Source organism: Leifsonia sp. TF02-11, assembly GCF_017565305.1.
Lineage (GTDB): Bacteria > Actinomycetota > Actinomycetes > Actinomycetales > Microbacteriaceae > Leifsonia.
Genome location: NZ_JAGEKP010000017.1, coordinates 1 through 55,683, shown reverse-complemented (window position 1 = coordinate 55,683; position 55,683 = coordinate 1). Strand labels below are relative to the sequence as shown.

Genomic DNA, 55,683 nt, shown 5'->3' with positions numbered 1-55,683 from the left:
GGACGCGGAGGTCGCGGAGCGTCAGCAGCCACAGGGAGTGGCGATAACGCGCGAAGCGCGTCCGCTGCGCTGGGCGCAGGTCGGCGGAGGTACTGGTCACGGGAACCTATCGTATTGATCGCAGGCTGCGTGTTCGCATCACGTGGCGTTCCGAACCCGCGGAGGTGCCGCGCGGCGAACGGTCGATGACGCGGACGGCCGACTACACGAAGAGGTTCGCGCGCTCCAGGTCCTCCTGGAAGTCCACCTCGACGGCGTAGAGGTCGGAGATGTCCACGGGCTCGACCAGCATGCGGTCCTGGCCGATGGCCAGCTCGATGCCGCGCTCGAAGTAGTCCTGATCGGCCACACGCTGCAGCTGGCGCAGCAACGCCGCCTTGTCCGTGCTGGAGACGTAGTTGATGCCGACGGCCTCGCCCAGTCCGCCCTTGACGGTCTTGGAGAGCTCGTGGATGTAGCCCTCGGGGCCGGTCGTGTACTTGACCTCCTCGTCGGCGACCGACGAGGTGTTGACGGTCACGAAGGTCTGGTCGCGGGCGACCGTGGCCGCGGCGCGCACGAGCACGGCGGGGTCGAAGACGACGTCGCCGTTCATCCAGAGGACTCCGCCGGGGCCGGACGCCTGCAGGGCGCGCATGAGGCTCTTGGAGGTGTTGGTCTGGTCGTACTGCTCGTTGTAGACGAACTCGGCGTCCGGGAACGCCTCGATGATGTGCTCCAGCTTGTAGCCGACGACGATCGTGACCGTGACATCCTTGCCGAAGGCCGCGTGGATGTTGTCGAACTGCTGCTGCATGATGGTGCGGCCGTCGCTCAGCTCGGTCAGCGGCTTCGGAAGGCTCCGTCCGAGACGGCTGCCCATGCCTGCTGCGAGGATCACTACCTGGGTCGTCACAATCATCTCCTTGAATCCGCGCTGAACATGAGTGGCTGTGCTGCCGTCTGCGTGCTGTGCAGGGAGCGGTGGCATCCAGCGCCCGACCGCTCCGCCCGGAGCGTTCTCCGGGAGTTCATTCGCGCTTTACGTGTTTCGACACGCCTTCATGCCTCCGCCAGAATACCGGCGACCCTCGTGCGGGGGCAGGGGTTGACGGCTGTTGTTGTGCGGTCGTTATGTTCCTCACAGGTGATTCCTAGGAGTGAGAGATGTCCCCCGGTGACCGGGCGGGGGGTACGCAAGCTCTGCTGTCTTGGTACGGTGGCGTGGTGAGTTCCGAGCGCGCGCAACCCGGCCGTACCGAACCGGAGACCGATGCGCCCGAACCGCGGGGGAGTGACGAGGGGGAGTCGATGACAGAGGTCACGGAGACCGGAGCGGAGCAGGCGCCGCCTGTGCCGCGACCGGTCCGCAAACGGGTGCAGCCCACCACGGCGGCGGCTTCCGCCGCCTCGAGCACGCGTACCCCGACTCCGCGCAAACGCGCGACGTCGACGAAGCCCCGCACAGGCGCTGCGGCGGCCGGAGCCCTCTCCGGCTCCGACACGCCCCCTTCGGCCGAGCCTCCCGCCGCCCCGGTTCCCGTCGTCGACACGCGGCCGAGCGTGCTCACGGTCCACGGGCTGAGCAAGCACTACGGCCAGACCGTGGCCGTCGACGACATCTCGCTCGACGTGCGCGAGGGCTCCTTCTACGGCATCGTCGGCCCCAACGGCGCAGGCAAGACCACCACGCTGTCGATGGTCACCGGACTGTTGCGTCCCGACGAGGGCCGCATCGTGGTGCACGGTGTCGACGTGTGGACCGAACCGGTGCGCGCCAAGCACGTCATCGGCGTCCTCCCCGACAAGCTGCGGCTGTTCGACCGCCTCACCGGCGCGCAGTTCCTCCACTACGCGGGCACCCTCCGCGGCCTGTCGGCGAAGACGGTGCGCACGCGCACGGCCGATCTCGCCGTCGCGTTCGGCATCGAGGACGCCCTCGACCGGCTGGTGGCCGACTACTCGGCAGGCATGACGAAGAAGATCGCCCTCGCGGCCGCGATGATCCACTCGCCGCGGCTGCTCGTGCTCGACGAGCCCTTCGAGTCTGTGGACCCGGTCTCGGCCGCCAACGTCATCGACATCCTGCAGCGCTACACCGCCGCCGGCGGCACCGTCGTGCTGTCCAGCCACGGCATGGACATGATCCAGCGCGTGTGCGACAGCGTCGCGATCATCGTGCGCGGCAAGGTCCTCGCGGCAGGCACGATCGACGAGGTCCGCGGCGAGCAGACCCTCGAAGAGCGGTTCGTCGAGCTCGCGGGCGGCCGCAAGGCAGCGGAAGGCATGGAGTGGTTGCACAGCTTCTCGGACTGAAACTCCGCCTGATGGGCAACGCCTTCCGGCGCAGCCCCTGGCAGATCTTCGGCCTGACGCTGGGGCTCGCCTACGGCGTCGTGACGGTCGTCCTCGTCGTCGGGGCTCTGGTGGCGGCCCGCCTGGTGCCGCTCGTCGCCGACGTGCACAGCGTGCTGGTCGTGATCGGCTCGATCGTCGTGGCCGGCTTCCTGCTCCTGCCGCTGTTGTTCGGCATCGACGACACCCTCGATCCGCGCAAGTTCGCGCTCTTCGGCATCCCCGACCGCAAACTCGCTCTCGCTCTCGCCCTGTCCGGGCTGATCGGCATCCCCGCCGTCGTGCTGTTCGTCTGCGCGCTCGCGACCGTCGTCACGTGGTCCCGCGACCCAGGGGCGGCGGTGCTCGCGGTGCTCTCGGCGATCATCGTGGTGCCGACGTGCGTGCTCGCCTCTCGGATCTCGACGGCCATCGCATCGGTGTTCGTCTCGTCGCGGAGGTCGAAGGAGGCCGGCGGTGTCGTCGCGGTCCTCGTGCTCGTGCTCATCGCACCGGTGCTCCTCCTGCTGCTGACGGTCGACTGGGGCCGCGACGGCCTCGGTACGCTGAGCGCCTTCGCGGGCTGGTTGCAGTGGACGCCGTTCGGCGCCGTCTGGAGCATGCCGGGCGCCGCGGCAGAGGGCGCGGGAGGCGCAGCGTTCGTCCAATTCCTCATCGCAGTCGCGACGGTGGTCGTGCTCTGGCTGGTCTGGCGCGCCCTGGTCACGCTGGTCGTGGTCGCGCCGGAGCGCGAAGCACGTGTGCACGAGCATCACGGGCTGGGCTGGTTCGGTCGCCTCCCGGGAGGCCCGACCGCGGCGATCGCAGCGCGGTCGATGACCTATTGGGGGCGCGATGCGCGCTATTGGGTCGCCCTGGTGATGATCCCGGTGATCCCGGTCTTCGTGATCGTCGCCCTCACCCTGGGCGGGCTGCCCCTCCACTTCGCCTCGCTCGTGCCGCTTCCACTGGTGTGCCTGTTCCTCGGCTGGACGATCCACAACGACATCGCGTTCGACAGCACGGCGATCTGGCTCCACCTGGTCTCCGGCACGCGAGGGTTCGCCGACCGGCTCGGCCGGATGTTCCCGCCGGTGCTCGTCGGCATCCCGGTGATCGCCGTCGGGTCCGTGGTCACCGCCATGGTCTTCGGCGACTGGGCTGTGCTGCCCGCCGTCGCCGCCCTGTGCGGGTCCATCCTGGTGATCGGCCTGGGGCTGTCGAGCATGTTCTCCGTGCTGTTCCCCTACCCGGCCACGAAACCCGGCGACAGCGCCTTCACGCAGCCGCAGACCTCCGGAGGCTCCTCGGCATTCGCTCAGGCCGTGAGCTTCTTCGCCATCCTGATCCTCGCGTCGCCCGCGATCGTGTTCCTGGCTCTGGGCCTGACCGTGAACCCGTTCTGGCTGGGCGTCTCGCCGGTCGTCTCCGTGCTCGTCGGCTTCGCCGCGTTCGGCGGCGGCGTCTGGGCGGGGTCGCGGCTCTTCGACATGCGCGGCCCCGAGCTGATGGCGTTCGCCAACCGCAACGACTGAGGTTCGCCGGCCGGCACCCGGCAGCACGGCACGCGCTTAGACTGGGACGATGAACGACGCCAGCATCCTCGAGCCGGGCGGAGAGCCCGGAGGCGGCGGCCTCAGCACGCTGGAGCGCGAGCTCCTGGAGACTCCGCAGGTCTCCGAGCCGGGCGACCACGAGCGCTTCTCGCACTACGTCAAGAAGGAGCAGATCCTCGAATCGGCGATGACGGGCAAGCCGGTGAAAGCGCTGTGCGGCAAGATGTGGACTCCCGGTCGCGACCCGGAGAAGTTCCCGGTCTGCCCCACCTGCAAAGAGATCTACGAGAAGCTGCGCGACGAGTAGTCGGCGGACGAGCGGCGACGCCGGCGCCGCTCAGGCGAAGATCGTCGGCAGCACCGGGTCGCCGCGGCCCAGCCGGAACGCCTGATCGGGCAGTTCGCGCATCGCGGTCTCGCGGTGCTCCCGCGCGCGTCTCGTGCCTTCTGGCCCGAGGTGCTCTCGATGGAGCTCGCCGTCCGTGATCAACGGAACCAGCAGGTCACGCCCGGTGTCGTCCGGGGTGTCGCCCGCCTCGACGATGTGCACCACCTCGGCCACGGCGCGGCCGGAGGCGTCCAACCGGCGGACGGGGTGCTTGCGGCCGCCGATGCTCGGCTTGCCGTCCGACTTCTTGGCGACCGCGACCCACTCGCCGTCGCCGTCGCGGTCGCGGTGGGCGACCAGCTTGTAGACCATCCCCGACGCCGGTGAGCCCGACCCGGTCACGACCGACGTGCCGACACCGTAGCTGTCGACGGGGGACGAGGACAGCGCGGCGATCGTGAACTCGTCGAGGTCGTTCGTCACGGTGATGCGTGTGCTCGTCGCGCCGAGCCGGTCGAGCTGATCGCGCACCTGGCGCACGAGCTTCGGGAGGTCGCCCGAGTCGAGCCGGATCGCGCCGAGCTCCGGTCCGGCCACCCGGACCGCGGTCTCGATCGCCGTCTCCACGTCGAACGTGTCGACCAGCAGCGTGGTTCCCGGCCCCATCGCTGAGACCTGGGCGCGGAAGGCGTCCTCCTCGGTGTCGTGCAGCAGCGTGAACGCGTGCGCGGCCGTGCCCATGGTGGGCACTCCCCACGTGCGCCCGGCCTCCAGGTTCGAGGTCGCGCTGAACCCCGCGACGTACGCCGCCCTGGCCGCGGAGACGGCGCTGCGCTCGCTTGCACGGCGCGATCCCATCTCTGCGATGGGCCGCCCGTTGGCCGCGGTCACCATGCGGGCGGCGGCCGAGGCCACGGCCGAGTCGTAGTTGAAGACGCTGAGGATCAGCGTCTCCAGGATCACACCCTCGGCGAAGGGCGCGTCGACGATCAGGAACGGCGAGCCGGGGAAGTACACCTCGCCCTCGCGATAGCCGCGGATCGTTCCGGAGAACCGGTAGTCGGCCAGCCAGTCCAGCGTCTCCTGCCGCACGACCCGGTTGTCGCGCAGGTAGGCCAGCTCGTCATCGCCGAAGCGGAACCGGTCGATGAGCTCGAGCAGCCGTCCCGTCCCCGCCAGGATCCCGTACCTCCGCCCCCCGGGGAGGTGCCGGGTGAAGGCCTCGAAGACGCACTCGCGGTCGTACGTGCCGTCAAGCAGGGCGGCGTCGAGCATCGTGAGCTCGTAACGGTCGGTCAGGAGCGCAGACGACAGCGCAGAGGACTCGGTCACGGCTCCACCTTAGCTTCGGGTGCGGACGGGTAGGCTTGGTTGCTGTGACGGATGCGCCGATTGGGATCTTCGACTCGGGGGTCGGCGGGCTCACCGTCGCCCGGGCCATCCGCGATCAGCTCCCGAACGAGTCCCTGCTCTACGTCGGCGACACGGCACATTCGCCGTACGGCCCCAAGTCCATCGCGGACGTGCGCCGGTATTCGCTGGAGGTTCTCGACTTCCTGGTCGACCAGGGCGTGAAGCTTCTGGTCATCGCGTGCAACACGGCGTCATCCGCCATGCTCCGCGACGCGAGGGAGCGCTACTCGGTCCCGGTGATCGAGGTCATCCAGCCCGCCGTCCGACGCGCGGTCGCCGCCACCCGCACCGGTCGCGTCGGCGTGATCGGCACTGCGGGCACGATCTCGTCGCGCGCCTACGAGGATGCTTTCGCCGCCGCGCCGTCGCTGCAGCTCTTCACCCAGGCCTGCCCGCGCTTCGTCGAGTTCGTCGAGGCCGGGATCACCAGCGGAGACGAGGTGCTGCAGGTCACCGCCGAGTACCTCCGGCCGCTCCGCGACGCCGATGTCGACACCCTCGTGCTCGGCTGCACCCACTACCCGTTCCTCAAGGGCGCGATCTCCTACGTCATGGGGGAGGGCGTCTCGCTCGTCTCGAGCGACACGGAGACGGCGAAAGACGTCTATCGCACGCTGGTGAGCGGCGGCCTCGAGCGCCGCGAGCCCACGCCGCCGACCATCCGCTACGAGGCGACCGGCCTCGACGCCGACTACTTCCTGCGCCTCGCGCACCGGTTCATCGGCCCGGAGATCTACCGGGTCGACCTGGTGCAGACCGGCGTGATCGACCTCCCGCAGTGATCGCGGCCAGCCGGCCCGATCACGACCATCACCGACCCTCCGAGGAGACAACCGTGACCGAGACCACCCGTGCCGACGGCCGCACGCCCGACGGGCTGCGCCCCGTGACCATCGAGCGCGGCTGGAGCCGTCAGGCCGAAGGGTCAGCGCTGATCTCCTTCGGCAACACGCGCGTGCTCTGCACCGCGTCGTTCACCAACGGAGTGCCGCGCTGGATGGCGGGCAAAGGTCGCGGCTGGGTGACCGCCGAGTACGCCATGCTGCCGCGCTCGACGAACGAGCGCATGGACCGCGAGTCCGTCAAGGGCAGGATCGGCGGCCGCACGCACGAGATCAGCCGGCTGATCGGCCGCAGCCTCCGCGCGGTCGTCGACATGAAGGCGCTCGGCGAGAACACGATCGTCATCGACTGCGACGTGCTGCAGGCCGACGGCGGCACGCGCACCGCGGCCATCACGGGTGCGTACGTCGCGCTCGCCGACGCGCTCGAGTGGGGGCGCGACCACCGGTTCATCGGCCAGAAGGCCACCCCCCTGATCGACTCCGTGTCGGCCGTCTCGGTCGGCATCATCGACGGCGAGCCGATGCTCGACCTGGCGTATGTGGAGGACGTGCGCGCCGAGACTGACATGAACGTCGTCGTGACGGGCCGTGGCCTCTTCGTCGAGGTGCAGGGAACGGCGGAGGGCGCGCCGTTCGACCGCAGGGAGCTCGACTCGCTGCTCGACCTCGCGCTCGCCGGCACGTCGCGGCTGGCCGAGGTGCAGAGCGCTGCGCTCGCGTCCTCCGAACTCGGCATCGAGGGCTGATCGTGCGCGTCGTCCTCGCCACGCACAACCGCCACAAGGCGCTGGAATTCCAGCAGATCCTCGGCGACGCCGTTCCCGGGCTCGAGATCGTCGGCTACGACGGTCCAGAGCCGGTGGAGGACGGCGTCACCTTCGCCGAGAACGCCCTGATCAAGGCGCGGGCGGCCGCGGCGCACACCGGCCTGCCCGCGCTTGCGGACGATTCCGGCATCTGCGTGGACGTCATGGGCGGGGCTCCCGGCATCTTCTCGGCGCGCTGGGCGGGACGGCACGGTGATGCGCAGGCCAACCTGAATCTGCTGCTGGACCAGCTGGCCGACCTCCCGGACGGCACCAGGGGCGCGCACTTCACGGCGACGCTGGCGCTCGTGACACCGGCCGGCGCCACGACCGTGGTCGAGGGCATCTGGCCGGGGAGCATCGCGCGAGAGGCGGCGGGCTCGCACGGGCACGGGTACGACCCGATCTTCGTCCCGGAGGGGCATGCCGCCACCGCGGCCGAACTCGGCCCCGAGGTGAAGAACGCCGAGAGCCACCGTTCGCGCGCCTTCGCCGCGATCGTCCCCGCACTGAAGGAGCTCGTGGCGGTCGGCTGAACCGGGCCTTCGTGAGGAGCCGAGTGAGAATGAGAACGGCACTCATTCCTATCTAGCGGGATCGCTGGCGGCGGGCGCCGACTTCGACATACCGTAGAAGGACCATGAGCCACGACCACGGGCACTCCGCCAACCGCAACCGACTGCTGATCGCCATCGGCATCGTCGCCGCGGTGCTCGTCGTGGAGGCCGTCGGCGCCTGGCTCAGCGGGTCGCTGTCGCTGCTGGCCGACGCCGGCCACATGCTGAGCGATCTCACCGGGCTCGTGGTGGCGTTGATGGCCACGATCGTGGCCGCCCGACCCGCCACCGACCGCCAGACCTTCGGGTTCCGGCGCGCCGAGGTCTTCGGGGCGCTGATCAACGGACTCATCCTCGTGGTCGTCGCCGTCTTCGTCACGATCGGCGCCATCGGGCGGCTCGTGGCCGGCGAGGCGGAGGTGCAGTCGGGACCGATGCTGGTCGTCGCGGCCATCGGTCTCGTCGCCAACTTCGGTGCGCTGCTGCTCCTGCGGCCGTCCGCCGGTCACTCCATCAACATGCGCGGCGCCTACCTGGAGGTCTTCGGCGATCTGATCGGTTCGCTGACCGTCATCGTCGCCGCTGTCGTGATCATGGTCACCGGCTTCCAGGCCGCTGACGCGATCGCGTCGCTTCTCATCGCCGCCTTCATCGTGCCGCGCGCTGTGCTGCTGCTGCGCGATGTGGTCCGCGTGCTCAGCGAGGCGGCGCCGGCCGACACGGACGTCGCCGAGATCCGCGACCACATCCTGGGGACGGCCGGCGTCGTCGCGGTGCACGATGTGCACGTCTGGGCGATCACGTCGGGAGCGCCCGTCTTCACCGCCCATGTCGTCGTGGAGCCCGGAGTGTTCCGATCCGGAGGCACGGGCAAGCTGCTGGACGAGCTGTCAGGGTGTCTGTCGGCGCACTTCGACGTCGAGCACTCCACATTCCAGCTGGAGCCGGCCGAGCACGCCGCCCACGAGGACGAACTGCACCGCTGACGTGGTGACGCCCGCTGCTCGGGTGTTAGGACGATCAGATGTCCGGAGTGGGACGCGGCTCCGCCGCCTCTGCGCCGGCTGTAGCCGCTTCGAGGCGCTTCTTCTTGGCCTTGTGCATCGACTGGAAGTAGTGGAACAGCGTCGGGATGAGCGTGAGGACGACAGCGCCGATCAGGATGACGTCGATGTAGCTCGAGACGAAGTTCGCGACGGGCGGGATGTAGCCGATCAGGTAGCCGAAGAGAGTGAGCCCCGCACCCCAGATCAGAGCGCCGATGGCGTTGTAGAGCGAGTACTTCTTGTAGTTCATGTGGCCGACGCCGGCGGCGACGGGGGCGAACGTGCGCACGATCGGGACGAAGCGGGCGAGGATCACCGCGAGCGCTCCGAACCGGTCGAAGAACGCATTGGTGCGCCGCACGTTCTCCATGCTGAACAATCCGGTCTCTTTGCGTTCGAAGATGCGTGGACCCGCCTTGTGGCCGATCAGGTAGCCGACCTCGCCGCCGAGGAACGCCGCGAAGGCGATCGCGAGGCAGACCCACCAGACGTCGACGCCGAAGACGAGGGACGTGTGGGTCAGCAGACCGGAGATCACCAGGAGGGTGTCGCCCGGGAGCAGGAACCCGACGAGGAGCCCGGTCTCGGCGAAGACGATGCCGCACACCACCAGCAGAGCCCACGGACCCGCGGCGGAGATGATCGTGTGCGGGTCGAGCCAGGGGATGAGGCCGGCGTGCATCATCACGGGTCTCCAATTCGTTTGGTATGCGGACGTGGCGAGTTTAGTGGGGGCGGGCTGGATGTAACGTGCGAATGCGCGCGCGACGACGCGCGCGACGTCCATCGCTCGCCCAGGGCGAGAAGCCGGGAGATCCGCCAGGACCGCAGGATCCGCTCGAGAACGAGCGACCCGGCGAGCGCGACGGCTGTGGTCGACAGGATCGAGATGGTCACGTCCACGACGCCGAGCGCCACCAGGACCATCCGCCACAGCTCGATGAACAGGAAGTGGAACAGGAAGATCGGGTAGGAATGCGGTCCGAGCCACGCAAGCGGGCGAAACGAGAATCGCAACCGCAGCAGCAGCATGCAGGAGAGGACGCCCACCAGGTTGCCGATCCATCCGTGCACCGGAGGCCAGATGCCGGCGAGGTTGAGAGCGACGGTGATGCAGCCGATGACCACGAACGCGCCCAGGACGAGCAGGTGCCACTTTCGCGGTGCCGCGCGCCAGTCGAAACGTCGGCAGGCGATGCCGGCGAGGAAGAACAGCGCCAGATACAGGGCCGGCAGGATGCCGAACGGGGTCGAGACGCCCTTGGGGAGGATCGACGACGCGATGTACACCACCACGATCGCGGTGAGCATCCAACTCCGACGGGAGAGCCAGCCGCGGTAGTCGAGGTAGGCGACGACGAGGAAGCACCAGAAGATCGCCCAGATGAACCAGAACTGGGCGACCGGCACGATGTGCCACATCCACCACGGTCGAATTCCCTCTCCCGGCGACCATCCCGGCATCAGGTCGATGGCGATCATGAAGACGGTGCCGACCACCAGCATGGGGAGCATGAGGCGCCTGGTCTTGGCGCGCAGGAACCGCCAGGGGCGGGTTCCCGTCGTGATCGGGCGTATCGCGTACACGTAGCCGGACAGGAACGTGAACAGCGGCATCCGCAGGTACGCGAGCAGATCGAGTCCGAACTTCCACGGGTCGTCGGCATAGTTCAGGGCGGTCGGGCCGGCGAGACCGGGTGAGTGCGCCATGACGACGAGGATGCACGCCAGGCCGCGAAGCGTCTCGATCGACGTGTCCTTCGTCGACGAGGCCGGAGCGGGCTTCGGTGCGGTAGTGGGCATCGCTCTCCAGTATCCGGTATTGACGTTTGAAACATTAGTCGGTTTGGAGGCGCTCGATCGTCGCAGGGGCCGGCGCGCCGCATTCTTCATCCGCGTGTTCATTCCGTGCGGCGGAATAGAGTGCCCAGCGTTCGCACCCACGCGGACCGAGCCGGCGTGATGGATCACGACCCTTCCGGTCGCTCGCTCTGGGGTCGAGCGCTCTCGCGCGAATCGCTCGCTGTCCGAGCCTTTCGAGGCGCCCAGCGCTCTCCGAGCACGAGCGTGCTGGTCACCCGCGACATTCTGACGAGGCGTTCGAGTGCTATCGAGGCCAAGATCCCGACGAGTGTGCCCGAGATCGTCGCGAATATCACGTTGTCGATGTGCAGACTGACGAGGATCACCCTCCAGATCTGTATGAGGCCGAAGTGGAAGAGGAACACCGGAAACGCATGGGAGCCGATCAATTCCAGGGGTCGCCACCGTAGGCGAAGGAGCAGGAGGAGCATGCACGCCACGAGGCCGAGGAGATTTCCGATCAGCTCGTCCGCCGGGGGACGCATGCCGAAGGCGGTGAGGACGATGGTGCTGCCCAACAGGACCACGAATGCGCCGAGGGTGAGCACGTGCCAGCGTGGGGATGTTCCACGCCAGTCGAAACGTCGGCAGGCGATGCCGGCGAGGAAGAACAACGCCAGGTATACGGCCGCCAAGAGGGCGAAGGGTGACCGGGCGCCCTTCGGGAGTGCCGACGAGGCGATCAGCACCAGGATGATCGCGGTGAGCATCCAACTCCGACGGGAGAGCCAGCCGCGGTAGTCGAGGTAGGCGACGACGAGGAAGCACCAGAAGATCGCCCAGATGAACCAGAATTGAGCGACGGGGATGATGTGCCACGTCCACCAGGGCCGGACGATGTTCTCGGGCGACCATCCCGGTATCGTTTCGATGGCGATCATGAAGACGGTGCCGACCACCAGCATGGGGAGCATGAGGCGCCTGGTCTTGGCGCGCAGGAACCGCCAGGGGCGGGTTCCCGTCGTGATCGGGCGTATCGCGTACACGTAGCCGGACAGGAACGTGAACAGCGGCATCCGCAGGTACTCGAGCAGCAGCAGCGGCCCGTGCACCGACGGGTGCTCTTCCATCGGCAGTGAGTAGCTGCCGAACCCTCGCGAGTGCAGCATCACGACCAGGATGCACGCGACACCCCTGAGGGCCTGGATCGACCTGTCTTTCGTGGTAAAGGCACCACCGGGCGCAGAAGCCGTAGCAGACATCGTTCTCCAGGATCCAAGATTGACACCTGAGACATTAGACGCCATGTCGAATCGCTCGGCTCTCCAGGAGCGCGCGCACGGCAGTATTTCATCCGCCCGTTCACATGGTGCGGGAGAAGGGACTCGAACCCTCACGCCGTGAAGCACAGGAACCTAAATCCTGCGTGTCTGCCAGTTTCACCACTCCCGCGGAACGCGGCGGTGAACCGCCGCGCGGCTACGACAATAGCTCATCCACGCGGGGAGCCACCTCGCGGCCGAGGAGGTCGATCGCGCGCATGATGTGCTCGTGCCCGAGCGTTCCGTTGCTGAGCTTCACGTCGAACCGGCTCAGTCCCAGCCCGCGAGCAGCGTAGGCGATCTTCTGCGCCACGGTCTCGGGTGAGCCGACGACGAGCGCGCCGTCCTCCGCCGCCTCGTGCTCGAAGCGCGCGCGGGTGGCGGGCGGCCAACCGCGCTCCCGGCCGATGCGGTTGGTCATGGCCTCCCAGTGCGGCCAGAGCAGGTCTTTCGCCTCCTGATCCGTCTCGGCGACGAAGCCGGGGGAGTGCACGCCGATCGGCAGGGTGACGTCGGCTCCGAACTGCTCCAGCGCCCTCCGGTACAGCTCGGTGAGCGGCTGGAACCGCATCGGGCCCCCTCCGATGATCGCGACCATGAGCGGGAGGCCGTAGCGCGCGGCCCTGACCACCGACTCCGGGCTCCCGCCGACGCCGATCCAGGTCTTCAGGAGCCCGTGCTCGACCGGTGGGAACACTGACTGGTCGCTGAGCGGAGGCCGCAGCGCCCCGCTCCAGGTCACGGGCTCCTGTGTGCGGAGAGCGGCGAAGAGGTCGAGCTTTTCGTCGAAGAGCTCCTCGTACTGCGCGAGGTCGAATCCGAACAGGGGGAACGACTCGATGAACGAGCCGCGGCCGAGGATGACCTCCGCGCGGCCGTTCGAGACGCCGTCGAGGGTGGCGAACCGCTCGAAGACCCGCACGGGGTCGTCCGAGCTCAGCACGGTCACGGCCGAACCGAGGTGGATGCGCTCGGTCTGCCCGGCGATCGCCGCGAGCACCACATCGGGCGCCGACACGGAGAAGTCACGCCGGTGGTGCTCCCCGATCCCGATGAAGTCGAGTCCGGCCTGGTCGGCCTGGATGCCCTCCGCCACGACGTTGCGCAGCACCTGGGCGTGGGGGAGCGGCGTGCCGTCCTCGTCCAGCGTCACGTCGCCGAACGTGTCGATCCCGATCTCCAGCCGTGCGGCCATGCCCGTCCTCCTACTCAATGCAAATGCATACGAATCGAACTGTACCGGGCGATGCGCTATTCCGGCAGACCGTCCGTTGACCGCGGCCGCCGCGGGATGTAGCGCGGGATGAAGCGGGCGAGGAGGCCGGCTCCGACGAGGCCGAGGAGGCCCATCACCCCGCTCGCGAAGGCGAGGGACACCAGGCCGGTCAGCAGGGAGACGACGAGCGGCGCCGCCGCCTGCCCCGCGTCGCCGGTGAACCGCCAGGCGCCGAGAAACGCCGCGGGGGCGTCCTTCGGGGCCAGATCGGCGCCGAGGGTCATGATGATGCCGGAGCCGATGCCGTTCGCGAACGCGAGGAAGAGCGCGACGCCGATGTACCAGGCGACGTTGGCGGGCAGGTCGTGGCTGAACGCCAGGACGAGGAAGCCGATGCCCAACCCGAGCATGGACGGGACGACGCTCCACATCCGCCCGAACCGGTCCATCAGCTGCCCGCTCGCGTAGAACAGGGCGAAGTCGACCGCGCCGGCGAGGCCGATGATCAGGGCGGTGTTCGACTCGCTGAGTCCGATCGAGACCGCCCACAGCGGCAGCAGGACCGTCCGCGCGGAGCGGACGGCGGCCACGAGCGAGATGCCGGAGCCCATCCGCGCCAGGACGCCCCGGAACGCCCAGATGGTCGAGAACAATCCACGAGTGCGTTCGTCCGCGTCCTCCTCGCCGGCCGTCAGCGGTTCGCCGTCGTGGCCGGGGGAGGTCGGCGGCCGGCCGAACATGCGCTCCGGGTCGGGCAGCACCAGCAGCACCGCGACGGAGCCGAGGCAGCTGACGATGAAGATCCAGAAGACCGACTGGGTCGAACCGGTCATGGCGATCACGCCGGAGGCGACGAGTGGGCCGATGAACCAGCCGGCCCGGAAGATCCCGCCGAGCGTCGACAGCGCCCGCGCCCGGTAGCGGACGGGGACGTATGTGGTCATGAAGGCGTGCCTGGCGAGCGCGAACACCGCTGTCGCCAGGCCGACGACGAAGATGCCGACCATCAGCACCCAGTAGTTCGGCGAGAGCAGGCAGACGACCACGCCCGCGACGGCGACGGCCGCAGCGCCGATCATCGCGGAGCGCTCGCCGATGCGTGAGACCACCCAGCCGCTGGGGATGTCGCCGGCCAGCTCGCCCAGCATCAGCATTGAGGCGATGAAGCCGGCCATCGCGAGCGTGGCACCCAGATTGCCGGCGGCGATCGGGATGATCGGGATGATCGCGCCTTCGCCGATCGAGAACAGCAGCGTCGGAAGGAAGGCCGCGAGAGCGACGGCGCGGAAGGAGAACGGGCGCTCGTCGGAAGTCATTTGCTTAACACAGTACAACTGTCGGGTCGGCATGCCTCGGCCGGTAGGCTGGAGGACGCCATGATCGAACTTGACCTCTCCCCGCAGATCGCGGACCTCCGCTCGACTCTCGCCGACATCGTCGCCGTCGTGAATGTCGAGAAGCTCCGCGCCGACATCGCGGACCTCAGCGAGCAGGCCGGGGCTCCCGACCTCTGGGACGACACGGCGAACGCCCAGAAGGTGACCAGCGCGCTGAGCCACCGGCAGGCGGAGCTCGGCCGCATCACCTCGGTCGAGCGCCGCCTGGACGACCTCGAGGTGCTCGTCGAGCTCGCCAACGAGGGTGACGATGAGGAGTCCGCCGCCGAGGCGCGCACCGAGCTCGAAGCCCTGCAGAAGACGCTGGGCGACCTCGAGGTGCAGACGCTGCTGAGCGGCGAGTACGACGAGCGCGCGGCCATCGTCACGATCCGCTCCGGAGCGGGCGGCGACGACGCCACGGACTTCGCCGAGATGCTGATGCGCATGTACCTGCGCTGGGCGGAGCAGCACAAGTACCCGGTCAAGGTCATGGACACGTCGTACGCGGAGGGCGCCGGGATCAAGTCGGCGACCTTCGAGGTCGACGCCCCCTATGCCTTCGGCACGCTCTCGGTGGAGGCCGGCACGCACCGGCTCGCCCGCATCAGCCCGTTCGGCTCTGCCGACAAGCGCCAGACGTCGTTCGCGGCCGTCGAAGTCATCCCGCTGATGGAGGAGGCGACGGCGGTCGAGGTGCCGGAAGGCGATATCCGCGTCGATGTCTTCCGCTCGTCGGGCCCCGGCGGCCAGTCGGTCAACACGACCGACTCCGCCGTGCGCATCACCCACCTCCCGACCGGCATCGTGGTCTCGATGCAGAACGAGAAGTCGCAGATCCAGAACCGCGCAGCCGCCATGCGGGTGCTGCAGACCCGACTGCTCCTGCTCCAGAAAGAGGAGGAGGCCGCCAAGAAGAAAGAGCTCGCCGGCACCATCACGGCCAGCTGGGGCGACCAGATGCGCTCCTACTTCCTCTACGGCCAGCAGCTGGTCAAAGACCTCCGCACGGGATACGAGTCGGGAAACCCCGCCTTGGTCTTCGACGGCGACCTCGACGGCTTCATCGCGGCCGGCATCCGCTGGCGGGCGGGATCGAAGGACGACGATTAGGTGACCGTCGCGATCGAGCGCATCGACGCGGTGACCGGCGAGGTCGCCACGGCGCTCGGGGCGCTGATCCCGCAACTCTCCGGCTCGGCCACGGTCGACGTCGAGTTTCTCCGCCGGGTGGTGGCGAGCGAGGCGACATCCGTCTTCGCGGCGCGGCTGGACGGCCGCATCGTCGGAATGGCGTCGCTCGTCGTCTACCCGCTGCCGACCGGGTTGCGGGGACACGTGGACGATGTCGTCGTGGACAGCACAGCCCGCGGGCACGGCTGTGCCAGGGCACTGCTTCTGCGTGTGATCGCCGAGTCCGAGACCCGCGGAGTGCGATCCCTGGAGTTGACCTCCCGTCCGTCGCGCAGCGCGGCGATCGCCCTGTACGAGTCCGTCGGGTTCGTCCGGCGCGAGACCGGCGTGTACCGCTACGCGGGATAGCCGTTGTGTGGGGCGTCACCCGCTCATAGCCCGCGTTGCGGCGACTGTCAGGCTTGCGGCCCGCGGGCATGTCGCTACTGTGGATCGTGGAAGTGTTGCTTAGTCTCTAACAGTCATGATCCGGTTCGAACACGTATCCAAGCAGTACTCGGGCACGACGCGCCCGGCGCTCAACGGCATCAACCTCGAGGTGCTGCGCGGCGAGTTCGTCTTCCTCGTCGGCGCGTCCGGCTCGGGCAAGTCGAGCTGCCTTCGGCTGATCCTCAAGGAGGAGCGGCCGACCAAGGGCGCCATCCACGTCCTCGGACAGGATCTGGGGTCGATCTCCTCACGCAAGGTGCCTTACTTCCGCCGCAACATCGGGGTCGTCTTCCAGGACTTCCGGCTGCTGCCGAACAAGACGGTCTTCCAGAACGTGGCGTTCACGCTGCAGGTGATCGGCAAGTCGCGGGGCTTCATCCAGGAGGCCGTGCCCGACGTGCTGAAGATGGTCGGGCTCGACGGAAAGGCCCAGCGCCTCCCGCACGAGCTCTCCGGTGGTGAGCAGCAGCGTGTCGCGATCGCGCGAGCGGTCGTCAACAAACCGCAGATCCTGCTGGCCGATGAGCCGACCGGCAACCTCGACCCCGCGACCAGCGCCGGGATCATGTCGGTGCTGGCGCAGATCAACGCCGGCGGCACCACCGTTCTCATGGCGACGCACGAGGCGGCGATCGTCGACCAGATGAAACAGCGTGTGGTCGAGCTGGTCGGTGGTCAGATCGTGCGCGACGAGCGCCACGGCGGCTACGGCGTGACCACCTCCATCCCGCTGCCGCGCCCGACCGCGGACGGGCTCGCCGTTCCCGCCGAGACATCGACGGGCGTCGTTCCTGTTCCGCCGCCGCCTGCCCCCGTCGCCGCGCCTGCCGCCCCGTCGGCTTCCGAGCCGATGACCCGACCGCACGCGCCGGTGACCAACCCGACGGGACCGGTCACCGTGGGCGGTGCGACCGGGCCGGTGCAGCCGATCGAACCGGTCAGGCCCGTCTCGGCCCCGGTGCAGGCGGTGCCCGCCCCGGTCCCCGCCACCGTGCCGGCGACCGGCGACGGGGAGAACCTCCCCGATCACCTGAACTTCACCGCCAACCTCGACCTGAGCGGTCTGCGCGACGCGTCCGACCGCGACGGCGAACAGAATGTGGGACCCACGAAATGAGATTCGGGCTCATCTGGTCGGAGGTCGGCAACGGCCTGCGCCGCAACCTCTCGATGGTCGTCTCCGTCGTGCTCGTGACGTTCATCTCCCTGACGTTCGTCGGCACCGCCGCGCTGCTCCAGCTGCAGATCGCGCAGATGAAGACCTACTGGTACGACCGCGCCCAGGTCGCCGTCTACATGTGCACGGAGACCGACAACTGCCCGGGCGGCGCCGCCACTGCGCAGTCGGTGGAGGCGGTCAAGAAGCAGCTCGAGTCTCCGGAGATCTCGCCCTATATCCAGAAGTTCTACTTCCAAGACCAGAAGCAGGGCTACGAGCAGTTCAAGCAGCAGTTCAAGGGCAACCAGATCGCGGACTACGTCACGCCGGAGATGATCCCGCAGACGTTCTGGGTCAACCTCAAGGACCCGAACCGCTCGGACGTCCTCACCGAGACGCTGTCCAGCTCGCCCGGCGTGCAGAGCGTCGTCGACCAGCGCAGCTACCTCGACCAGATCTTCCGCATCCTGTCGGCCGGCAGTTACACCGCTCTCGGCATCGCGGCCCTAATGCTGGTCGCGGCCGTTCTCCTCATCGCGACGACGATCCGGCTCTCGGCGTTCTCCCGACGGCGCGAGATCGGGATCATGCGGCTGGTGGGCGCATCCAACCGCTTCATCCAGACCCCGTTCATCATCGAGGGCGTGATCGCCGCCCTGATCGGAGCCGTGCTCTCGGCGACCGTGATCTGGGTGCTCGTCGAGGTGTTCGTGCACGGACCCTTGCAGGCGAGCATCCCGTCGATCAACTTCGTCTCGATGGAGCAGGCCTGGCCGGTCATCCCGCTCGTCATCGTGATCGGTGCCCTCCTCGCCGCGCTCAGCGCGAACTTCGCGATCAAGCGGTATCTGAGGGTCTGACCCGTATAGACTGGTCTGCTGCCCGGCGACGTGCCGGGCAGCACCATCTTCGACGTCAGGAGCAGCTGTGCCCAGGGAACGTGGCCAGAAGGTCGTGGCCACCAATCGCCGAGCGCGCCACGACTACACCATCGAGGACACTTACGAGGCGGGGCTCGTCCTCACCGGCACCGAGGTGAAGTCGCTGCGCGAGGGGCGCGCGTCGCTCGTCGACGGCTACGCGTTCGTCGACGGCGGGGAGGCCTGGCTCGACGCAGTGCACATCCCGGAGTACCTCGACGGAACGTGGAACAACCACGCGCCGCGGCGCAAGCGCAAGCTCCTGCTGCACAAGGCGCAGATCGTCAAGATCGAGAACAAGGTCAAGCAGGGCGGCTACACGATCGTCCCGCTCTCGATCTACTTCAGCGATGGCAGGGCCAAGGTCGAGATCGCCGTCGCCAAGGGCAAGCGCGAGTACGACAAGCGCCAGGCCCTGCGCGAGCGCCAGGACAACCGCGAAGCGGAACGGGCGATGTCCAGCAGGCGTCATCTCGGCGAGTGACCCGCGCGTGCGGCGTCTTGTCGGGAGCGGGTGGCAGGATGAGCTCATGAGCACGCACGATGAGGGCGCGGGCGGCCGGGTGGCCGACGCCGTGGCCGAGCGCATCCCCGTGAACGGCACCTACAACTTCCGCGATGTCGGCGGCTATCCGGTGCCGGAGGGCGTCGTGCGCCGCGGCAAGCTGTTCCGGTCCGACGGCCTGGCGCGACTCGGCGACGAGGGGCGGCAGTCGCTGCGCGAGCTCGGTGTGCGGGTCGTGATCGATCTGCGCGACGACTTCGAGACCGAGGTGATGCCCGACGACGTCGACGGGCTCGACCTCGAGCGCCTCCACCTTCCGGTGTTCGAGGGCTCGGGGGCGTCCGCATCGACGATCGGCGTCACGCTGGTGGGGCTCTACGAGAAGATCCTGCTGCAGCACGGCGACGTGGTCGTGCGAGCGCTGCGTGAGATCGCCGACACCGGTGACGAGGCTGTGGTCGTGCATTGCACGGCGGGCAAGGATCGCACGGGTATCGTCGTGGCGCTCGCCCTGAGCGCCGTGGGAGTGGATCGCGCGACCGTGATCGCCGATTACGCGGCGACGCAGGCCAACCTCGACGGTCAGTGGCTGGAGGGCATGATCGCGCTGGTGACCAGCCACGGCGTGGAGGTCACGCCCGACCTGCGTGTCATTCTCGGCGGCAGCCCGCCGGAGGCGCTCGAGGAGACGCTCGACCTGCTCGACCGCCGGTTCGGCGGGGTACGCGAGTACCTCCTCGGCGCGGGACTGAGCGAGGTCGAACTGGCGAAGCTGCGATCGGTGCTGGTCGATCCGGCCTGAGCGTGCCGACGTGGAGCGGCATTCACATCCAAGCCATAACCGTCTCCCAGCCGGATTGCGGCTCGATCAGGTGTTCTAGTGAGCATGGACGACACCCAGCCCACCGAGCCGCTGCCGCCGCAGCAGCAGCCGCAGTACGGGGCGCCGCAGCAGCCGCAGTACGGGGGCCCTCAGCAGCCGCAGTACGGGCCTCCGCAGCCGTCGTACGGCCCCGGCCCCCAGCGGCCGACACCGACGGCGACGGTGGAGCCGTTCTACAAGCGTCACGGGCTGGCGTTCGCGATCTCCACACTGGTGCTGGCCGTCATCCTGCTCATCGGCATCGCCGGGGCCGGCGCCTTCGCGGTCGGCTCGGTGCTGTTCCACCGGGGTTACTCCGTCTCGCACGAGCTCCAAGGCGGCGGACAGCTGCCGGTTCCGGCGCCGGGCCAGGGCGGCTCGAGCGGCGGCGGGCAGAAGGGTGGCGGCCAGGGCGGCCGACAGGACGAGGGCCCGATCGCCAAGGGGGTCGTCCGCGGCAGTGTCACGGCGATCGACGGTTCCACCTGGACGATCACGACCGCGCGCGGCGCCTCCATCACGGTCGACACTTCCGCGTCGACCGCATACGGCGCGCCCGGTCAGACTCAGAAGGCGTCCGACTTCGCGGTCGGCGACGAGGTCATCGTCATCGGCGAGCGATCGGGCGCAACCGTGACGGCCAGCCGCATCCTGAAGGTCGCCGACCTCCCCATCCGGCCGCCGTCGCTGCCGGGGTCGACCGCGACTCCGGGCGCGACGACCGGACCCTGACGCGCCGACATTCGTGACGAATGTCGACATTCGTGGCACGAATGTCGCGATTCGTGACGAATCCGGCCGGCGTCAGGACGCCGCGAACCGCGCGTGCACCTGGACCGCGACGGTGATGTCCTCCGGCTTGAGCGCAAGAGTCGCTCCGCCGAAGTCCGCGCTCATCGCGCGGGCGGCCAGCGGTACCGGCTGACCGGGAGCCGGCCCGTCGCCCAGCATCCCGGGGTCGCTCAGCGCGAGCGGTCGCACGCTGCTGAGGCCGAGGCTCGTGGCGTAGACCGTCGCCTTCGCGACCGCGTTCTCCACCGCCCGGCGCCGGGCCTCCTGGGTGATGGATTGCCGCTTGGCCTCCGTCAGCGTCCAGATGACACCCTGGATCGCGACGCCGTCGAGCATCGAGACCACGCTCAGCCAGTCGGACAGGGCGGCGGGTTCGCTGAAGGTCGCTTCGATGCCGACCTCCGCGTGGTAGACCGGTGCGAGCCGTCGTCCGTCCTGGTTCCACGGCCGATCACCCCACACCCGCAACTGATCCGAGGCCCACGACGTCACCGGGCCCGACTGCGGGTTGTGCAGCTCGCGCAGTTCCGCGACCAGCGAGGTGTGCCGCTGCGTCGTGAGCGCGAGCGCCTCGTCGCGCTGCTCGCCCTCGTAGCCGACCGTGAGGCGGACGATGCCGCGCTCGGCCGGATGCGTGAGCTCGTACTCGCCCTGGACGGTGATGATCGTGTCGGCCATTCCTCGATGCTGGCATAGAACAGGAGTCGGTGTTGTTGTAGGATAAGAAGCTCGCCGCGGCATGCGGCGATTGCATCTGGACAACTCAACAGCGCGCGATGACGACCCGGCCTCACGGCCGTCGCACGGGGATGATCGGTTTCGACATTGTCTGCGAGAGTGTGAGAAGCGGGTCGAGGATGCATGGTTATCTCGTAAACGATCCATGCGAAAAAATAAGTGCCAATAACAAGAGCACTGTCTCGGCCAAGGCCGACTTCGCCCTCGCGGCGTAAGTTCCCCTTCGCCATTTGAAGAGACCGTCAGACCGGGAACTGTCTTCTACCCGGATCCTGGCGTCAGCTAGAAGACTTGCTTCTGCGTTGAGCATCAGGGCGCAGAGGGACTCCAACTGATACTGAGCCCGTCGGAGCAGGTGCCAGCGACAAGTTCCGGGGCTGAGAAAGCGACTTCACTGGCTACGCCCGTAGAAGGCACATGACCACAGCAGTGGACGGGGGTTCGATTCCCCCCATCTCCACCGATGGTCGTCATCGCGCGCTGCTTGAGATCCGCGTAATCACGCGGAAGTCGGGGCCTCTTCCGCTAGCGGGAGAGGCCCCGACTTTGTCGCGTGCCCACACTTTGCCCACATTATTGTGAGCGTTGCGTGATCTCGTTGGTTCTAACGAAGCTCATTGTGACTACACGAACGTTGTGGGCGTGGAATCAGTCGATGCGACGTCACGTAGCCGTTGGAGTGCCTCTTCGCGTCCGCCCCACACGGTTTGCAACTCCATTGGCGCGTTGGCAGTTCGCACATCTTCAGCGATCCGCTGTCTTTCGGATGAGGGTCTGACAGCGGCGGCATCGTGCTCCATCCGTTGACGCGCGTACGAATTGGCACGTCCCTGTGCCCGCTTCGACTTCCCCCGATTTGCCACGCACCTTGGTTTACACGCGACCCCTGTCATTCCGGGCGCTGAGAAGCGCCTCACCTAAAGTGCCCCTCCCCGCGGTGCGATTTCCCAGGAAGGCCGTCGGCTGCGAGTCCGGAGCTCTAACCAGGCTCGTTTCTGACACGGTCGACCGACGCCCGGCGCAGCTTGCAATCGTCGGCTCCCGATCCTCAGCGTTTCAGCCCACCGCTGCTAATTGGTCGCCGTTCAAGCGCACGAGATACCCGCCTGCGAAGAACCATGAGCGCGAGTTCGTGGCGGTCGAGGTCCACAGCTTCGTCCCCGTCTGCCGGTCGAATGCGGTGAGGTCGCCACTCGGTTCGTTCGTGAATACGTAGGTGTTGTCGTGGCCAAAGAAGAGCGCCGACCCGTTCGGAAGATCCGGCAGCGGGCGAGGTGCTCCCGTCGACGCGGTGAAGGTACAGGTGCCGGTGCCGTCGTGGACGATCGTCAGGGTGTCGCGTCCGGGATCGACGAAGACGGTGACGAGAGGGGAGGACCCGGCGACACGATTCGTCAAACCGCATCGTGCCGTGGAGGCGGACCAGCGTTCCGTTCCGGAGGTAGAGTCCAGAATGGTCAGTTCTGAGGTGGATACGACGGCTATGAGGTCGGACGCGCCCGGATAGTTCACGTCGGTACCAGGGACACTGCTCGATGTGCTGACGGCCCGGACATCGGAGCCCGGTGGGAGCCGCCGAGTCCAGGTTGCCTGACCCGACCGATCGAGACCGGTCAGTTCGGTGGGCTGTCCCGCGGTGTACTGGGAGATCGCCGCTGGATGGGAGTCGGTCTGGATGAGCGCAATGGCGCTCGGTCCAGGGTCTAGCCGTCCGGTCTGCAGGTCGATGCGCGCGGACTCGTAGGGGCCCCCGTCGGGACCGGGCGCGTTCAACACGATGCTGACGGGGAGGAAGTCGGCGTCGCCCACCATCGGGAAGACCGCAGCCGACTTGCCAGGGATGTCCGTTGACCACCGAGGACTGTGCGCGTCGCGGGGGTCGACCCGGACGATCGACTTAGGAGTACTCATAACGATGTCGCCCGAATCACCCGGGACGGCCTGCGCGTTGAGCAGGATGTCGCCCTTCTCGCCGGCGAAGTCCGCCAGAGTCCGACCCGTGGCAAGGTCGATGACGTCGTGCGGTCCGCCTCCCAATGCCTCGTCGACGACGAGGATCCGTCCCGACGTGCCGAGAACCATGACGCCGACGTCGTACAGTGGCGCAGCGTGCCAGGTCCATTCACGCGTCCAGAGGGCCGTGCCTTGTCGGGTGTCGACCAGGGACAGCGAGACGTGCTGCAGGTCATCGTTGCAATCCGGGCTACCGTCGCCGACGACATGTGCCCCGAGCTGAACTAGAGCGAGGCCGTCGGCGATGTCGTAGACATGGTGCTGCTCGCAGGACCGTCCTGTGCCCGGCAGGTCCAGCGACCACGGCGCCGCTCCCAATTCGTTGACGTCATGCCGCTGGATCGGCGTGGTCTGGACGGCGATGCGGCGACTGGATGGCGTCGAAGTAGGCGCCGGGGTCGCGGTCGGCGTGGAGGTGACACTCGGTGTCGGAGCCGGCCCAGGCGCGGGCTCCTGCGGCCCGAAGTGTAGGGCGCCGCTGAGTGCGAGCGCGGCGGTTCCTCCAGCGAGCAGGACGGCCGCTCCGACGAGGCCGCCGACGAGAGCGAAACGTGTGCGCGAAGGGCGCGCCGGTGCAGTCGCGACGGTTTCGTGGAGGATGTCGCGGAGGATGGCGCTGCGCGCCGGGTCGAAGGCGGGGCCGGTGGCGGTCATTCTGCACCTCCTTCGAAGGCGGGGGTCGGTTCTGAGACGAGCGCAAGATCGCCGAGGCGGCGCTTGGCGCGGGAGAGCCGGGACTTGACCGTCCCGACGGGGATGCCGAGGGTGCGTGCCGCATCTGCGAGCGGCAACTCCTCCAGTACGCAGAGCGTGATCACGTTCTGGTCGGCGCTGGACAGGCTGGCGAACGCATCCCGGACGCGTCGGTCCCGTTCCCGGTTGTCGAGGTCGTCGGCGACGCCGTCTGCGTGATCAGGCTCGTGACCGGTTTCGGACATGCGCGCGAGCGCCACGCGGTGACGGCGGCGACCGCGTTCAAGGTTGTGCACAGTGTTGTTCGCGGTGACCAGCAGCCAGGCGATGATCGAGCCGTCGACAACGCGCACGGCGTCGCGGCGGCGCCAGGCCTCCAGGAACACCATGGCAGTGACGTCCTCAGCGTCATGCGGCTGACGGACCAGTCGCAGCGCGTGACCGAACACACGGTCGCGATGCCTGTCGAATAGGGACGTGAACGCGTCGGGATCCCCGTCTCGCGCCCGGGACCAGGCGTCCGCCTCGTCCAACCCAACGTTGCTCATATCCCCTAGTGTCCGATCGGCCGGAAAGGTTCCATCATGCACCAGTCGCGTCCTGCTCAGCCCATCTCCAGGTTCAGTTTTGGCTGGCGGCACTCGGCAAGAGCCGAGGGGCTCCACCGACTAGAACGAGTCTGGAGATCTTTAGCGCTGGGCGCACATGCCTCCGGTTGCGAGATTTGCAGAGGCGACCAGCGGCAAGTGATCACGTGAATGGTGACGCCGTCGGTCCGTGTCGCACACGGCGGATGGAGCCCGTGCCCACACTGTGCCCACACTTTTCTGAGATCGCATGCGATCGCTGTGATCACAAGGCTCTCGAAAAGCGCGGATTTCCCCGGCTTCTCGGGCCATCAGAGGGCCTCGGCGGGGGTTCGATTCCCCCCATCTCCACCGATGGTCGTCATCGCGCGTTGTTGGGATCCGCGGGGCTAGGGGCCTTCTCCGGGAGCTGGTGCTCAGAGACATGGACTGTGGGTGAGAGCCGCAACCGCCGCACCGTAGGCCAACCCCGTGAGAGCGGCGAGCAGGAGACGGGCGGCGACGTTCCGCATCCACGGGATGATCGCTAACGGCAGCATCAGGAGCGCTGCGGCGCCGACGCAGCACGCTATCCCGAGCCCGATGGTGTCCGGGTGGGTGTTGAGCGGCCCGTCGCCGCATCCGCCGATCGCGCCCCAGGCCAGTCCGGCCAACGCCATCAGCGGCAGGGAGAGCAGCACGGCTCCGGGGACGGCCCACAGCAGGTGCAGACCGGGGCGCCGCAGTCCAGCCCAGCGGGTGACGTCTGGTGTGTCCATGAGTGTGGAACAGTATCGGGGGATCGGCCGATCGGCCGACAGCCCCATTTCACGTGTCGGGGTCCACCGATACGCTGGAGGTCATGGGGGCACGTGGCGTGGTCTGGAAGGTCTTGCTCGGAGCTGCGATCGTCCTGGTGGTGGTCGGTACAGGCGTGTTCCTCCTCGCGCCCGCTTCCTTCGGGTACACGGGCTGGTACGCGTACTCCCCGCTGTCGTCCACGTCGTTCTCGTTCGACGGGATGTACCCGCTGACGCCGGGGAGGGCGGCAGGTGCCGGCGTCGTCGTCGTGGGGCTTGTGATCGCCGCCGGCGTGGTCGGCTGGCTGCTCGGCCGTCGATCCGGCCGGGCGTGAGGCGGCTCGTTCTCGCGCAGCACATTCGATCCTGATCGTCGTGCATGCCGGGACGGCCGTTGTGCGGCTCATCGTCATCGTCGCCGTGGTCGGTGTCGTGGTCGGAGCGCTGGCGATCCGCGCCCTCTTCCGCAGCGACGCGGCGACGACGCCTGCCGCCCCACCGCCCCTACAGATCCCGCGTCGCGCGGATGAGCGAGCTCATCGCCCGATGCAGGTCGCGCAGGTCGTCGGGCGTCATCCCGAGACGCTGCATCATCGTGCCGGGGATCGTCTCGGCGTACGTGCGCAGTTCACGGCCGGCGTCGGTCAGGGTGATCTCGACCACGCGCTCGTCGGTGCCGGAGCGGCGGCGCGCGACGTAGCCGAGCGCCTCCAGTCGCTTGACGAGGGGGGAGACGGTGGCCGGTTCCAGGGCGAGGAGGTCGGCGAGCCGCCGCACGGAGAGCGGCTCGTTCTCCCAGAGGGCCAGCATCACCAGATACTGCGGGTGGGTGAGCCCGACCGGTTCGAGCACCGGCCGGTAGGCCGCGATGACCGAACGCGCCGCCACGGACAGGGCGAAGCAGACCTGGCTCTCCAGAGCCAGCGGGTTTGCGGTGTCGGTCACGGGCAGTGGATGCGGGTCGACGTGCGGGAGTCGGCGAAGCGTTCGATGACGTGCTGATCGAGCGGCTTGCCGCACATCGGGCACGCGGCGTCGGCGCGGCGGATGTCCGGCCCCTCCGGGTGGCCGGCGCCGAGCTGCGCGGGGCCGGTGAAGGTGCGGACGACGTCGTTGGCGCGTTCGTAGAAGCGCCAGAACCGGCCAGCCATGGGGTTCCTCTCGAGTGGATCACGGATTGATTAGTGCACAAACCATTATTGCACTAATCACTGCGGCGGGGGAGAGCCGTGCTGCGCGATCGGACATGGCTGCCGCCCGGTCGGAGCGTCTAGCATGTGGGCATCATGACGGAACCGGCGGAGGCGGCAGAGGATCCCCAGGCCTTCCTGCTGGGTCTGGTCGAGCGCGTGCGGCACGCGCTGCCTCCGGTGCTCGTCGCACGGGTGCTGGTGGTCGAGCGCAGGCGGACGCTCAGCGATCGCGTCTCCGGTCGGCCGGGTGCGATCACGCGGATCAGCCTCCTCGGGCAGCAGGAGACCCTGACGCTCGGCTACGAGCCGGGGCCGCACTGGGCGGGCGAGGCGGCGCTCGTCTATCGCGGAGCAACCGTCGCCAGCCGGCCACTGGGTCTCGGCGACTGGTTGACCGCCTTCGTCGAGCGTGTCTCCGCGCTGGAGGCCGAGGCGGCGGGCGAAGCCGCCACCTCCTCGCTGGCCCTGCAGTCGCTCGGTCTGGAGCCGCCTGGCTCAGAACTCCATGTCCGTCCGGCGAAGATCGACAGCGACCTGCGCACACTGCCCGCCCGGCTCGGCGGACGGGTGCCCGCCGACGCGATCGCCCGGGTCGGCCGCATCGGCGAGCTGCTGATCGACGCGCTCGACCGCGTCGCCGGCCAGGGCGAGGCGGAGGTCATGGTGCGGCGCACCGCGACGGTGTACTTGCCCGACACGCTGCGCGCCTACCTGATCCTGCCGCACGACTGGGCGGCTCACCATGTGCTCCCGGACGGCACGACCCCTGCGCAGACGCTGCTGGCCCAGCTGGAAGAGCTCGAGGGCGCGGCGCGGCGGATGCGTGACGCCGCTGCAGAGCACGACGTCTCGGCTCTGCTGGTCAACGGGCGTTTTCTCTCGCAGCGGTTCGGACTGTCGCGCCTCGACCTCCCCTGAACCGCGGTCGTCCCGATCGCGTCGCCGTCTGACGGAGCGCTGCCGTCCGCCGGAGCGCCGGGGTCAGCTCGTGCTGTTGTGCGACCGGTCCAGGTAGCTTCGCGACCGCTCGACCTGCTGTTCGAGAGCGTCGACCGTCTTGGCCATGCTCTCGACCGCCTTCACGCGGTAGCCGTCGATGGCGTCCATCGTCGCGAAAACGTTGTCGAAGGCGTGTTGCAGCGTCTCGAGGCTGACGCCGGTCGAGACGGCCTCCTCGTGCACCCGGGCGGTCTGCTGCCGCAGGAGCTCGCCGGTGCGGTCGATCATGGCGTTGGTCGCATCGTTCAGCGCGCTGATCTGGTCGAGCACGAGCTCCTGGTTGCCGAGTGCCTGGGCGACGATGATCGCGGTCCGCAGGGCGGCGACCGTCGTGGTGCGGGCACGCTCGACGCCCTTGATCAGCTCCAGGTTGTTCTTGCGGATCGCGTCGAGCGCCAGGTAGCCCTGCACCGAAACGGCGATCTGCGTCGTGAGATCCTGCCGTCGCTGCCGGATGGGGAACAGCGCGTCCGCCACGAGCGAGTCGGCCCGTCGGGGGTCGGTCGCACGCACCGTCGCGGCCTGTGCCTCGATGGATTCGTCGAGCGCCTTGGCGAGCGCGGCGTACTCGCCGAGCTTGCCCATCGTCGCCCACAGGTTGGTGCGTTCGAGGTCGATCGCCGCGTTGTCCTTGAGGAGGGCGTCCTGGCCCGAGATGAGGGCGGAGATGATCGCGTCGAGCTGCTTCTGCGCGGGCTGGTAGCGCTCGAAGTACCGCATGAGCGACTTGCCGCCGGGGAGGCGGCCGAGGAACCCCTTCGCGCCGGCCAGGTTCGCGTGACCGGGGTCGAGCTCCGTGATGGTCGTCCGCAACTGTTGCAGCGTCTGCGCCACCTGCGTCTGCGGATCCGACGGGCCGCCGCGACCGCGGGCGGCGGCGAGCGACGACTCCGGCCGTTGCAGCATCCGGTTGGACACCTCGGACGACGAGCGGATCTCCTGCACACCCATGCGGGCGATCTCGTCGACCTTGCGCGTGAACTCGGGGCTGCCGGGTTCGACGGTCGAGAGCCCGGCGACGAACTCGTCGGCCTTGGCCTGCAGCTCCGCGCGCTTGTCGGCCGGCACCGCGACCATCCCGACGGCCTGGTCACCCCCGACCTCCGGAACGGCGGCGGGAGGCGTGAGCGAAACGCCTTCCGCCGGCCCCTCCGGCGGGGTCAGCGGCTGGTTGAGGTCGAGTTCGGACATCGGCGACTCCTCCCGGTGCGTAGGCCCATCTTCCCCCGTGCACCTGAGTCCAACACTAGAACCTCCCGAGCGACGCGCGGAGGGGGATCGATATCCGTCGTCCGCCGGAGCGGGATGCCTCCCGAGGAGGATGGGCGGGCAGCCTCGCCGGGTCAGGATGGGAGGATGCGACTCGGTACCCTCCTGAAGTGGCTGCCCGGCGCTCTCGCGGTCGGGCTGACGATCGTCGGCATCGCCGCGTGCGCACTCGATTCGGGCCGGGACGGGGGCACCTTCCTGGTGGGGGAGGTGAGCGGTAGCCAGCTGGGGCTGCTCCTCCTCCTGATCGCGGTCCCGTTCGCGGTCGTCGCGCTCGGCCAGCTGTGCAGCGTCGTGGGCCGGGTCGGGAAGAACTGGGTGCCCATCCTGGTGCGTCTGCTCGCCGTGGCCCTGATGGTCGCGCTGCTCCCCACCGGCGCTGTCGTCCTGGTCGTCCTCGGGTTCGCGTCGAGCTGGAGCTATTCACGCCTCGATGTACCGGGTCGCGACATCGTCGCGGCGGAGCACACGTGGCGGCATCGGCAGATCAGCTTTCTGGAGCGGGACGGCCTCTCTTACAGGAGCCTCCCCGCGTGCCGCGTCCCGATCGACGCGTACAACGCGTTCGCCCACGGCGACTACGACGTCACGATCGTCGCCGGCCGCACCACCGTCTGGTACGCGACCGCACCGGGCGGAGAGAAGGATGTCTCTCTCGACCTGTCGATCGGGTGGGACGAGTCGCCGCGCGTATGCGGAGACGAGCCGGGCGACCCGCCCCCTACCGGGTCTCCTCGCGCTCCGGCTGCACCGCCTTCGTGAAGCCCGTCACCGGCTGGTTCTCGTCGAAGGCCGCGGCCCTGCGGCGGAAGCCGCGGGTCAGCACCAGCAGGTACGCGAAGCCGATCGCGGTCCAGATCAGGCCGCCGATCAGGGCGTCGGCGTGCAGGTTCGCCCAGAGGATGCCGGTGAGGATCATGCCGATCGTCGGGAGGACGATGAAGCTGAAGATCTCGCCCGGTGTCTTGCGGCGGCCCTGGCGGATCGCGAACCAGGCGATGACCGAGATGTTCACGAACGTGAACGCGATCAGGGCGCCGAAGTTGATGAACGCCGAGATCAGCTCCAGCGAGAACGACATCGCCAGCAGGCAGATCGCACCGACCAGGATGATGTTCAGCGTCGGCGTGTGCGTCTTAGGGTTGATGTAGCCGAAGAAGCGGCGGGGGAGGACGTTGTTGCGGCCCATCACCAGCAGCATCCGCGAGACGGAGGCGTGCGACGCGAGACCGGAGGCGAGCGTCGCGGCGAAGCCGGCGGAGACGAAGATCGCCTGGAACACCGGGCCGCCGACGATCAGGCCGATCTGGGGCAGCGGGTCGTCGGTGAACTCCCCGAAGGGCGCGTTCGTCGGGAAGCGCAGCTGGGTGAAGAAGCCGGCGATGAGGAAGATCGCGCCGCCGATGATCACGGTCAGCAGGATCGCCCGCGGCATGATCTTCGGGGTCTTCGCCTCCTCGGCGTACATGGTGACCGCGTCGAACCCGATGAACGAGAAGCAGACCACCGTGGCGCCGGTGAGCACGGCGGAGAGGGTGACTCCGTCGTGGAAGAACGGCTTCATCGAGGCGACGGTGCCGTCGCCGGCTCCGTTGGCCAGCTGCGCGATCACCATCACTACGAAGACGGCCATCACGACGATCGCGAACACCAGCAGGATCATGTTGACGTTGGACGTGCCGCGCATCGTGAAGTAGATGAGCGTGGTGACGGCGATGCAGTAGATGACGACCCAGATCCAGCCGGGCACGTCGGGGAACACCTGCTCCAGGTAGAGCCGGATGATCAGGCAGTTCACCATCGGCAGCAGCACGTAGTCGATGAGGGAGGTCCAGCCGACCATGAACCCGACGTTCGGGTGGATGGACTCGCGCACGTAGGTGTAGGCGGAGCCGGCGCTCGGGATCGCGCCCGCCATCTTGCCGTAGCTGACGGCCGTGAACATCATCACGATGAGCGCCACCAGGTACGCGGCGGGGACCGCGCCGCTCGTCTCGTCGGAGACGATCCCGAAGGTGTCGAAGACGACGGTGGGCGTCATGTAGCCGAGGCCGAGGCCGACGATGGCCCAGAGCCCGAGATTGCGGCGCAGGGTCCCGGATCGTGGGGGTGCGGCGGCCGTCGACGTCGTCATGTTCTCTCCTTCGGGAACAGAAACCGTCGGCCGTGGAGGCCGACGCGTTCGACGACATTAGCAGTCGGAGGGGCCTTTTCTGAAAAGGCTCACAGGGTCAGTGGCGGCGATTCGCGTCGCGCAGCGCGCTGAGGCGCGGCGCGAAGCGGAGCGCGGACAGCAGTGCGCATCCGAGCAGCGCGAGAACGGTCGCCAGCCACAGGAGCGGCGCGACCGGAAGCCCGGTCGCCGCCAGCTGCGGTCCCGGATCCGCAGGCGGCGCCGGATTCACCGGCGGCGCAGGGGATGCGGCGAGAGGGTCGGCGGCGAGCACCGTGTAGCTCACCGTGGCGACGCCGGCCGGAAGCCAGTCGGCGCTGCCCGCCTGTGCGGCCTCCACCGTGCACGTGCCGGCCGTGAGGAAGGAGAGCGTCGCGCCGGACACCGAGCAGACCGTCGAGGCGGCCGGTGCGACCGAGTAGGTCACGGGGAGGCCGGACGTCGCGGTCGCGGAGAGCGCGAGGCTCTGCCCGGCCCGCACACCGGGGGTGGGCGCGGGCACGGCGATGCTCTGGGACCCCTGGCCGAAGGTGAAGTCGAACGCGGCCGCTTCCGTCCCCGCGCCGCAGCCGACACCGATCCCGGCGACAGTGAAGGTCAGCTGCTGCGTCCCGGCGTGCGTCGGAGTGCCCGTGACATAGATGTCGAGGAACGAGGTCGCCCCGACGAACCGCTCCAGGCTGCTGACGGTGAGGCCGAGCGTCGCGGGGTCGGGCGCGACCGAGTCGAGGGTGAGCAGTGAGCTGAGACCGCTGTCGTAGGTGATCACCGTCGGCACGAGCGAGGTGCCCACCGTTCCCGGCACTGTCGATCCCGCGGCCGGCGTCCAGTCGGAACCCCACCCCGTGCAGGCCGACGCGGGGCCCGCGCCGATGGCGGAACTCAGGGCTGCGCCGGCGATCACGCCGGCGACGATGACGGCGAGAGCGCGCGCACGACTCATCTCGACTCCAGGATTCGAAGGGGGACCGAACCCATTCTGGCGGGCCGATGTGCGCGTGGCCCAGCGGTCGTGGCCCCAAAACGGGGGGCGATCAGTCGAGTGTGTCGGGCGCGGCGGCGCGTCTGGCTTGCGACCTGGTCGAAGCGTAATCCTCGCGTTCCGAGCGAGTCTCGCCATCTGGACGCACCCGATGGTTCGAGTTTGACAACAAATGTGTAGAACGCAAAACTAGAAACTAATGTTTCAGAGTGAAGCATTGTTCAAAGGAGGTGAATCTGTGGAGAAGATCAAGGACATCGACCTGAAGGCCGGCGCAACGCTCGCCTGTGGCAGCCAGTGCATGTGTAGCTGACCCCGTGTGAGTGCGGCGGAGGCGCCGCCGCCGCACTCTCGCCTATCGGTTGCGGCGCATCGGAAGGAACCTGTCTCAATGGGCATGCCGCTCTTCAACCTCTTCGAACTCCCGGATCATCCCGCCCTCTTCGGATCGCTCCAGGCGGCGGGACCAGCACGCGCCTGGAGCCTGATGGCTGAGCTTGCACGATACGACGAGCCGTCGTATCTCGAGAACGTTCCGCCTGAGGAGCATCCGGATGCCATTTTCGAGCGGACGATTGCCTTCATGAACCAGGCACCGGCATTGACCGGCCTGGACCGCGATCAGCAGGCGCGCCGCTTCGCGACATACGGCCCTCAGCTCCAATTCGACTCGACGTATCTCAGCCTGTGGCTGAACGACCCAGGACTCCTCTTCGACCAGGTTGTCTCGGTCACAGGGTCGGATCATCTGCGCCGTGCTCAGCGTCAGGGCAATGGCGTTCTTGCGCTACCGCTGCATGTCGGCCCCTCCTATCCCATTGGTCCGATCATGGCTCACCACATCCCTGTGAGCCTTGTCTTCAACCGGATGAACTTCGCCGCGATCCAAGCGATCGCATTCCCCTCGTTGGATATCGAGGCGCATCAGCTGGGTTCCGAATCGACGTTCCGGCGTGCGTTGAACACGCTTCGTGGAGGTCGCGCGTTCTCGATCTTTCCGGAACTGGATCCGCGCGGGATAGATGCTCATCATCGACGGGTGCCATTTCTGGGAACGACCGTCCAGGCGCCGCTCGGCCCCGTCCTCGTCAGCCGCGCCGCACGGGCGCCGATGGTGCCCGTGTCTCTGAGATCGTCAGGCAACGGGCGATTCGAGCTCGAGTACCACGAGCCGATCAGTGCGCCGCAAAGCAGTGCCGACGACGCGTTCGTGCTCGAGGAACTGTGGTTGGTCATCGAGAGCACACTGCTCGCCGGTGAGTTCGGGGAGTGGGAGATGTGGTACGAATTCGACAGGATGCAGCCCGAGCACGTCGGGGCGGCGTCATGACCGGAACCGACGAGATCATCGTCGTGAAGGGGCTCACCCGGACGTATTCGGACTCTGCGGGAAACGAGATCCGTGCTCTCCGAGGCGTCGACCTCACCGTGCGCGAGGGTGAGCTCGTCGCGATCGTGGGGCCGTCCGGGTCAGGCAAGTCCACTCTCCTGCAGCTCATCGGTGGGCTTGACCACGCCACCACAGGAACCATCTCATTCGCCGGCCATGACGTTTCCTCGCTGAACGAGAAGCAGCGCACAGACTTTCGGCGTGACCACATCGGGTTCGTCTTCCAGTCGTTTCACCTCGTCCCCACCATGTCCGTCATCGAGAACGTCGCCTTGACGGCCATCGTCGCGAACAAGCGACGGTCGGAGTGGCTCTCCCACGCTCTCGACGTCCTGGTCGAACTGGATCTCATCGATCACGCTGACCGCATGCCGCACCTGCTTTCAGGCGGCCAGCGCCAGCGGGTGGCGCTGGGGCGTGCGGTCTTCGGCCGTCCGGATGCTCTTCTCGCCGACGAGCCGACCGGAAACCTCGACACGAAGAACAGCGATATCGTCCTCAGCCTCATTCGTCGGGGAATCGACGCGTCTGGCGGACGCTGCGGCGTGGTGGTCACCCACGACTTCCGGGTGGCGGGATTCGCGGACCGTGTCATCGCTCTGCGCGATGGCGCTGTGGTCGACGAACTGACCCGTGAATCGAACTCGGAGGCACGATTCGACGGGGAAAGGGGTGAGCATGTCCGCTCGTGGCTTGCGTCAGCTCTTCGCTGAGGGCCGTCGGTACGCGGTCGCCGCGTCAGCTCTGACGGCGGGTGTCGCTCTGCTGTTCGGAACTCTCGTGACCTCTGCTTCGGTGGGCGCGACGCTCCGAGCGGGGGTCGACGCACTCGGCGGGATCGGTCAGGCGGGTGTCGTGTCGACGACTGCCGGTGCGCCCTTCTCCGAGAACGACGCTGCCGCTGTGGCCGACATGCCGGGCGTCGCCCTGGCGATAAAGACGTTCAGCCGAGGCACAACCGTGCGTGGCGCGACGGGCGCTCAATCCGATCTGACGATCACCGGCTACTCGACGGAGCTCAACGCACGGGTGAGCAGGCTGGCTTCACAGGGCAGGCTGCCGAGCGAGGGCAAAAGTGAAGCTCTGCTCCCTGCGGACATCGCACAACGGCTCGGCGTGAGCGTGGGGGACACGATCGCGGTCGCAGCAGTCGGAGGGCGAACGGAGCTCGACGTCGTCGGGATTGCCGATCCACGCGACCTCGGAGTTCTCGCCTACGACAACATCTTCGTCAGCCTGACGACTGCACAAGAGTTGTTCCACGCTCCGGATGAGGTGACACGGGTTGACCTCACCTTCTCCGGTTCGGCTGACGCATGGAAAGCGAGCAATGCCGCGCACCTCCCGGCCGGAACGGCACTGCAAGACACGTCTGCGGTGACATCCGCACTCGGCCCGCTCTTGACGACCATCACGTTGGTTCTCGTTCTGGCCTCCATCGTCACCGTGGCCGTGTCTGCCGTTCTCATCGCCGTCGCGTTGGGGGGCGCCATTCGCGCGAGGAGCTCCACCTATGCCGTCATGCGTGCCGTCGGGGCCTCCGGGAAGTGGCTTGCGAGCAGGGTGCTCGCCGAAGCAGCAGTCCTCAGCCTGGTGTGCTCGACGGTGGGCATTGCTGCAGGCTTCGGGGTCAGTGCCCTTCTCAGCCTGCTGCTGACCGCAAACAACGGCCTGCCGTTCCCGCCGATGGAATTCGGGCTCTGGGAGGTCGCGCTGGCGCTGATCACCGGACTCATAGCGGGGCTTGCGGGGGCCGCGCGATCGATTGTGGCGGTCTTGAACCATCCACCGATCGCTACGATCACCGGCGATGATCCCAACAAGCTGAATGGTCGGGTGCGAATCGGCGTTGGGATCGGGCTCATGCTACCGGCCATGGGCACTCTGTTCATTGGCAGCGCGGCAATCAAGGTCATCGGGCTGCTCGGGCTGATTGCGGCGTCGATGTTACTTGCACCGACAGTTCTGAGCCTCCTGGCTCGCATCCCGACCCCGCTGAGTTGGCCGATGAGGGCATCCGCGCGGCGCCTCCAGCGATCCAATCCGCTGGGGACGATCACGTCGATGACCGCCGCGATCGTCTCTCTGGGTCTCGCCCTGGTGATCGGGGTGTCCGCCGTCAGCTCGGCGATGACGCAACAGATTTCACGCCAGTTCGGCGCGGATGTCCAAGTCACGTCAGCAGTTCCATTGGACGACGGCATCGCGCGCAGGATTTCGGGAGTCGCTGGCGTAGAAGTCGTTTCGGGTACGGTCGTAGACCGCGCGACCTTCGTCGGGTCCTCCGCCGAGCCGATCGACGTGAGCGTTCTCGGGGTGGACCCCGACACCTACTTCACGGCGGCGCAGCTCCCGTGGAATGAGGGAGACGATCGGACCACGCCCGAACGACTGCGCCAGTCCGCGGGGGTCGTCTTGCCCGTGGCACTCGCAAAGTCCACAGGGACGGGCGTGGGCGCGCGGGTGGCGATCACGCGTGGCGCAGCCTCTGAACAGGTGACGGTCGTAGGGACGTTCGACTCGTTGGTGACCGGGACGCAGGTGCTGATCCCGATCTCCGTCGCTCACAGGCTGGGCCTGAGCGGCGAGACGGGATGGAACATTTCCGTATCCCCCGGGAGCTCACCGCAGGAAGTCCGCGACGCTGTCGCCGATCAATTGGGCGACATCCCTGGAGTCACCGTCATTACGGGAGCCGGGATGCGGGACCGGGCAACCACCGAGCTGGCGGCATACGCCGCGTCCGCGTTCTCCGTCGTACTCATCGCGTTTGGGCTCGGATCCATCGGCATTTCAGGCGTCATGGCCTTCTCCGTGCACCGGCGTCGGGCCGAGTTCGGTGCACTCCGCGCGATCGGCGCTCGTCGCCGAGGTGTGGCGGGCCTCGTGTTGTGGGATGCGATCTATGTGTCGACCGCCGCCCTCATCGTCGGGCTCTCCCTGGGCCAAGTCGCGGGAGCGCTGCTCACCGAGGTCATCGCCGGGTCATTGGGCGTGAGCCTTCAGGTTTCGTCAGAACCCGGTGCATTCCTGTTGCTCGCGGCGGTCACTTTCGCGTTTCTCACGATCGCGTCGATCGGCCCGGCCCGGAGAGCCAGCAGAGTCGACCCGCTCGTGGCTCTGGCAGCAATCTGAGACATCGAGCTGAAGCGGCAAATCTCATGGAAACAATTCAGAGTCCCCCTCGCCTCCGAAACAGCGTTCTCGTCTTTCGGCACGACGACCTCCTTCAGTTCGTCTCCCTGAGCGATCTTCGCGTCAAAGAGTTCCGTGCGACCGACCCCGTCATCGAACTGATTCCGCTTGTCGATGGCACGCGTTCGGTCGCCGAACTCCGGGCTGCATTCGCCGCATCGTCCGACGACGACCCGAGCACCGTCGACGACTGCCTCGAACTCCTTCGAAGAGAGCGCCTCCTCTGCCGGGGGGAGAGCTGGGCCGGCGATACGCGGTACGCCCGTCAGGGCCTTCTGTTCGAAGAGTTCATCGCGACCTTTGACCACCTCCCTGCCTCGCCGCGACAGCTGCAGGACCGGCTCGGCACGGCAAAAGTCGTCGTCGTCGGCATCGGCGGTGTCGGATCCTGGGCGCTGCACTCGTTGGCGTCGGCCGGAGTCGGGCGGCTCCACATCGTGGATCCTGATGTCGTCGAACTGTCGAACTTGAACCGGCAGGCCCTGTATTCGACGGCTGACGTAGGTCAGGCCAAAGTAGTCGCCGCTGCGGAGAGGATCGCCGACGTGAACGACGGCGCGGTGGTGACCGGTCACCGACGATCAATCCAGGAGGTGGCAGACCTCGCTGACATCCTCGACGATGCCGACCTCGTCATCAGCTGCGGAGACGATCCCGATCCATTCACCTTGTCCGACGTTGTGGCCGAGAGCGCGCAGGCCGCAGGCGTCCCGCATATCGTCGGTGGAGCGTACGGAGGGAACATCGGATGTCCCGGTGTGACGGTCATGCCCGGCCGATCGCGATGCTGGCGATGCATCAGAGAGGCGACACGCGATGATCACGACAGAGTCTCCATGACCACCGTCAAGGGTCGGACAAGCGCTGGCGGGAGCATTGCGCCGGTGGCCGGAATGGTGGGAAACATGACGGCGTGGGAGGCGCTACGCGTCCTGCTCGGCCTCCCACTCGGCCTCACCAATCGGGTGAGGGAGATGGACCTCATGAGCTTGGAGTGGCGAATTCGAGAGGTCGCGCGTAGAGAGGATTGCATGAGTTGTTGACGGTTGGCTCGAACGGAGCGGTGGTCGTCGTCGTCGCGAGCTCTCCATCGGGAACGCGCGTCAGCCCGCGGAGGCCGCCACCACCCAGTCCAGCGCCACACCCAGCGCGGTCAGCACCGACACGTGCCCCTCCCGTGGCCGCAGCCACAGTTCGCCGCGGCGGATCCGCTCGAGCATCCAGCCGGCGTGGGTCGCCGGGATGACGCGGTCCCTGCCGCCCTGGACGAGGAGCGCCGGTGCTGACACCGCGGCCAGCTCGACTCCCCACGACGAAACGAACGCGACATCGTCGTCCACCTCGCCGTCCGGGCCGGAGGCTGCACCTGCGCCGGCGTCGGCGCCGAGTGCCGACCAGGTCGCCCCGAGCACCTCGTAGTCGCGGGACGTGAACGATTCCGGCTCGAATTCCGCCGTCTCGGCGTGGGCGAGTCGCGCCGGCCGGCCCGCGAGCGCCGAGCGGAGCCCACCCGGATCGGCCATTCCGGCGAACCAGTCGACATCGCCCCAGTACGGGGCGATTCCGGCGAAGGTGACGACGGCCGCGGCCCGCTTCGGCGCGAGTGCAGCGCAGGCGAGCGCGTGCGGGCCGCCACCCGAGGCGCCCATCGTCGCGAAGCGTTCGATGCCCAGCGTGTCGAGCACCGCGATCACATCCGCGGCCGCGTCGGCGACACTGCGGCCGGGGAGCGGGTCGGACCCGGGGTAGCCGGGACGAGCGCAGGAGACCACTCGGAGCCCCCTGGCCGCGGCCTCAGAGGCCACCGGCTCGATGACGGCGCCGGTCTGCGGCGTCCCGTGATGCCAGACCAGCACGGGAGCATCCTCGGCGCCTCCGGTGTCGAAGTATCGGACCTGTCGGCCGTCCGGGCGGGTGACAGCGCCAGAGGGTGGCGGCGCGTCGCTCATCCCCGCCACGCGTCCACCTCGCGCTGCAGCGCCGCCTTGCGCGCGGCGGACGCGAACGACACGTCGATCGAGGTGCGGGCGAACCGCTCGGCCGTCGCAGCGTCGACGCCGAGCGCGTCGCGGACGGCGAGGTAGTTGCGGCCGACGTAGCCGCCGAAGTAGGCGGGGTCGTCGGAGTTGATGGTCACCCGCACTCCGGCGGCGTCGAGAGCCAGCAGCGGATGGTCGGCGAGATCGGGCACGGTGCGTAGGCGCACGTTCGACAGCGGGCACACCGTGAGGGGGACGCCCTCCGCGGCGAGGCGCGCCAGCAGTTCCGGATCCTCCGCCGCCCGGATGCCGTGGTCGATCCGTTCGACCCCGAGCACGTCGAGCGCCTGGCGGATGTAGGCGGGCGGGCCCTCTTCGCCCGCGTGGGCGACCGTGTGCAGTCCGGCCTCCTTCGCTCGGGCGAAGACCCCCGCGAACAGCTCGGGCGGGTAGCCGACCTCCGCGGAGTCCAGCCCGACGCCGAGCAACCGCTCCGGCCGGGTGAGCGCGGCGCTGAGCACCGCATCGGCCGACTCCACCGGCTGGTCCCGCAGGAAGCACAGGATGAGTCCGCTGGAGATGTCGAGGTCGCGCTCCGCCTCGGCCAGGGCGCCGCTGATGCCGTCGACGACCGCTTCCAGCGCGATACCGCGGCTCACGTGCGCCTGCGGGTCGAAGAACAGCTCGACATGGCCGAGGCCCTGGGCGGCGGCCGTGCGGAGGTACCGCCGGGTGAGCTCGGCGAAGTCGTCCTCGGTGCGCAGCACCGCCATCGTCGCGTAGTACAGGTCGAGGAACGACTGCAGGTCGGAGAACTCGTACCGGGCGGCGAGCTCCTCGACCGACGCGTACGGCAGATCCACCCCGTTGCGGCCGGCGAGCTCGAACGCGAGCTCCGGCTCCAGCGTGCCTTCGATGTGGAGGTGGAGCTCGGCTTTCGGCAGGGCGAGCAGGGCTTCGTCGGACGGGAGCGAGGTCATGTCCTCGATCCTCCCACCGAAGGAGGCGGGATCCGACATCCGGACGACGAGGTGACCCGCGCCGCGCCGCTAGCGTCGGAGGATGAGCACCTTCACCCGTCGCCGACGCGCCATTCTGCTCGTCGCCGCCGTCGCAACCATCGCGACCGGCCTGGCCGTCCACGGCCTGGCCGGCGGCTGGGCCGGCGGGTTCGTGGCGGACGCGCTCTATGCCGTGCTGATGGTCGTGCTGGTCGCCATCGTGGCGCCGCGCGCGCCGAGCGTCGCGGTGGGGGCCATCGGCCTGGCGGTGTGTGTCGCGGTGGAGCTGTTCCAGCTCACCGGCGTGCCCGCGCGGTTGTCGGCCACCGTCCCCGGCGCCGAGCTGGTGCTGGGGTCGACGTTCCAGGCGACCGATCTGCTCGCGTACGCCGTCGGTGCGGCGGTCGCGACGCTCGCCGACGTCCTCGTCAGGAGACGCGCAGCAGGATCTTCCCGAGGTGCGCGGACGACTCCATCCGCCGATGCGCCTGAACCGCGTCTGTGAAGGGGAACACCGAGTCGATGACCGGGCGCACCTCGCCGGCCGCCAGCAGCGGCCAGACGTGCTCGCGCACGGCCGCGATGACGGCGACGCGCTCGGCCAGCGGGCGGGCGCGCAGCGTCGTGCCCTGGATGCGGGCGCGCTTGTGCATCAGCAGCCCCATGTCGACGGCGGCCGGGGTGCGGTCGCGGACCGCGATCGACATGATCCGGCCTCCGGTGGCGAGCGCCGCCAGATCGCGAGCGATGTAGTCGCCTCCGACGATGTCGAGCACGACGTCGGCGCCGCGGCCGTCCGTGAACGCGAGGACCGCGGCGACGAAGTCGTCGGTGCGGTAGTCTACGGCCGCCTCGGCGCCGAGCGAGCGGCAGAACGCCGCTTTCTCCGGGCTGCCCGCCGTCGCGATCGCGTGCGACCCGAGTGCGCGTGCCAGCTGGATCGCCATCGAACCGATCCCGCTCGACCCGCCGTGGACGAGCAGAGTCTCGCCGGCAGCCAGGCCCCCGAGGTCGAACACGTTCGACCAGACCGTGGCTGCGACTTCGGGAAGGCCGGCGGCCTCCACCGGGTCGACGCCCTCCGGGACCGGCAGCACCAGGCCGGCGTCGACCGTGACGAGCTCCGCGTAGCCTCCTCCCGGCAGCAGGGCGCAGACGAGATCGCCCTCGCGCCAGCGCCCCGGCTCGACAGCGTCGCCGATCGCGTCGATGACGCCGGAGACCTCGAGACCCGGCCACTCGGGCGCGCCGGGCGGCGACGGATAGTAGCCGCGGCGCTGGCTCAGGTCGGCGCCGTTGAGCCCGGCGGCGATCACCCGGATGCGCACCTCGCCCGGTGCCGGAAGCGGCTCGGCGACCTCGGCCAGGGTCAGGACGTCCGCCTCGCCGGGCTGCGGGACGACGATCGCGCGCATCAGCGGACCGCCGTACGTTCCGGGCCGGAGCGGCGGCCGAGCACGTCCCGGATCCTGACCTTGCTCGAGTACTCGATCGAGCCGTAGCGGAACAACCGCACCGCCAGTCGCAGCACCACGTACGACAGCGCGAACAGCTCGACGATGATCACGATCGCCTGCCAGAGCGGCAGCGAGCCGAAGGCGTTGAGGATGAGCGCCGTGATCGGAGCGGTGTACGGGAAGTACGCCAGGATCTGCACGATCGGCGCTTCCGGCGTGCTGACGGCGTAGCTCGACGCGTAGAGCGGGATGACCACCGCGAAGATCACGACGGAGAAGAACGGTGCGGCGTCCTTAGCGGTCGGCATGACCGCGCCCACCGCCACCAGCGTTCCGGTGAAGAGTGCGAAGCCGCCGATCGTGATCAGCGCACCGACGATCATCTTCTGCGGGTCGAAGACGAGGCTGCTCAGATCGAGGTTCGGGATGGCGAGCTGGTCGCGGAAGAACAGATAGCCGACGACCACCGGCAGCGCGAACACCGCGATCTGGATGAGACCAACCGCGAACAGCGACACCACCTTGCCGACCAGGAGGTTGGTCGGGTTGATCGTCGTCAGGATCATCTCCGTGACGCGGTTCTCCTTCTCCTCCAGGGTGGAGTTCAGCATCTGATTGCCGAGGAAGACGATGACAACGAAGAACGCGGCCAAGAAGATGAGCGCGGGCAGGATGGCTTCGAATCCCGGTGCGACGGCCCCGTCCTTGAACGTGGTGGTCGTCGTGTTGGTCTCGCCGCGCAGGATGTTGACGTCGACCGGGCTGGACAGTTTCTCTTCGACGCTGGTCGACAGCAGGGACTGCGCGACGGCCGAATACTTGCTGTTCTGGAAGACGCCTGCGTCGGCTCCGTAGACCTTGATCGCCTGTTTCGAGGGGTCGGCGGGATAGTCGAAGAACGCGGGGGTGCCGCCGATCTGCACCTCCTCGACGCCCTCCGAGCTGCTCGCGATCTGCTTGCCGCCGTAACTGTGCGCGATCGCCGGGTCGACCAGGCCCGACGCGTCGACGTACAGGAAGTCGAAGCGCGCGTTCTTCTGCTGGTCTGCGGTGTTCGCGCTGCTGACATTGGCCGAGATGAGGAGCGCGCCCAGCCCGAACACCAGGATGGGGAGAATGAGCGTCACCGCCCAGAAGCTGCGCTTCTTGATCGTTCGGGTGAACTCGAAAGCGATGACGGTGGAGAGGTTGTGGCGGGCCATGGTCAGTCCTCCTCGCGGCTGGAGGCGCCGTAGACCTCGACGAAGATGTCGTCGAGCGATTTGCGGGTGGGGGAGAAGCGCGTGACGTGGAGGCCCGTCTCCACGAACGAGCGCAGGATCGCGGCGGTGTCGGCGTCGTTCGCGACCTCCAGCTCGGCGTGTCCGCCCTCGTCCTTCGCGATGCGGTAGGCGGGGGAGGCCGGGATCGTACCGTCGTGGTCGACGTGCACGACGGTTCCGCCGAACTGCTCCTGCACCTCCGAGACGGTGCCGTAGGCGCGCGAGACGCCGTCTTTCAGGAGGATGACGCGGTCGCAGAGCCGCTCGACCTCCTCCATCTGGTGCGTCACCATCATTACGGTGGAGCCCGCGCGCTTCTGGTCGTCGATGATGTCCATCAGCAGCCGGCGGTTCACGGGGTCGAAGCCTTTGGTCGGCTCGTCGAGGATCAGCAGTTCCGGCTGGTTCATGATCGTGACGCCGAGCTGCACCTTCTGCTGCTGGCCGCCGGAGAGCTTGTCCAGCCGGGTCTTCTCCTTGTCCCCGATGCCGACGCGTTCCAGATAGTCCCGCGACCACCGGCGGGCCTGTTCGGCTCCGAGCCCCTTGAGTCGGCCGAAGTAGACCATGACGTCGATGACGGGCTCCTTCTTGTAGAGCCCCCGCTCCTCCGGGAGGTACCCGAGGCGCTCGCCGGTCTCCGGCGAGAAGTCCTTGCCGTCGATGTGGAGGACGCCTGCGGTCGGCTGGTAGATGCCGAGAAGTGCGCGGATGGTCGTGGTCTTGCCGGAGCCGTTGCTGCCGAGGAAGCCGAACGTCTCACCGCGCACGATGTCGAAGGAGAGGTCGCGGATCACGGTCGTGCGGCCGAAGTCCATCCGGAAGCCGGCGATGTGGACGAGTGGTTCGGAGCCGGGTGCGGTCGTGGCGGGCGTGTCTGGTGGAGTGCTCACGCAGTCGAGCCTAGGGGAGTGGCGGCGCTTGCATCCCGGCGACGCACGGCGTAGCATTCCCAACACAAGTGTTGATAAAGGAAACAGTCGAATATGCAGACGGATGACACGGTCCCCGCGGTGAGCGAGCGGCTCGATCGGGCGTTCCAGGCGCTCTCCGACTCTGTGCGTCGGGCGATCATCACCCGGCTCAGCTCGGGTCCGGCGACCGTGAACGAGCTCGCCGAACCGTTCGCGATCACCACCCAGGCGGTGTCCCGCCACATCCGCGTGCTGGAGGAGGCCGGGCTCGTCACGCGCAGCCGGGACGCGCAGCGCCGACCGGTGCACCTGCGTCCAGGCGCGCTCGAAGAGCTCACCTCCTGGATCGACCGCTACCGGTTGATCCACGAACAGCGGTTCCGCACCCTCGACACCGTGCTCGGCGCCCTCGCGGACGCCGACACGTCCACCGGCCGGAAAACGAAGAAGGAATGAGAACAGTGAACGACGTCACCATCACCGCCCCGGAGGGCCTGCCCTTCATCGACATCGAGCGCGAGTTCGACTATCCCGTCGAGCTGGTCTTCCGCGCGCACAAGGAACCGGACCTGTTCAAGCGCTGGCTTGGGCCGCGTGGCTACGAGATGGACCTGGAGCAGTTCGACTTCACGACGGGCGGCCGCTATCGGTACGTCCACACCGTGGGAGACGAGTCGTACGCGTTCAACGGGGTCTTCCACGTCGTGCGCGACAACGAGTTCGCCATCCAGACGTTCGAGTTCGAAGGGTACCCGGACGTCGTGAGCGTCGAATCGATCCGCTTCGAGCCGCTCGAGGGCGGACGCAGCAGGCTGCACGTCCACGCCGTCTACCCGACCTTGGAGGCCCGCGACGGCATGGTCGCGTCGGGTCAGGCGAAAGGGGTCATCGAGGGGTATGAGCAGCTGGACGAGGTGCTCGCGAGCGTCTGAGTCGGTGCGGCGCGCCGCTTACGCGAGCGCCTCGAGCAGGGCCGGGTGCAGCAGTCCGTTGGAGGCCAGCGACGACCCGTTGGCCGGGCCCGGCTCCCCGGTCGCCGAGGTGAAGGCACCGCCGGCCTCCTCGACGATCGGGATGAGCGCGGCCAGGTCGTAGGTCTTCACGTCGAACTCGCCGACAGCGTCGAGGAGGCCCTCGGCCAGCAGCATGTACGACCACATGTCGCCGTACGCGCGGTCGCGCCACACCCGCCGGGTCAGGGCGACGAGCCGGTCGAGGTAGCCGGCCTCATCCCACTGGGCGATGCTCTGGAAGCTGATCGAGGCGTGCTCGAGGTCGGCGACCGCGGAGACCCGGATCGGGCGGGGCTGGGCACCCGGGGCGTCGGTCGTCCACGCGCCGTCGCCGACCTCCGCCCACCAGCGCTTGCCGAGAGCGGGGGAGCTGACCACGCCGATCACCGGTTTCCCGTCGATCGCGAGCGCGATGAGCGTGCCCCACACGGGCACGCCGCGCAGGTAGTTGGACGTGCCGTCGATCGGGTCGATGATCCACTGCCGGCTCGCGTCGCCCTCCGTGCCGTACTCCTCGCCGAGGATGCCGTCGTCGGGCCGGTCGGCCGCCAGCGCCTCCCGGATCGCCCGCTCGACGGCGAGATCCGCTTCGGTGACGAACGTACGGTCGGGCTTGGTGTCGATGTGGAGGCCTCGCTCGCGGAAATGCGCGGACGAGATCCCATCGGCGAGATCGGCGAGCCGGAGCGCGAGCGCCAGGTCGGAGGAGAGGGGCCGGTCGAAGTCGCGTGCATCGGTCACGCCAGGAGCCTAGCGGCCCGACACCCGGACACGCCCGGGCTTCCGCGTCGACGCCCCTCGATTGGCGAACCGCCCGACCCGGATGCTAATGTTGAGCCTCGGTCCGGGAAACTGAACCGAATGCGCCTCTAGCTCAATCGGCAGAGCAATTGACTCTTAATCAATGGGTTCAGGGTTCAAGTCCCTGGGGGCGCACCCAACACCGCAGGTGGCGAGAAGCCCCCGATCCCCTGGAAACACTGGGATCGGGGGCTTCTTCGGTTTCGTGTGTCGGTGCGCGATAAGGCCGTTTGCCCACATTTTGCCCACACCTGATTCCGCGGCTGCTCCGTCGGGCCGACGGTGGCATGCCGGGTCCTCGTAGATGCGAGTGAGCACCGCGGACGATGAAGTCCGCGGACGACAAGAATTGCGCCGACAGCGAGCCAGCCCCCGACTGTACTAAGTTCACGGTCCAGAAGCACACGGAGCGTCGATCTGACCAAGCTCCGGTTCAACAATGAGAGGTCCCCGCAACGTTACGGATTAAGCGAATGGGACGAGCACTCGCGCATCGAACGCCTGACGCGGCTCTTGCGAGGACTCCGAGGCCATGCCTTGTACCTGTTCAAAACGTCTCGGGTCTCCAACCCGCCAGGTACTTGTCCGCGAGCTGGAGCGTTTCGTCGTCTCCGAGCGCCTTCCGAACCTTGCCTACGGCCTCCTCTAATGCGGCTTCGGATCCGAACACCCGGATGAGGAGCTCCCAAGCAAGCCGATCTTCGGACCTCACCTGTCGGGAGTCCATCGACTGCGACCGTGCAGTCGACTTGAGCGAGTGCAGCACCGCTCGCAGCAGAACGGGATCGTCACTCGGGGTGAGCGGCGTTTCGCCAGTCTCTGTCTTCAAAGTGTCGTAGAGGCGCCAAGCGTCCCATTCACGCGAGGGCTCGGCTGGTGGGGTCCTCCGGAGGCGTGCGACAAACTCCGTGTACATCAGCGCCGCGAACCCTTCACTTACGAGTTTGTGTCCTGTCCCTTCGCGATAGCCCATGCTGTGGATGAAGTTGAGTTGCGACGAGTACGTCTCGATGCCCTCGAGGATTTGCGCGACCAGGGCTTCTCGCTCTGCCTCATCTTCGACTCGGCGCAGAAGTCGCAGGACAACGCGGCCAACAGTGATGTCAGGGCGTCCTATGTCGAAGAAGCCTCGCTGCTTCTTCTCGGGAATGGTGTCGATGAGGTTCAGCAGTGTAATTGATGCCGGGACGATCATGTCGGTCGTGAACTTTGCTTCATACGACGTGAGGCCTTCGAGGACGGTCTCGAGCTGCTCACGGTCCAACCCGGTCAGATACTCCTTGAGCGCTGCTCCATTGCTCAGGAGTTCAAAGGCCCGCTCGGAGCTTCGGAACGCAACTAGTTCGTCCGGTGCGACACGGTCGAAGTAGAGACTGATGAAGTCGATGTGAGCCATCCGATGCGCGGTTCGCCACGTGCCGAGCCAGCTAGATCCGTAGTGACTGTTTTCGATGTACTGCACCGCCGCAGGGAACACACGGCTGAAGAGTGCCCGGATCAGTTCGCCATCGTCAGGGAACTCTTCGAGCAGAACAGAGATGGCCTTCTGAGCTTTTTCGTCCTTGCGCCCCATGATCTCGCGCGTGTTTGTGAGTTGGGCTCGAAGCTTCGATAGCTGCTGGATGAGTTCAGGACGGAAGACGCGAAGTGCCTCCATTGCGAGAAGGTCGATCAGATCGATTTCTTGGCCGAGGCTCTTGATGGTTGACCTGGCTGAGATCGCGTAACGCGTCACATCACGCATGTTCGAGAACAGCGGGTCGATCACTTCCCAGTACACGTCGCTCCATCGGCTCTCGTCGAGTGTGACGTTCGCGACGGGGGCGATGATGCGATCCAGTTCTTCGAAGACCTGCGACCGAAGCAGTTTCTCCGGCGCCTGCGGCACATCGAAGCTCAGCTGGACAATCTTCTCAAGATACGCTCGGCCGGGAACGCCGTCTTCCGTGAGCGCCTGCTCCACGCGATCTCTGTCGAAGGCCAACACGTAAATGATGTTCGGAAAGCTCGCCGTCAGACGGACGAGCTTGAAGATCTCGCGAATCTCGATTGTGGTGAGCCGGTCGATGTCGTCGATGACCACCACGATAGGTTGTGCGAGCGCGATGAGCTCCTTCGTGATTTCTTCCCGCACCTTCTTCGCGCTGCGATCAGCGTTCGTCGTGTCGGCCAGTCCGCTTAGCGCAGCTGCCGCTGCTTCCCCTGCGAACGCCGCGCCTGGAAGCGGTATGAACTGTGACACTGGCTTGAGGATGCCGGCGTACTGAGCGAGCCAGTCCGCAGTCTTCCCAAAGCGGCTCTTGCTGCGAACATTGAGCTCCGCCCCGATCTCGGTGAAGAAGAAGTTCACGAGCTGGTTAGAACCAGAGAACATCCAAGGGTTGAAGTCAACGACAGTAAGAGCCGGCTCGGTCTCAAACTGTTCACGCATCAGGTTGATGAACGAGCTCTTACCGTGCCCCCACGGCCCCAAGATACCGACTACAAGCCCTTGGCTAGCGTCGAGTTCCCGGATCGAGTCCGCGAAGTCGTGCGCAACCGGTGCCCGTCCGAGGTCGTCCTCGGCCGACGTCGTGATTGGTGCGTCGACCGGCGGCTTCTGCCGAGGATGTTCATTGCAGCTCATATGTCCCCCACTTGTTCTGATTCGCATCAGTCTTGCAAGCACGGCCGACACACGCATGACCATTGGGCCTCTGAACGAATGCCGGGTCCTTACCGCTCGATTGCGTTGAGGATGATCGTGTCATCTCTCACACTCGGCTGTGTGGTGGGCGATATGTTCCGGACGGCAGGACGGACAGATGGACAAGCAGTGCTGCTTCTTGCTGAGTTGCAACGTAGTTTGCGGGAGGCAACCGTCGAGCGCGCGCGTCTCTATTCCAGTTGCCTGTTCCAGGGATTTGTGGCCAACTTCGCGGCCGCCTCGTCGAGTCGGACCGCGACCATGTCGAGGTCCTCGTCGAATAGGTCCGCGTAGACGTCGAGGGTCATTGCGGCGCTCTTGTGGCCGAGCATCTTCTGCAACACTTTGATGTTCGCGCCCGCGCTGACCGCCAAGCTCGCAGCCGTGTGACGCAGGTCGTGCGGGGTCATGTACTCGAGGCCGGCGTTGGCCAATGCGATCGCGAACCATGACGGGTTGTTCTCGCGATGGTGCGGGCGTCCCAGGAACCCGCCGTGGCGCCGCTCGAAGATCAAGCTGTCTTTCGATTTGCCGGCGATGGCGTTGCGGATTGGTTCGCCGACGATCGTCGGTAGTGGGACTGATCGACGCTCCCAGCTCTTCGGCGTTCCGAGGATCACGTAGCCGTCGACCTGCGTCGCGGAGCGCACGATCGAGATCCGATGACGATCGAAGTCGACGTCTCGCGGGCGAAGAGCGATCGCCTCACCCCAGCGCAGGCCGGTGTACGACAGAAGCAACACCAGAAGCGCCAGGTTGTCATCTTCGATGCTTCGCACCAGGGAAGCGACTTGCGTGTGTGTGAGGTACACACGCGGCTTCTCAGAGCTCTTTCGCGGCAGATTGTCGATGCCGCGCGCAGGGTTCTTCGGGATCCGACCGTCCTTGACCGCGGTGTCGAGGATCCCCGCGAGCACGCCGACTGCGCGAATGACCACCGTCGCCGAGCGCGGCGTCGCGTCGGCGATCTTCCGCCGGCCGGCGTTCTCGGCGATCCCGAGGCTGAGCTGGCGGACCCACTCCTCGACGTCGGACGGACGAATGGCTCGGATCTCCACCTCGCCCCAGCGCGGTTCGACATGCACTCTCCAGGCGGCGGCCAAGGGTGCGAACGAAGAGGGCTTCAGTGCTCGCTCCTTCTTCGCGAGGAACGCGCGAGAGAGTGACGCCACCGTCACTCGGCTCAACGAGGGGTCGATGTACGCTCCGGTTGCTTTCCGGACCTCGATGGAGGCAAGGAACAACTCGGCGTCGCGTTTGGTCCGGAAGCCACGCTTGTCGGTCTGGGCATTATCGGGCTTGCGGTACCTGACTCGATACCGCCGACCGGCCGATGTCTCGTATGGAGTGATGCTCCCCATGGCAGCGAACCTAGCTCTCAGTACCGACATGCATTGCGGCGATCTCGGCGGTCGGGTGCAGTCTGGAGCCGTGGACATGGACATGCTGCATCCCGAGCCGATGCGCTGGGGCGCGAACGATGTCGAAGCCGTAGAGCTGTGTTTTCGATGGATGATCTACCTCGGAGCGAGCGACACCGTGATCGCTGCCGGTGAGGCTCGTCGAGCATGTGACCTCTACAGCTCTCGCTATCTGGGTTGGGTTGACAATCGACGGGGGAATCTCGATGTCGAGTTCGTGGAACGGGTGGCGACCGTTGCGCACCCTGATGGCCGGCAAGCGCTGATCTTCGTGCCAGGGGGCGTGCTTCCGCAGGCTAAACGGCGGGCGGATGACCTGGGCTTGGCAGTGCTCGGGTTCCACTCCGAGAACGCGACATTGGACGGTGTGAACTCGCTTGGACGTCGTTTCCGAGATGGTGGTTTGGCGAAGCAATAGCATCCGGGCCCCTTACCTGAGGCCGATCGATGCGGATTGGGCTGGCGTGGTAGGAGTCGAGGGTCCGAGGTGGCTGCGGGCGGTTCGGCGGAGTTCGGCGAGGGCAGATGCGCGCGAATCTTCGACCGTGGGTTCGATGGTTTGGCGGTTCATCGATTCCGCGAGCTCGGCCTTTGCCGACGATTCGGTCGCAGCGACGACGATAGCCTTGTTGTCTTCCTTGCCGCGAGTGAGGCCCACGTACAGCCCGGCAGCGTCGACGCCAGGGCCGACGATGGAAACGTCTGTGGTCTCACCTTGGACGCCGTAGACGGTGGTCGCATATGCGAGGTGCAGGTGCGATTCGGCATAGCTGGCGGGAATCCTTCGCAGATCTGACGTGTCGTTGGGCGCTGCCAGCAGTACGTCTCCGTTGATGATCGATCTGACCACCCACGTCTGCCTGTTCTGGACGCCGGCACCGCCATCGTTGCGCCGGGTCTGCACCAGGTCGCCTACGAAGATCGCCTGACCCTCCTGACCAGTGGCGACCCTCTCGGTTCCGAGGGCACCGGCTGAGATCCGTTGAGCCTGGATAGACTCATTGACGGCCATCGCTTCTGCGTGTGTGGCGGTCACGAGCGCTATCGACTGTCGTCGTTGTTGCGCCTCGAACCAGCCGCTGACCATAGCTCGCCTGGCTTCGACATCATTGTCGGTACGGATGACGTGACCAGTTTGGATCAGTTCGGCTGCGACTTCGGTCGCGGTGTCTTGACCTCGGAGTTCGCGCACCCGAAGAGTGAGTTCTGCCCAGTGGGGATCCTTGAAGCGATGGCTTGTGGTCATCTCCACGCGCGACTCGGTGCGGCGCCAGAAGAGTGCCATAGCTCCGGAGTGCCCAACCGGGAGGGCCTGGCGCTCGTCGCCGATGAGCGCCACATCTGCACCGGTGCGCTCAACAACATCGACCAGGCCCCGGGCAGCCTCGAGGTCGAGCATGCCGGCTTCATCAACCACGATGCGGTCAGCCGGGCGGATCCGCATACGTGGGCCGCTGTAGATCCGGCCTGTCGAGGGATCGTGTGCCCCCTGCTCAAGCCGACTCCACTCGGTGGCTCCGGCCTCGTTGGTCCTCCAGCGCCATCCGTAGTCAAACAAGAGCTGATGCAGCGACGACGACTCGCTCAGAGTTTCGCGTCCAGCGACGATTGATGCCTTCTTCGTCGGTGCAACGATGATCATGTTCCGGCCGTGACGGCGGAGAGCCGCGGCGGCGATCCTGAGCATGGCGGTCTTTCCGGTACCAGCGGCACCGGAAACGGTGACATTGCGTGCGGTTCCCGCGATCGCGGCGGCGCCCGCAAGCTGCTCAACGTCGAGGCGGCGACCCGGTTCGACCGCATGAGCGATGGCTTCGACAACATCCTGTCGCTCATCGACCCCGTCAACGGAGAGCTTTTCGATTCGGTTGGCGAGCTTTGTCTTGAGAAGCGCGGTGTTGGTAGCCATGAGTCGCTTGACGTGTGCCGGGATGCCAGGCTCGGTGAGCAAAGCGACGGTGTGGGAGCCAGCAAGGTCGACCACGGAATCGAGGGCCTCTGCGAGTCGATCCCGAGGGGCATTGGCGCCGGTTGACGCGATGGCACGAATCGCGCCCGCACGAATGTCCCACTCGCTGAATCGGCCGCCGGTGCCCGTTGATCGAGTGTCTGCATCGACGACCGCCTTGGCTGCGAGCAACTCGAGGTCGAGATCGGCAACGGCTACTGCATGGAGCTCCGCACCGGGCCGTTCGCGTGCGAGCTGCGGGTCGGTCGCGATCAATTCCTCGCGGACCAGCGTGGCCCAGTCGTCTTCGTCGAAATTGCCGGGCTTGTTTGGTCGACCGGCTGCCCATGCCCATCGGTCGATCTGGTTCATCACGTCGTGTGACGGTTCCTGCCCGGGGTGCTGCTGCTTCCACCACGCGATCCGCGTGGCCTTATTGGCTTCGATCTGCGCGGACCGCTTCGACAGTGGGCGTACCAGGTACTGCAGCTGGGCGATCTCCCCGGCCTCGTTGAGGGAGAAGCCTTTAGCGGCGAGTGCGTTGATCCAGGCGGGGTCGGTGCGGGAGGCGAGGTCGCCTTCGGCGTTGATCACGTTCTGGAACCGCAACGCGACCCGGGTGTCGATGTTGGACCATTTGCCGTCTCGGCCTTGGACTTTGACGTTGAGCCAGAGGTGGCGGTGCTTGTGCGGATCCAACGAGCGGGAGCGTTCGTGCCGGAGCTCGACGACTTCGATTCGAGCCAGGTCTTCTCGGATGGCGCCGCCTTTGCCGCGTCGCGCGTTGAGCTCGGACTGCCACAGCTTCACGATTCGGTCGCGGACTCGGTCTTGGAGGTCCTCATACGCGGCGGCGAGATCGGGGTCGAGCATGGCTGCGATGGAGAACGACTTCGGCGCGTTGATCGTCGCATCCAGAATCAGATCCGCGACGGGCGACTCCAGGTCGCGGCCGCGATGCTCGCCCGTGAGTGGGTCGAGTCCGTCGACCCAAGCCTTCAGTTGGTCGCGGGTGAGAAGGTCGTCGCGGATTGCCCCGTTCTCGACGATGTACCGGGTCATGACCGCGTCGGCGTAGCCTGCGGCGGCGATCACACCGTCGGCGGTTTTGGCGGTGAGAGTCGCGTCACAGACGCCACCGAAGGCGTAGTCGACCGCTTGCTTGACGCCGTGGGACTGCTGTCCCCGCTTCCATCTGGCTACACCGCCTCGCACCTGCACTCACCTCCGCTTGCCTCATCTCGGGCTTCCCGAAACTGGACAGTCTTGCCCTTTCAAAAAAATGTCCTTCTACTTAGAACTTCCGGTTCCAAGTCGGATTTGACGCGCAAACAGCCCAAATGTCCGAAACCCGCTAGTAATTCATGGAAATTGGGCCGTTTCCCGACCTAACCGGGCCGAGGACCGCACGGCCATCGTGCGACTGACCACCGACGCTGACGCGAGCAGACTGCATCTCAGGCTGCCGGCGCGAGGGCTCATGGACCCCCTCCTCGGCGCGGCGGGCGAGCTTTCTCGCGGTGGTCTGTCCGAATCCAATGCCTTCATACCTACACGTTGTGTTTCCCAACCGGATTTGACGCGCAAATCCGAAATTTGTCGGATTCAGCAGCGTGGAGCCCACGGGACGCGCCGCTGCCTTGTGCCACAATTCGACTACCCGAGCGAGGAGAAATTGCGTGCCCAACCTGTTGCGAGCAATCGTCCCGATGTTCAGCGGCGGTGTGTTCGCGATCATTGGGGTTCTGCTTTGGCGTCATGCCGAGGGCGCGGCTGAGTCTTTTCGTAAAACGGGTTCTATGTTTTTCGGCGACAAGACTGCCGAGACTGTCTACACGGCGTGGAACCTGAAATGGGGAGCCGGCGGGGCCGTCGTGATCGGCGCAATCATGTTCATCTCCGGTCTGTTCGCCACCATCCGGCTTCTCTGAGCCGACCGTCAACTAAGCGCGAATAGGGGAGCTTTGCGAGCCCGAGTCCTCACCCGGTGGGTCGCGTACTACGCGTTTGCCCTCCTCTGGCTGATCTTCCTGGTGTTCATGATGATCGAGCGGATTCGGACGTCATCGCTAGGTTCTTCGACGGAGCTGACCATTGGGATGGTGGTGCTCGGCGGAGTGCTCGTTGCGGCGCTCATTGGTTTTCCGCTGTGGGTTCTGCCGAACGTTCGATGCCGCGCCGAGCTACGTCGTCGCTTTCCCGATGCAGTCGTGCTCGTCGCGCGACGCGATGATTTCCGCCCATTCATTGACGTGGACGCGCTCGACATCCCGTATAGGAGAATCCCGTACTTCCTCACGGTTGTTGCAGATCGAGGCTCACTCTCGGCCTGGGCGGGAGGCGATCCGGGAGAACAGCCCCGACAACTCGCTTCGATTCCTTGGCGCGTGTTGACTCCACTCGAGCAGGCTGCGACAGAGGGAGTGCTTCCGCAGTTCGTGCTGCGTTCCACCGCGCACTGGCACGGCGAAGAGCAACCGCTGCAGTTGACACTGGGCTCCAACGCATTCGGTGGACTATTCCCGCAGACCTACCGAGGTTCTCGCGCAGCCCTCGCCGCGCTCAACGGCCTCACCGCTCTCAACGCCCGCGCGTGTTTGATCGAAGGTGAGTCGCCGCAGACATGACGCCTAGCGAGAACGAAGAGATAAGTCGCGGGGGACGTCACGCGCGCGAGCGCAGACCGGGAGACGCAAGGCGTGGGTTCCTCGCCGGCTTTGGTCACGTCGTCGGCAAGGTCATCGACGCCGTCTTGAGTGCGCTCATACCCTGACGGACAGCGGTCCACCGGTGACGGCGATGAGCGCTGCGAGGACGCTGCGATAGAGCTCGTCGGTTCGCTGGTCGTATTCCGCTCCGCGGGCCGCGTCGGAGTAGGCGAGGTCGTTCCAAGATCCCATCCCGCCGAACACCCATGATTTGACCGCCGCGGCTAGGAGCTGGCGCGACTCCAGCGGAAGGCCCTCCGGGGCGAGGTCAGGGTTGTACGGGATCGCAGGCTCGGGTGCGTCCAGCAGACCCAGAGCCTCCGTGAACCAGCTGGCCCACTCAGCGATGTCGACGTCGCGTTCCGCAAACCCTTTGATCGCATCGAGCGCGGCCCGGAGATCATCTCGGGCCGAGGACGATGGAGGTTGCACGACCCCGGACCGGTCGAGTGGGACGCCCGTGAGCTGCACGGCCCAAATCCGCTGGTCCGTGCGGTTCCGATCGTGAACAGCCCAATGCGACTGCCAGAGGTGCGGAGTGAGGGCGTCATCGACTAGAGCCCACCGGCCACCATTCGCGAACGACGCCGCAACCGGAGCCGGGAGATCAGCCGGCTGCGCGCCTCCAACAACCAGCGACAGGCGGCGACCGCCCGAGTCCTTCACGAATCGCAGCCACTCGGCGACACCGTCAGCCTCCCACTTGCGGGTACCAAGCAGCCGTCGCTGCGCACACGTTACGTGCACGTTCTCGACGTAACGGAACGCTGAGTTGTCTCTATCGAGGGCGGGTGGGCGCTCGGTCCCTGACGCGAGCCAATCATTGCCATGCAGACAAAGCGCGATCAGCGCCGCGAGTTCGCCATTCATATTGCGATTCTGCCGTGTGAGCCGTCTCGGGCGTGGTTGCGGCGTCTCCGGAGTTTCTGGAACGAGTACGACTGCGCGGGCGTTCTGCAACCAGGTTCAAGCGGCGGCCCAAAAGGAGCTGAAGCGACGGATAGAACTGATGAACAGATACAACCCAAGACGAGACCAAACCGAAGGAAGAGAGATAGGAACCAAGGACGGAGATAGGAGAGACCTGGGCGAAAAGAGATAGAAGCTAAGAGCGGATGCACGCAGGCACTTTGGCAGTCGGGCCCTCCTATCGCCTTCCCCTGCCGAACGCTTCGGTCGCCAGTTCTAGACGCGACACGCGCGCTGCGGATAGCGCGGCTGCTACCCGATGCTTGAGCCGAGGAACCAAGGAGACAGCTAGTTTCCGCCCACCATTCCCGAGGTTTCGTTCGCGGCGTCGGGGTCAATATCCGTTTCGAGGGCTAGCAGGTTCATCTGGACGGCGTTCGAAGCGATGTCGGAAGTCAAGTCATTGTCGAGCATGCCAGCAAGGCACAGACTCGCGAACGACTGAGATACGACCTCGCCACGAACGCGCTGTTCGCGTTCATCGTCAACAACCGCTCGTCGCTCTGTCAGCATTCGAGCGAGTACTTGCGTCGATGTCTGGCCAATAGAACGGAGCTCGTCTAGCTGATGGTCGAAGTCAATTACAGCCTGCGCTCGAAGCGCTTCAACCAGTGGGGAGTCGAACCCGCGAATAGAACCGATTTCGTCCAACACCGAGATTCGTCGGAGAGCTCCGTCGGTAGTCTTCACGGCGGTCGTGATCGGCATGGTGAGAAGCGGAGGTGCCTCATCCCAGCCGTCAGCGGCAGACTCGTCCAGGATTAATGTCTCTCGCACCATGTATGTGAGCTCACGAACACGGCTGCCGCTGAATGTGGGCGCCGCGACAAAGGGCTCGCGCGAGTGTTTCTGACAGGTTGAAGTGGCCCAGGCTCGTCACCTCGATTTGGCCCAATGTGGGTCTTGTCGGTGTGGCTGTGACGGTTTGATTTGGCCAACCCCTGAGCGTGTTCTCGTTCGTATTGGACGAGGAGGGTCAGTTGGGGTCGAGAGTGGATCTATTTGCCGAGATTCGTCGGGCGGCGCGCGTCGAGGAGTTGTCGGTGAACGCGCTGTCCAAGCGGTTCCGAG

Annotated in this window: 55 protein-coding genes, 2 tRNA genes and 1 other RNA gene (1 of these 58 only partly in view); 29 read left to right on the top strand and 29 right to left on the bottom strand. The window is 67.0% G+C overall.

The features are described from left to right. Positions 1-100 carry the 5' portion of an ABC transporter permease gene (locus JNB50_RS19245; RefSeq protein ID WP_374222274.1) on the bottom strand. It extends 785 nt beyond the left edge of the window, so only the first 100 of its 885 coding nucleotides appear in the window; the start codon lies at positions 98-100; its stop codon lies beyond the left edge, outside the window. 102 nt (positions 101-202) lie between these two features. Beyond that, positions 203-895 carry an NTP transferase domain-containing protein gene (locus JNB50_RS19240; protein ID WP_208041758.1) on the bottom strand — a complete coding sequence of 231 codons (693 nt, stop codon included), beginning with the start codon at positions 893-895 and terminating at the stop codon, positions 203-205. Positions 896-1,290: 395 nt separating this feature from the next. Here JNB50_RS19240 and JNB50_RS19235 point away from each other — a divergent pair, with 395 nt between their 5' ends. The 3 genes from JNB50_RS19235 to JNB50_RS19225 are packed head-to-tail and all read left to right on the top strand — an operon-like array spanning position 1,291 to position 4,176. Continuing rightward, positions 1,291-2,295 (top strand): ABC transporter ATP-binding protein, encoded by a 1,005-nt coding sequence (locus tag JNB50_RS19235; protein WP_243768693.1) that lies wholly within the window; start codon positions 1,291-1,293, stop codon positions 2,293-2,295. Further along, on the top strand, positions 2,271-3,848 hold the full coding sequence (locus JNB50_RS19230; protein ID WP_307794796.1) for a hypothetical protein: 1,578 nt from the start codon (positions 2,271-2,273) through the stop codon (positions 3,846-3,848). Before JNB50_RS19235 ends, JNB50_RS19230 begins: the two co-directional genes overlap by 25 nt. A gap of 49 nt (positions 3,849-3,897) precedes the next feature. Beyond that, positions 3,898-4,176 (top strand): DUF3039 domain-containing protein, encoded by a 279-nt coding sequence (locus JNB50_RS19225; protein ID WP_208041757.1) that lies wholly within the window; start codon positions 3,898-3,900, stop codon positions 4,174-4,176. A 30-nt stretch (positions 4,177-4,206) separates the two neighbouring features. On the opposite strand, the gene JNB50_RS19220 is transcribed toward JNB50_RS19225, so the two are convergent. After that, positions 4,207-5,529, bottom strand: a complete 1,323-nt coding sequence (locus tag JNB50_RS19220) for a nicotinate phosphoribosyltransferase (protein WP_208041756.1) — start codon at positions 5,527-5,529, stop codon at positions 4,207-4,209. Between the two features lie 44 nt (positions 5,530-5,573). Here JNB50_RS19220 and murI point away from each other — a divergent pair, with 44 nt between their 5' ends. The 4 genes from murI to JNB50_RS19200 all read left to right on the top strand — a co-directional run bounded on the left by murI (position 5,574) and on the right by JNB50_RS19200 (position 8,804). After that, positions 5,574-6,392, top strand: a complete 819-nt coding sequence (murI, locus tag JNB50_RS19215) for a glutamate racemase (RefSeq protein ID WP_208041755.1) — start codon at positions 5,574-5,576, stop codon at positions 6,390-6,392. 53 nt (positions 6,393-6,445) lie between these two features. Continuing rightward, positions 6,446-7,201, top strand: coding sequence for a ribonuclease PH (gene rph, locus JNB50_RS19210; RefSeq protein WP_208041754.1), 756 nt, complete (start codon positions 6,446-6,448; stop codon positions 7,199-7,201). Further along, on the top strand, positions 7,201-7,797 hold the full coding sequence (gene rdgB, locus JNB50_RS19205; protein WP_208041831.1) for an RdgB/HAM1 family non-canonical purine NTP pyrophosphatase: 597 nt from the start codon (positions 7,201-7,203) through the stop codon (positions 7,795-7,797). The genes rph and rdgB overlap by 1 nt, the downstream gene beginning before the upstream one ends. 104 nt (positions 7,798-7,901) lie before the next feature. Then, on the top strand, positions 7,902-8,804 hold the full coding sequence (locus tag JNB50_RS19200; protein ID WP_208041753.1) for a cation diffusion facilitator family transporter: 903 nt from the start codon (positions 7,902-7,904) through the stop codon (positions 8,802-8,804). 34 nt (positions 8,805-8,838) lie between these two features. On the opposite strand, the gene JNB50_RS19195 is transcribed toward JNB50_RS19200, so the two are convergent. From JNB50_RS19195 to JNB50_RS19170, 6 genes are all read right to left on the bottom strand, one after another. Continuing rightward, positions 8,839-9,549, bottom strand: a complete 711-nt coding sequence (locus JNB50_RS19195) for a DedA family protein (RefSeq protein ID WP_374222275.1) — start codon at positions 9,547-9,549, stop codon at positions 8,839-8,841. Further along, positions 9,549-10,667 carry an acyltransferase family protein gene (locus tag JNB50_RS19190; RefSeq protein WP_208041752.1) on the bottom strand — a complete coding sequence of 373 codons (1,119 nt, stop codon included), beginning with the start codon at positions 10,665-10,667 and terminating at the stop codon, positions 9,549-9,551. Before JNB50_RS19190 ends, JNB50_RS19195 begins: the two co-directional genes overlap by 1 nt. Before the next feature lie 164 nt (positions 10,668-10,831). Next, positions 10,832-11,929 carry an acyltransferase gene (locus JNB50_RS19185; protein WP_208041751.1) on the bottom strand — a complete coding sequence of 366 codons (1,098 nt, stop codon included), beginning with the start codon at positions 11,927-11,929 and terminating at the stop codon, positions 10,832-10,834. A gap of 105 nt (positions 11,930-12,034) precedes the next feature. Beyond that, positions 12,035-12,119: transfer RNA gene (locus tag JNB50_RS19180), tRNA-Leu, on the bottom strand. 27 nt (positions 12,120-12,146) lie between these two features. Continuing rightward, positions 12,147-13,184 carry an LLM class flavin-dependent oxidoreductase gene (locus tag JNB50_RS19175; RefSeq protein WP_208041750.1) on the bottom strand — a complete coding sequence of 346 codons (1,038 nt, stop codon included), beginning with the start codon at positions 13,182-13,184 and terminating at the stop codon, positions 12,147-12,149. Between the two features lie 56 nt (positions 13,185-13,240). After that, on the bottom strand, positions 13,241-14,521 hold the full coding sequence (locus JNB50_RS19170) for an MFS transporter (protein ID WP_208041749.1): 1,281 nt from the start codon (positions 14,519-14,521) through the stop codon (positions 13,241-13,243). 60 nt (positions 14,522-14,581) lie between these two features. On the opposite strand from JNB50_RS19170, the gene prfB reads away from it, so the two are divergent. The 7 genes from prfB (at position 14,582) to JNB50_RS19135 (ending at position 20,382) form a co-directional block, all read left to right on the top strand. Then, a complete protein-coding gene (gene prfB / locus JNB50_RS19165; RefSeq protein WP_208041748.1) occupies positions 14,582-15,694 on the top strand; it encodes a peptide chain release factor 2 in 1,113 nt (370 codons plus the stop codon). Then, positions 15,695-16,123: a GNAT family N-acetyltransferase gene (locus JNB50_RS25215; protein WP_208041747.1), complete on the top strand. Its 429-nt coding sequence runs from the start codon at positions 15,695-15,697 to the stop codon at positions 16,121-16,123. Positions 16,124-16,238: 115 nt separating this feature from the next. Beyond that, positions 16,239-17,321: a cell division ATP-binding protein FtsE gene (gene ftsE, locus JNB50_RS19155; RefSeq protein ID WP_208041746.1), complete on the top strand. Its 1,083-nt coding sequence runs from the start codon at positions 16,239-16,241 to the stop codon at positions 17,319-17,321. Next, complete coding sequence (gene ftsX / locus JNB50_RS19150) at positions 17,318-18,223, top strand: permease-like cell division protein FtsX (protein WP_208041745.1); 906 nt, start codon at positions 17,318-17,320, stop codon at positions 18,221-18,223. The genes ftsE and ftsX overlap by 4 nt, the downstream gene beginning before the upstream one ends. A gap of 67 nt (positions 18,224-18,290) precedes the next feature. Beyond that, the gene (gene smpB / locus JNB50_RS19145) at positions 18,291-18,767 is read left to right on the top strand and encodes an SsrA-binding protein SmpB (protein WP_208041744.1); all 477 of its coding nucleotides are present in this window, start codon (positions 18,291-18,293) and stop codon (positions 18,765-18,767) included. 46 nt (positions 18,768-18,813) lie between these two features. After that, the gene (locus JNB50_RS19140; protein ID WP_208041743.1) at positions 18,814-19,590 is read left to right on the top strand and encodes a tyrosine-protein phosphatase; all 777 of its coding nucleotides are present in this window, start codon (positions 18,814-18,816) and stop codon (positions 19,588-19,590) included. A gap of 84 nt (positions 19,591-19,674) precedes the next feature. After that, positions 19,675-20,382, top strand: a complete 708-nt coding sequence (locus tag JNB50_RS19135; RefSeq protein ID WP_208041742.1) for a DUF5666 domain-containing protein — start codon at positions 19,675-19,677, stop codon at positions 20,380-20,382. A gap of 72 nt (positions 20,383-20,454) precedes the next feature. Here JNB50_RS19135 and JNB50_RS19130 read toward each other — a convergent pair whose 3' ends face one another. After that, positions 20,455-21,120 carry an SIMPL domain-containing protein gene (locus JNB50_RS19130; protein ID WP_208041741.1) on the bottom strand — a complete coding sequence of 222 codons (666 nt, stop codon included), beginning with the start codon at positions 21,118-21,120 and terminating at the stop codon, positions 20,455-20,457. 127 nt (positions 21,121-21,247) lie between these two features. Between JNB50_RS19130 and ssrA the strand changes: the two genes are divergently transcribed. Beyond that, positions 21,248-21,643, top strand: a transfer-messenger RNA (tmRNA) gene (ssrA, locus tag JNB50_RS19125). A gap of 593 nt (positions 21,644-22,236) precedes the next feature. On the opposite strand, the gene JNB50_RS19120 is transcribed toward ssrA, so the two are convergent. The 3 genes from JNB50_RS19120 to JNB50_RS19110 all read right to left on the bottom strand — a co-directional run bounded on the left by JNB50_RS19120 (position 22,237) and on the right by JNB50_RS19110 (position 25,231). After that, positions 22,237-23,847 carry a PQQ-binding-like beta-propeller repeat protein gene (locus tag JNB50_RS19120; RefSeq protein ID WP_208041740.1) on the bottom strand — a complete coding sequence of 537 codons (1,611 nt, stop codon included), beginning with the start codon at positions 23,845-23,847 and terminating at the stop codon, positions 22,237-22,239. Then, entirely contained in the window at positions 23,844-24,434 is a 591-nt protein-coding gene (locus JNB50_RS19115; protein ID WP_208041739.1) for an RNA polymerase sigma factor, read from the bottom strand. The genes JNB50_RS19120 and JNB50_RS19115 overlap by 4 nt, the downstream gene beginning before the upstream one ends. 455 nt (positions 24,435-24,889) lie before the next feature. After that, on the bottom strand, positions 24,890-25,231 hold the full coding sequence (locus JNB50_RS19110; RefSeq protein ID WP_208041738.1) for a hypothetical protein: 342 nt from the start codon (positions 25,229-25,231) through the stop codon (positions 24,890-24,892). 83 nt (positions 25,232-25,314) lie between these two features. On the opposite strand from JNB50_RS19110, the gene JNB50_RS19105 reads away from it, so the two are divergent. Next, entirely contained in the window at positions 25,315-25,587 is a 273-nt protein-coding gene (locus JNB50_RS19105) for a hypothetical protein (protein WP_208041737.1), read from the top strand. Between the two features lie 169 nt (positions 25,588-25,756). Here the strand turns inward: JNB50_RS19105 and JNB50_RS19100 are convergent, their stop codons facing one another. Then, positions 25,757-26,197 carry a MarR family winged helix-turn-helix transcriptional regulator gene (locus tag JNB50_RS19100; protein ID WP_208041736.1) on the bottom strand — a complete coding sequence of 147 codons (441 nt, stop codon included), beginning with the start codon at positions 26,195-26,197 and terminating at the stop codon, positions 25,757-25,759. Beyond that, positions 26,194-26,403: a hypothetical protein gene (locus JNB50_RS19095; protein ID WP_208041735.1), complete on the bottom strand. Its 210-nt coding sequence runs from the start codon at positions 26,401-26,403 to the stop codon at positions 26,194-26,196. The genes JNB50_RS19100 and JNB50_RS19095 overlap by 4 nt, the downstream gene beginning before the upstream one ends. A gap of 135 nt (positions 26,404-26,538) precedes the next feature. On the opposite strand from JNB50_RS19095, the gene JNB50_RS19090 reads away from it, so the two are divergent. Further along, a complete protein-coding gene (locus JNB50_RS19090; protein WP_208041734.1) occupies positions 26,539-27,363 on the top strand; it encodes a hypothetical protein in 825 nt (274 codons plus the stop codon). 63 nt (positions 27,364-27,426) lie between these two features. Here JNB50_RS19090 and JNB50_RS19085 read toward each other — a convergent pair whose 3' ends face one another. Then, positions 27,427-28,635 (bottom strand): toxic anion resistance protein, encoded by a 1,209-nt coding sequence (locus JNB50_RS19085; protein ID WP_208041733.1) that lies wholly within the window; start codon positions 28,633-28,635, stop codon positions 27,427-27,429. Between the two features lie 165 nt (positions 28,636-28,800). Between JNB50_RS19085 and JNB50_RS19080 the strand changes: the two genes are divergently transcribed. Then, complete coding sequence (locus JNB50_RS19080; protein ID WP_208041732.1) at positions 28,801-29,475, top strand: hypothetical protein; 675 nt, start codon at positions 28,801-28,803, stop codon at positions 29,473-29,475. On the opposite strand, the gene JNB50_RS19075 is transcribed toward JNB50_RS19080, so the two are convergent. Beyond that, a complete protein-coding gene (locus tag JNB50_RS19075) occupies positions 29,435-30,847 on the bottom strand; it encodes an APC family permease (RefSeq protein WP_208041731.1) in 1,413 nt (470 codons plus the stop codon). The genes JNB50_RS19080 and JNB50_RS19075 overlap by 41 nt on opposite strands. Positions 30,848-30,944: 97 nt before the next feature. Next, positions 30,945-31,829 carry a hypothetical protein gene (locus tag JNB50_RS19070; RefSeq protein WP_208041730.1) on the bottom strand — a complete coding sequence of 295 codons (885 nt, stop codon included), beginning with the start codon at positions 31,827-31,829 and terminating at the stop codon, positions 30,945-30,947. A gap of 430 nt (positions 31,830-32,259) precedes the next feature. Between JNB50_RS19070 and JNB50_RS19065 the strand changes: the two genes are divergently transcribed. Genes JNB50_RS19065 through JNB50_RS19050 form a run of 4 tightly spaced genes read left to right on the top strand, consistent with a single transcriptional unit; the run spans position 32,260 to position 37,496 of the window. Beyond that, positions 32,260-33,198 (top strand): hypothetical protein, encoded by a 939-nt coding sequence (locus JNB50_RS19065; RefSeq protein WP_208041729.1) that lies wholly within the window; start codon positions 32,260-32,262, stop codon positions 33,196-33,198. Continuing rightward, positions 33,195-33,971, top strand: coding sequence for an ABC transporter ATP-binding protein (locus JNB50_RS19060; protein ID WP_208041728.1), 777 nt, complete (start codon positions 33,195-33,197; stop codon positions 33,969-33,971). Before JNB50_RS19065 ends, JNB50_RS19060 begins: the two co-directional genes overlap by 4 nt. After that, positions 33,937-36,393 carry an ABC transporter permease gene (locus tag JNB50_RS19055; protein ID WP_208041727.1) on the top strand — a complete coding sequence of 819 codons (2,457 nt, stop codon included), beginning with the start codon at positions 33,937-33,939 and terminating at the stop codon, positions 36,391-36,393. The genes JNB50_RS19060 and JNB50_RS19055 overlap by 35 nt, the downstream gene beginning before the upstream one ends. A 26-nt stretch (positions 36,394-36,419) precedes the next feature. Next, positions 36,420-37,496 (top strand): ThiF family adenylyltransferase, encoded by a 1,077-nt coding sequence (locus JNB50_RS19050; protein ID WP_208041726.1) that lies wholly within the window; start codon positions 36,420-36,422, stop codon positions 37,494-37,496. A 60-nt stretch (positions 37,497-37,556) separates the two neighbouring features. Here JNB50_RS19050 and JNB50_RS19045 read toward each other — a convergent pair whose 3' ends face one another. Then, positions 37,557-38,402 carry an alpha/beta fold hydrolase gene (locus JNB50_RS19045; RefSeq protein ID WP_208041829.1) on the bottom strand — a complete coding sequence of 282 codons (846 nt, stop codon included), beginning with the start codon at positions 38,400-38,402 and terminating at the stop codon, positions 37,557-37,559. Further along, positions 38,399-39,412 (bottom strand): adenosine deaminase, encoded by a 1,014-nt coding sequence (locus JNB50_RS19040; protein WP_208041725.1) that lies wholly within the window; start codon positions 39,410-39,412, stop codon positions 38,399-38,401. The genes JNB50_RS19045 and JNB50_RS19040 overlap by 4 nt, the downstream gene beginning before the upstream one ends. 82 nt (positions 39,413-39,494) lie before the next feature. Between JNB50_RS19040 and JNB50_RS19035 the strand changes: the two genes are divergently transcribed. Further along, complete coding sequence (locus tag JNB50_RS19035) at positions 39,495-39,938, top strand: DUF2809 domain-containing protein (RefSeq protein WP_208041724.1); 444 nt, start codon at positions 39,495-39,497, stop codon at positions 39,936-39,938. Here JNB50_RS19035 and JNB50_RS19030 read toward each other — a convergent pair. The 3 genes from JNB50_RS19030 to JNB50_RS19020 are packed head-to-tail and all read right to left on the bottom strand — an operon-like array spanning position 39,862 to position 42,970. Then, positions 39,862-40,848, bottom strand: a complete 987-nt coding sequence (locus tag JNB50_RS19030) for an NAD(P)H-quinone oxidoreductase (RefSeq protein WP_208041723.1) — start codon at positions 40,846-40,848, stop codon at positions 39,862-39,864. The two genes, JNB50_RS19035 and JNB50_RS19030, sit on opposite strands and share 77 nt — an antisense overlap. Further along, entirely contained in the window at positions 40,848-42,092 is a 1,245-nt protein-coding gene (locus JNB50_RS19025) for an ABC transporter permease (RefSeq protein ID WP_208041722.1), read from the bottom strand. Before JNB50_RS19025 ends, JNB50_RS19030 begins: the two co-directional genes overlap by 1 nt. A 2-nt stretch (positions 42,093-42,094) precedes the next feature. Next, positions 42,095-42,970, bottom strand: a complete 876-nt coding sequence (locus JNB50_RS19020) for an ABC transporter ATP-binding protein (RefSeq protein ID WP_208041828.1) — start codon at positions 42,968-42,970, stop codon at positions 42,095-42,097. A 168-nt stretch (positions 42,971-43,138) separates the two neighbouring features. Between JNB50_RS19020 and JNB50_RS19015 the strand changes: the two genes are divergently transcribed. Continuing rightward, entirely contained in the window at positions 43,139-43,522 is a 384-nt protein-coding gene (locus tag JNB50_RS19015) for a helix-turn-helix transcriptional regulator (RefSeq protein ID WP_208041721.1), read from the top strand. Then, positions 43,519-43,998, top strand: coding sequence for an SRPBCC family protein (locus JNB50_RS19010; protein ID WP_208041720.1), 480 nt, complete (start codon positions 43,519-43,521; stop codon positions 43,996-43,998). The genes JNB50_RS19015 and JNB50_RS19010 overlap by 4 nt, the downstream gene beginning before the upstream one ends. 18 nt (positions 43,999-44,016) lie before the next feature. On the opposite strand, the gene JNB50_RS19005 is transcribed toward JNB50_RS19010, so the two are convergent. After that, on the bottom strand, positions 44,017-44,820 hold the full coding sequence (locus JNB50_RS19005; RefSeq protein WP_208041719.1) for an inositol monophosphatase family protein: 804 nt from the start codon (positions 44,818-44,820) through the stop codon (positions 44,017-44,019). A gap of 122 nt (positions 44,821-44,942) precedes the next feature. Between JNB50_RS19005 and JNB50_RS19000 the strand changes: the two genes are divergently transcribed. After that, positions 44,943-45,015: transfer RNA gene (locus tag JNB50_RS19000), tRNA-Lys, on the top strand. Between the two features lie 412 nt (positions 45,016-45,427). Here JNB50_RS19000 and JNB50_RS18995 read toward each other — a convergent pair. Further along, positions 45,428-47,506 carry a P-loop NTPase fold protein gene (locus tag JNB50_RS18995; protein ID WP_208041718.1) on the bottom strand — a complete coding sequence of 693 codons (2,079 nt, stop codon included), beginning with the start codon at positions 47,504-47,506 and terminating at the stop codon, positions 45,428-45,430. A gap of 251 nt (positions 47,507-47,757) precedes the next feature. Continuing rightward, a complete protein-coding gene (locus JNB50_RS18990; protein ID WP_208041717.1) occupies positions 47,758-48,927 on the bottom strand; it encodes a tyrosine-type recombinase/integrase in 1,170 nt (389 codons plus the stop codon). Here JNB50_RS18990 and JNB50_RS18985 point away from each other — a divergent pair. After that, complete coding sequence (locus tag JNB50_RS18985; RefSeq protein WP_208041716.1) at positions 48,926-49,405, top strand: hypothetical protein; 480 nt, start codon at positions 48,926-48,928, stop codon at positions 49,403-49,405. The two genes, JNB50_RS18990 and JNB50_RS18985, sit on opposite strands and share 2 nt — an antisense overlap. A gap of 12 nt (positions 49,406-49,417) precedes the next feature. On the opposite strand, the gene JNB50_RS18980 is transcribed toward JNB50_RS18985, so the two are convergent. After that, positions 49,418-52,150 (bottom strand): AAA family ATPase, encoded by a 2,733-nt coding sequence (locus JNB50_RS18980; RefSeq protein WP_208041715.1) that lies wholly within the window; start codon positions 52,148-52,150, stop codon positions 49,418-49,420. 464 nt (positions 52,151-52,614) lie between these two features. Between JNB50_RS18980 and JNB50_RS18975 the strand changes: the two genes are divergently transcribed. Together JNB50_RS18975 and JNB50_RS18970 are read left to right on the top strand one after the other, a co-directional pair. Then, a complete protein-coding gene (locus JNB50_RS18975; protein ID WP_208041714.1) occupies positions 52,615-52,866 on the top strand; it encodes a hypothetical protein in 252 nt (83 codons plus the stop codon). A 102-nt stretch (positions 52,867-52,968) separates the two neighbouring features. Further along, positions 52,969-53,562: a hypothetical protein gene (locus JNB50_RS18970; RefSeq protein ID WP_208041713.1), complete on the top strand. Its 594-nt coding sequence runs from the start codon at positions 52,969-52,971 to the stop codon at positions 53,560-53,562. A 135-nt stretch (positions 53,563-53,697) separates the two neighbouring features. Here JNB50_RS18970 and JNB50_RS18965 read toward each other — a convergent pair whose 3' ends face one another. After that, the gene (locus JNB50_RS18965; protein WP_208041712.1) at positions 53,698-54,513 is read right to left on the bottom strand and encodes a hypothetical protein; all 816 of its coding nucleotides are present in this window, start codon (positions 54,511-54,513) and stop codon (positions 53,698-53,700) included. Between the two features lie 387 nt (positions 54,514-54,900). Next, positions 54,901-55,320, bottom strand: a complete 420-nt coding sequence (locus JNB50_RS18960; RefSeq protein WP_208041711.1) for a hypothetical protein — start codon at positions 55,318-55,320, stop codon at positions 54,901-54,903. Positions 55,321-55,683 lie beyond the last annotated feature (363 nt).

Bases quoted from the DNA above. Each gene is read 5' to 3' on its own strand.
- JNB50_RS19235 (WP_243768693.1), top strand. From the start codon at position 1,291: ATGACAGAGGTCACGGAGACCGGAGCGGAGCAGGCGCCGCCTGTGCCG.
- JNB50_RS19225 (WP_208041757.1), top strand. From the start codon at position 3,898: ATGAACGACGCCAGCATCCTCGAGCCGGGCGGAGAGCCCGGAGGCGGC.
- JNB50_RS19200 (WP_208041753.1), top strand. From the start codon at position 7,902: ATGAGCCACGACCACGGGCACTCCGCCAACCGCAACCGACTGCTGATC.
- JNB50_RS19195 (WP_374222275.1), bottom strand. From the start codon at position 9,549: ATGATGCACGCCGGCCTCATCCCCTGGCTCGACCCGCACACGATCATC.
- JNB50_RS19190 (WP_208041752.1), bottom strand. From the start codon at position 10,667: ATGCCCACTACCGCACCGAAGCCCGCTCCGGCCTCGTCGACGAAGGAC.
- JNB50_RS19185 (WP_208041751.1), bottom strand. From the start codon at position 11,929: ATGTCTGCTACGGCTTCTGCGCCCGGTGGTGCCTTTACCACGAAAGAC.
- JNB50_RS19175 (WP_208041750.1), bottom strand. From the start codon at position 13,184: ATGGCCGCACGGCTGGAGATCGGGATCGACACGTTCGGCGACGTGACG.
- JNB50_RS19170 (WP_208041749.1), bottom strand. From the start codon at position 14,521: ATGACTTCCGACGAGCGCCCGTTCTCCTTCCGCGCCGTCGCTCTCGCG.
- prfB (WP_208041748.1), top strand. From the start codon at position 14,582: ATGATCGAACTTGACCTCTCCCCGCAGATCGCGGACCTCCGCTCGACT.
- ftsE (WP_208041746.1), top strand. From the start codon at position 16,239: ATGATCCGGTTCGAACACGTATCCAAGCAGTACTCGGGCACGACGCGC.
- ftsX (WP_208041745.1), top strand. From the start codon at position 17,318: ATGAGATTCGGGCTCATCTGGTCGGAGGTCGGCAACGGCCTGCGCCGC.
- JNB50_RS19140 (WP_208041743.1), top strand. From the start codon at position 18,814: ATGAGCACGCACGATGAGGGCGCGGGCGGCCGGGTGGCCGACGCCGTG.
- JNB50_RS19135 (WP_208041742.1), top strand. From the start codon at position 19,675: ATGGACGACACCCAGCCCACCGAGCCGCTGCCGCCGCAGCAGCAGCCG.
- JNB50_RS19130 (WP_208041741.1), bottom strand. From the start codon at position 21,120: ATGGCCGACACGATCATCACCGTCCAGGGCGAGTACGAGCTCACGCAT.
- JNB50_RS19120 (WP_208041740.1), bottom strand. From the start codon at position 23,847: ATGACCGCCACCGGCCCCGCCTTCGACCCGGCGCGCAGCGCCATCCTC.
- JNB50_RS19115 (WP_208041739.1), bottom strand. From the start codon at position 24,434: ATGAGCAACGTTGGGTTGGACGAGGCGGACGCCTGGTCCCGGGCGCGA.
- JNB50_RS19110 (WP_208041738.1), bottom strand. From the start codon at position 25,231: ATGGACACACCAGACGTCACCCGCTGGGCTGGACTGCGGCGCCCCGGT.
- JNB50_RS19105 (WP_208041737.1), top strand. From the start codon at position 25,315: ATGGGGGCACGTGGCGTGGTCTGGAAGGTCTTGCTCGGAGCTGCGATC.
- JNB50_RS19095 (WP_208041735.1), bottom strand. From the start codon at position 26,403: ATGGCTGGCCGGTTCTGGCGCTTCTACGAACGCGCCAACGACGTCGTC.
- JNB50_RS19090 (WP_208041734.1), top strand. From the start codon at position 26,539: ATGACGGAACCGGCGGAGGCGGCAGAGGATCCCCAGGCCTTCCTGCTG.
- JNB50_RS19085 (WP_208041733.1), bottom strand. From the start codon at position 28,635: ATGTCCGAACTCGACCTCAACCAGCCGCTGACCCCGCCGGAGGGGCCG.
- JNB50_RS19080 (WP_208041732.1), top strand. From the start codon at position 28,801: ATGCGACTCGGTACCCTCCTGAAGTGGCTGCCCGGCGCTCTCGCGGTC.
- JNB50_RS19075 (WP_208041731.1), bottom strand. From the start codon at position 30,847: ATGACGACGTCGACGGCCGCCGCACCCCCACGATCCGGGACCCTGCGC.
- JNB50_RS19070 (WP_208041730.1), bottom strand. From the start codon at position 31,829: ATGAGTCGTGCGCGCGCTCTCGCCGTCATCGTCGCCGGCGTGATCGCC.
- JNB50_RS19065 (WP_208041729.1), top strand. From the start codon at position 32,260: ATGGGCATGCCGCTCTTCAACCTCTTCGAACTCCCGGATCATCCCGCC.
- JNB50_RS19060 (WP_208041728.1), top strand. From the start codon at position 33,195: ATGACCGGAACCGACGAGATCATCGTCGTGAAGGGGCTCACCCGGACG.
- JNB50_RS19055 (WP_208041727.1), top strand. From the start codon at position 33,937: ATGTCCGCTCGTGGCTTGCGTCAGCTCTTCGCTGAGGGCCGTCGGTAC.
- JNB50_RS19050 (WP_208041726.1), top strand. From the start codon at position 36,420: ATGGAAACAATTCAGAGTCCCCCTCGCCTCCGAAACAGCGTTCTCGTC.
- JNB50_RS19045 (WP_208041829.1), bottom strand. From the start codon at position 38,402: ATGAGCGACGCGCCGCCACCCTCTGGCGCTGTCACCCGCCCGGACGGC.
- JNB50_RS19040 (WP_208041725.1), bottom strand. From the start codon at position 39,412: ATGACCTCGCTCCCGTCCGACGAAGCCCTGCTCGCCCTGCCGAAAGCC.
- JNB50_RS19035 (WP_208041724.1), top strand. From the start codon at position 39,495: ATGAGCACCTTCACCCGTCGCCGACGCGCCATTCTGCTCGTCGCCGCC.
- JNB50_RS19030 (WP_208041723.1), bottom strand. From the start codon at position 40,848: ATGCGCGCGATCGTCGTCCCGCAGCCCGGCGAGGCGGACGTCCTGACC.
- JNB50_RS19025 (WP_208041722.1), bottom strand. From the start codon at position 42,092: ATGGCCCGCCACAACCTCTCCACCGTCATCGCTTTCGAGTTCACCCGA.
- JNB50_RS19020 (WP_208041828.1), bottom strand. From the start codon at position 42,970: ATGGACTTCGGCCGCACGACCGTGATCCGCGACCTCTCCTTCGACATC.
- JNB50_RS19015 (WP_208041721.1), top strand. From the start codon at position 43,139: ATGCAGACGGATGACACGGTCCCCGCGGTGAGCGAGCGGCTCGATCGG.
- JNB50_RS19010 (WP_208041720.1), top strand. From the start codon at position 43,519: ATGAGAACAGTGAACGACGTCACCATCACCGCCCCGGAGGGCCTGCCC.
- JNB50_RS18995 (WP_208041718.1), bottom strand. From the start codon at position 47,506: ATGAGCTGCAATGAACATCCTCGGCAGAAGCCGCCGGTCGACGCACCA.
- JNB50_RS18985 (WP_208041716.1), top strand. From the start codon at position 48,926: ATGGCAGCGAACCTAGCTCTCAGTACCGACATGCATTGCGGCGATCTC.
- JNB50_RS18990 (WP_208041717.1), bottom strand. From the start codon at position 48,927: ATGGGGAGCATCACTCCATACGAGACATCGGCCGGTCGGCGGTATCGA.
- JNB50_RS18965 (WP_208041712.1), bottom strand. From the start codon at position 54,513: ATGAATGGCGAACTCGCGGCGCTGATCGCGCTTTGTCTGCATGGCAAT.
- JNB50_RS18960 (WP_208041711.1), bottom strand. From the start codon at position 55,320: ATGCCGATCACGACCGCCGTGAAGACTACCGACGGAGCTCTCCGACGA.